Genomic DNA, 53,840 nt, shown 5'->3' on the forward strand with positions numbered 1-53,840 from the left:
TCACCGTGAAGCTGATCAACCCGATCGCGATGGAAGAAGGCCTGCGCTTCGCCATCCGTGAAGGCGGCCGTACCGTGGGTTCGGGCGTCGTGGCCAAGATCCTCGACATCTAAGCCGGACGCAAAGGAATCATCATGGCTACCAAGCAAAAGATCCGTATCCGCCTGAAGGCATTCGACTACAAGCTGATCGACCAGTCGGCTGCCGAGATCGTCGACACCGCCAAGCGCACCGGCGCGATCGTCAAGGGCCCCGTGCCCCTGCCGACCCGCATGAAGCGTTTCGACATCCTGCGTTCGCCGCACGTCAACAAGACGTCGCGCGACCAGCTCGAGATCCGCACGCACCAGCGCCTGATGGACATCGTCGATCCGACCGACAAGACCGTGGACGCGCTGATGAAGCTCGACCTGCCGGCTGGCGTGGACGTCGAAATCAAGCTGCAATAAACGGCGCGGGCCCCAAAGGTCTTCCCGTCCGGGCCCGCCGGCAGAAATGCCGGCGGGCCTTCTTTTTTCTGCATCGGTGCATCGGCTGTGGCATCCTCGAAATCTGAGGCGGCAGGCTGGTTCGCTGAAATCGCCCAGAAAGTGGCGAGGTACTTCTCGGGGAGCTCGGACATGTTGGCTGTGCAAGGTTGGCGAGGCGGAATCGCGCTGGGGTTGCTGGGCCTGCTGGTCGCCTGCGGGGGCGGTGGCGGCGGGGGTGGCGGCGCCTTCCTGCCTGTGGGCGGCGGCGTGTCCACCGTGACGCTGAGCGGCACGGCCACCTACGTCTCGATCCCGAATGTCAACGGTGGCCTCAACTATGCGGCCGCTGCCCCGAAACCCATTCGCGGGGCCAGCGTGGAGGTGGTCGACGGTACGGGCGGTGTCATCGCCGCCACGACCACCGATGCCAGCGGTGTCTATTCCGCGTCCGTGCCGGGCTCGACATCGGTGCTGCTGCGGATCAAGGCGCAGATGACGCAGGGCGGAAGCGGCCCGAGCTGGGACGTCACGGTGCGCGACAACACCCAGTCGGGCGCGATCTACGCGCTGGAGACGCCGGCCTTCTCCAGCGGCACGGCGGCAACGCTCCGACGCAACGTGGAGGCGCCTTCGGGCTGGGACGGCAGCCGCTATGCCGACACCCGCGTCGCCGGTCCGTTCGCGATCCTCGACACGGTCTACGTCGCGCAGGCCAAGGTGCTCTCGGTGGCGCCGGGCGCCGTCTTCCCGCCGCTGCGCCTGTATTGGAGCGTGAACAACGTCGGGTCCGTCGGCGACGCGGCGCTGGGCCAGATCGGCACCACCTCGTTCGCCTCCGACGCCAATGGGCGCGCCATCTATGTGCTCGGCAAGGCCGACGTCGACACCGACGAATACGACGAGTCGGTGATCGCCCACGAATGGGGTCACTACTACCAGTCGGTCTTCAGCCGCGACGATTCGCCGGGGGGCCGACATGACGGCAACGACCTGCTCGATCGCCGCGTGGCCTTCTCGGAGGGCTGGGGCAACGCCTGGTCGGGCATCGCGCTGGGGCGCAGCAACTACACGGACTCGACCTACCTGGGGCAGGCTTCCGGTACCAACATCGCGCTGAGCAGCGGTGGCGCACCGACGCCCGGCTGGTACCGCGAGGCCTCGGTGCACGCGGTCATCTGGCGCCTCGCCGGGCAGGTCGGCTTCAAGCCGATCCACGATGCCCTGACCGGCGCGGCGTTCAGGAACGGCGTCGCGGTGACTTCCATTCATTCCTTTGCCGCAGCCTTCCAGGCCGCCGCCCCGGCGAACGCCCCGGTGCTGAACGGCCTGCTGGCCGGCGAGTCGATCAGTGCCGCGTCGGCCGATCCCTTCGGGCTGGCCGAGTCCAACGATGGCGGCGTGCCGAGCGCGCTGCCGCTCTACCGATCCGCGACTGTCGGCGGCAGCACGACCGCATGCGTCACCAACACGGCGGGCCCCGGCAACAAGCTCGGCGACTACGTCTATCTGCGCTTCACGGCACCGGCCGGGGCGCGCACGTTCACGATCACCGGGCCTGGCGCAGCCGACCCGGACTTCGCGATCTACACCAGCAGCGGCCAGGTTGCCCAGTCGATCAAATACGGCAGCAGCGAGACCGCGACGGTCAGCCTCCCGGGCGGCGAAGCCGTTCTGGTGATCAACGACTACAACTCTTCTTCGGCGTCCACATGTTTCAACGTCACCATCCAGTGAAGCACGCGCAGCCGGGCGGCTTGCACGCGACCGCGGCCCTGGCCGCAACGGCGCTCGCGATCTTCCTGCTCCTGGGCGCGGCCCCGGTGGCCCGGAGCACGGAGTCGACGGCGGCGCCCGGCAAGGCCGGGCCGGCGGGCGCCGTGATCCGCACGGCCCCGATGAAGGCCGGCGGATCGGGCGTGGTCGTGCAGTACCAGCTCGACGACGCGCCGGCCGGGGGCGCCACGGTGCCGGTGGTGCTGGTATTCGGCAACATTTCCGATCCGGACGGCGCCACCGTGCGGCTGTCGGTCGACGGCGGCCTTTCCCTGGCGCCCGGCGGCGAGACCGTGCGCCGGCTGCCGGCGGGCCAGGCCGTCAGCTGGACGGTCGAACTGAAGGCGCCTGCCGCAGGCACGGGCTATCTGAACGTCTTCACGACCCAGTTCGGGGCCACCAGCGCCACCTCGATCCCGGTGCAGGTCGGCAAAGCCCCGGCCGCGATGCCCGCCAGCGGCTCGCTCAAGCAGGGCCGCGACGGCGAAAAGATCCTGCCGATGAAGGTCAAGTAGCCGCTCCTGGGCGGCCCGGTGCGCCCGCTTGCGTTCCCGCGTGGTTGCGGGCTATAATGTTCGGCTCTGCCTAACTTGCGTCTTCAGGGTTGACCCCAAGGGGTTTCTCGAAGAGGCGGCGGTGGAGCTTTATCAACCCTTTTGTGCTGTCCGCGGCGCCGGAAATCCGGCAAGGCGGCAAAACGCTGTCGCCAATTGAAGTGGCAGCGGTGCAAGAGGACTTCCATTTTTGGAGAAAACAAATGAGTCTGAGCAACTCCCTCGGGTTGCTGGGTCGCAAGGTGGGGATGATGCGTCTCTTCACCGATGATGGGGACGCAGTTCCCGTCACGGTGGTGGATGTGTCCAACAACCGCGTGACCCAGGTCAAAACCCAAGAGAACGATGGCTACGTCGCCCTGCAGGTGACGTTCGGTTCGCGCAAGGCATCGCGCGTGACCAAGCCGGCAGCCGGTCACCTCGCCAAGGCGGGTGTCGAAGCTGGCGAAATCATCCAGGAATTCCGCGTGACCGCCGATACGGCCGGTCAGCACAAGGCAGGTGGCGTCATTGCCGCGGCCAGCGTGTTCGCGGTCGGCCAGAAGGTCGACGTCCAGGGTACCTCGATCGGCAAGGGCTTCGCCGGCACGATCAAGCGCCACAACATGTCGTCGCAGCGCGCGTCGCACGGCAACAGCCGTTCGCACAACGTGCCCGGCTCGATCGGCATGGCGCAGGATCCCGGCCGCGTGTTCCCTGGCAAGCGCATGACGGGCCATCTCGGCGACGTCACCGTGACGACCCAGAACCTCGACGTGATCCGCATCGACGAAGCACGTCAATTGCTCCTGATCAAGGGCGCGATCCCCGGCTCGAAGGGTGGCTTCGTCACCGTGCGTCCGGCCGTCAAGGCCAAGCCGCAAGCCGCTGAAGGAGCCAAGTAATGGAACTCGAACTCCTGAACGAACAAGGCCAGGCCGCGTCGAAGTACGACGCCCCCGAGACCGTGTTCGGCCGTGACTACAACGAAGACCTGGTCCACCAGATCGTCGTCGCATTCCAGGCCAACGCCCGCCAAGGCACGCGCGCCCAGAAGGACCGCGAGCAGGTCAAGCACTCGACCAAGAAGCCTTTCAAGCAAAAGGGAACGGGCCGCGCCCGTGCCGGTATGACCTCGTCGCCGCTGTGGCGCGGGGGTGGCCGCATCTTCCCGAACATGCCCGACGAAAACTTCTCGCAGAAGATCAACAAGAAGATGTACCGCGCCGGCATGGCGTCGATCTTCTCGCAGCTCGCTCGCGAAGGCCGTCTGGCCGTGGTCGATTCGATCAAGGTCGACTCGCCCAAGACCAAGCCGCTGGCTGCCAAGTTCAAGGCGATGAACCTTGAATCGGTGCTGGTGATCGCCGAGGAAGTCGACGAGAACCTGTACCTGGCCTCGCGCAACCTCGTCAACGTGCTCGTGGTCGAGCCGCGCTACGCCGATCCGGTGTCGCTGGTTCACTACAAGAAGGTGCTGGTCACCAAGGGTGCGGTCGACAAGCTCAAGGAGATGTTCGCATGAGCCGCATGAACCCCACTCCCAAGCAGCGTCAGTTCGACGAAGGTCGTCTGATGAACGTGCTGGTCGCACCGATCGTGTCCGAGAAGGCCACGATGGTCGGCGAAAAGTCCAATGCCGTCACCTTCAAGGTGCTGCAGGACGCCACCAAGCCCGAGATCAAGGCCGCCGTCGAACTGATGTTCAAGGTCGAGGTCAAGGGTGTGTCGGTGCTCAACACCAAGGGCAAGACCAAGCGCTTCGGCAAGTCCATCGGTCGCCGCGACAACGTTCGCAAGGCCTATGTCACGCTGAAGGCCGGTCAAGAGCTCAACCTCGTCGGGGAAGGCGCTTAATCATGGCCGTCATCAAGATGAAACCCACTTCGCCGGGCCAACGCGGCGCGGTGAAGATCTCGCGGGACCACCTGTACAAGGGTGCTCCTCACGCTCCCCTGCTGGAACCGCAATTCCAGAAGGCCGGCCGCAACAACAACGGTCACATCACGATCCGTCACCGTGGCGGTGGTTCCAAGCACCACTACCGCGTTGTCGACTTCGTGCGCAACAAGGACGGCATCCCGGCCAAGGTCGAACGCATCGAGTACGACCCGAACCGCACCGCCCACATCGCGCTCGTGTGCTACGCCGACGGCGAACGCCGCTACATCATCGCTCCGCGCGGTCTTGAAGCCGGCGCAACGCTGCTGAGCGGTGCCGAAGCGCCGATCCGCGCCGGCAACACGCTGCCGATCCGCAACATCCCTGTCGGCTCGACCATCCACTGCATCGAACTGCAACCCGGCAAGGGCGCGCAGATCGCTCGCTCGGCTGGTACGTCCGCCACGCTGCTGGCCCGCGAAGGCGTCTACGCCCAGGTCCGCATGCGCTCGGGTGAAGTGCGCCGCGTGCACGTCGAGTGCCGCGCCACCATCGGCGAAGTCGCCAACGAGGAACACAGCCTGCGCCAGCTCGGCAAGGCCGGTGCGACCCGCTGGAAGGGTATTCGTCCCACCGTTCGCGGTGTGGTGATGAACCCGGTCGACCACCCGCACGGTGGCGGCGAAGGCAAGACCGGCGAAGGCCGTCATCCTGTCGACCCGTGGGGCAACCTGACCAAGGGCTATCGCACCCGTAACAACAAGCGCACGCAAGTCTTCATCGTGTCGCGTCGCAAGAAGTAAGGGTTAGCACATGACTCGCTCTCTCAAAAAGGGTCCGTTCGTCGACCACCACCTCGTGGCCAAGGCCGACAAGGCCGTGACGACCAAGGACAAGAAGCCGATCAAGACCTGGTCGCGTCGCTCGATGGTCCTGCCCGAGTTCATCGGCCTGACCATTGCCGTGCACAACGGCAAGCAGCACGTGCCCGTGTACATCACCGACCAGATGGTCGGCCACAAGCTCGGCGAATTTGCGCTCACGCGCACGTTCAAGGGGCACCCCGCGGACAAGAAAGTCCAGAAGAAGTAAGGAACGACCATGTCTGAAACACGTGCAGTCCTCCGCGGCGTCCGCCTCTCGGTCGACAAGGGCCGTCTGGTCGCTGACCTGATCCGCGGCAAGAAGGTCGATCAAGCGCTCAACGTTCTGCAGTTCACGCAGAAGAAGGCCGCTGTGATCATCAAGAAGGTGCTCGAGTCGGCCATCGCCAACGCCGAGCACAACGACGGGGCCGACATCGACGAACTGAAGGTCAAGACCATCTACGTCGAGCAAGGCGCCACGCTCAAGCGCTTCACCGCGCGCGCCAAGGGTCGCGGCAATCGCATCAGCAAGCCCACGTGCCATGTGTACGTGACGGTTGGCAATTAAGGCTGGAAGAAATATGGGACAGAAAATCCACCCAACCGGCTTCCGCCTCGCGGTCAGCCGTAACTGGTCCAGCCGCTGGTACGCAAGCAACAAGGACTTCGCCGGCATGCTGGCGGAGGACATCAAGGTGCGCGAGTACCTGAAGAAGAAGCTCAAGAACGCATCCGTCTCGCGCGTGCTGATCGAGCGTCCGGCCAAGAATGCCCGCATCACGATCTACTCGGCACGTCCGGGCGTCGTGATCGGCAAGAAGGGCGAAGACATCGAGAACCTCAAGCGTGAACTCGGTCGCCAGCTCGGCGTGCCGGTCGCGGTCAACATCGAAGAAGTGCGCAAGCCCGAAATCGATGCCAAGCTGATCGCCGACAGCATCACGCAGCAGCTCGAGAAGCGGATCATGTTCCGCCGCGCCATGAAGCGTGCCATGCAGAACGCCATGCGTCTGGGTGCCCAGGGCATCAAGATCATGTCGTCGGGCCGCCTGAACGGCATCGAAATCGCTCGTTGCGAGTGGTACCGCGAAGGTCGCGTGCCGCTTCACACGCTGCGCGCCGACATCGACTACGGCACCTCGGAAGCCAAGACCACGTACGGCGTCATCGGCGTCAAGGTCTGGGTCTACAAGGGCGACACGCTGGGTCGCAACGACCTGCCGGCCGTCGAAACGCCGCGTCCCGACGACGAGCGCCGCCCCCGCGGCCCGCGTCGCGATGGCCGCCCGGGTGGCGACCGTCCGGGTTCGGACCGTCGCGGTCCTGGCCCGCGCGCCGGTGCCCGTGGCCCGATCGGTGGCAACACCGCGCCGGCCGATGGCAGCGACAAGCCCGCAGAAGCCACTGGTGGAGCTCCGGCTGCACCGGGTGCAGACTCGAAACCCGCCGTTAAGCGCGTACGCAAAGCCGCGCCAGCTGCAGCAGCTGACGGTGCCAAGACCGAGTGATCGGTCTTAGAACTACGGAGTAACAAAAATGCTGCAACCTGCACGCAGAAAGTTCCGCAAGGAACAAAAGGGCCGCAACACCGGCATCGCGACCCGCGGCAACGCGGTGTCGTTCGGTGACTTCGGCCTGAAGTCGATCGACCGCGGCCGTCTGACGGCCCGCCAGATCGAAGCCGCACGTCGCGCGATCTCGCGTCACGTCAAGCGCGGTGGCCGCATCTGGATTCGTGTGTTCCCCGACAAGCCGATCTCCCACAAGCCCGCAGAAGTGCGGATGGGTAACGGCAAGGGCAACCCCGAGTACTACGTCGCCGAAATCCAGCCCGGCAAGGTGATCTACGAGATCGTCGGCGTGCCCGAAGAACTGGCCCGCGAGGCCTTCCGTCTGGCCGCTGCCAAGCTGCCGCTGCGCACGACCTTCGTCGCTCGCCAGCTCGGCGCCTGATCGAGGAGAACACCATGGCAACACGTAAAAAGAAGGAAGTCGCGGCCCCCGCCAAGACTTCGAAGGCCGCCGAACTGCGCAACAAGGACGTTGCAGGCCTGGAAACCGAAATCAAGGACCTGCAGAAGGCTCATTTCGGTCTTCGCATGCAGAAGGCGACCCAACAACTGTCGAACACGTCGACGCTGCGCGTGACGCGCCGCGACATCGCCCGTGCAAAGACCATTCTTGCGCAGAAGCAGCAAGAAGCCCAAGCCGCCAAGTAAGGAGTGACCATGACGGAAGCTAAAAAATCCCTCAAGCGCACCTTGATCGGCAAGGTGGTCAGCGACAAGCGCCAGAAGACCGTGACCGTGCTGGTCGAGCGTCGTGTGAAGCACGAGCTCTACGGCAAGATCGTGGCCAAGACCAGCAAGTACCACGCCCATGACGAAAATGGCGAGTACAAGCTCGGCGACACCATCGAGATCACGGAGAGCCGTCCGATCTCGAAGTCGAAGAACTGGGTCGTGACCCGTCTGGTGCAGAAGGCCGCCCTGGTCTGAGCCCCGACTGGCGGCGGTGTCAGACCCGCCGACGCAGCCAAAGCCGAAACGGCCCACAATGTGGGCCGTTTTTCTTTTTCTGGAGCACCACACATGATCAAAGTCGGCGACACCCTTCCTTCGGCAACCCTGCAGGAGTACTCCGAAGTGGAGGGCGAGGGCTGCAGCATCGGCCCGAACCCGGTCGACGTCACCAAGGCCGCGGCGGGCAAGACCATTGCGCTCTTTGCATTGCCGGGCGCCTTCACGCCCACCTGCTCGGCCAAGCATGTGCCGGGCTATGTGCAGCATCACGACGACTTCAAGGCCGCCGGCGTCGACGAGATCTGGTGCGTGAGCGTGAACGACGCCTTCGTGATGGGCGCCTGGGCGCGCGACCAGAACACCGGCACCAAGGTGCGGATGCTGGCCGACGGCAGCGGTGCCTTCGCCAATGCCACCGGGCTGACGCTCGACCTGACCGCGCGCGGCATGGGCGTGCGCAGCAACCGCTATTCGATGCTGGTGAAGGACGGCAAGGTGGCGACCCTCAACGTCGAGGGACCCGGCAAGTTCGAGGTCAGCGACGCCGACACCTTGCTGGCCCAGGCCAAGGCCTGACCCTGCATTGACGCGATTCCAGAGGAACCGGCTTCGCCGGACCGCAGGAATTGCCCCGGCCGGAGGTGGTCGGACTCCACCGAGCGAGCCCGACGCGGCGCCGGGCTAGAGATCTGCCTTCAGGTAGTGCGACCCCGCAATGGGGTTGTGATAGTAGGGCGGCACCTCCATGAAGCCCAGGTCCTCGTAGAGGGCCCGCGCCGACTCCATGTCGTCGAGCGTGTCGAGCAGCACGCACGCATATCCCGCGCCCCGCGCCAGGTCGAGGATGGCTTCGGCCATCTGGCGACCGAGCCCGACGCCACGGAAGGCGGGCCGCACGTAGAGCCGCTTCATCTCGGCCGCGTTCGGGTAGTCGGCCGCATCCAGCGGCCGCAGCGCGCAGCAGGCTGCGACATGCGCGAGGCCGCCATTGGCACGCCGCAGCGGCTCGGCCGCCATCGGCACCGCCACCTCCGCGACATCGACCAGCGCCAGCAGCAGCGCGCCTCGCGGTTCGGCATAGTCGCCGGGCAGCGACGCCAGTTCCTGGTCGAAGTCCTGGAAGCCGAGGTCGATGCCGAGCGAGTCGGCGTAGTCGCGGAAGATCGCGCGCGTGGCCTCGATCTCGAGCGCCGAGTCGGGCGTGAACAGCACGATGTCGGGCGCGCCGGCGAGCGGCAGCGGGCGTGAAAGCGAAGGGCTCATCGAGAGGGCTCCGGGCGGCGCATCGTCATGACCTCAGTGTCGCGATCCATGTCGCGAAGGCCGCGCAGGCCGCGAAAACCGCGAGGGCCAGCAGGCGCAAGGCCGCGTCGTCGCGACTCGCCGCCGCGTCGGTGCGGTCTTCCAGCAGCTTGTCGCCGTCGAGCATCGGCCGGACCAGCCGATGCCGCTTCACCAGCACGTGGAACAGCACCGCGAGCACGTGGAGGGCGATCAGCGCGATCAGCAGCCACTTGCCCGGCACCGCATGCCACTGCGTGGCGGCGCCGGACACCGCACTGGAGACGAAGCGCGACAGCGGCCCGGTGGTCGAGATCTCGTCGTCCGCCACGAGGCCGGTCGCGACCTGCAGCACCAGCAGGCCCAGCAGGGCGAAAACCGAGAGCGCGCCCAGCGGCGTGTGGCCCACGAGATGGTCCGGATGGGCGCGTCCGCGGAGGTAGCCGGTCAGCGAACCCGGCCCATAGGCGAAGCTGCGAAAGCGCGACCAATGCCCGCCCACGAAGCCCCAGACCAGACGAAACAGCAGCAGCGCCAGCAGCAGGTAGCCGATGCGGAAGTGCCACTCCATCACGCCTGCCAGGCCGGTGGCGACCTGCGCGATGACGGCTGTCGCCAGTGTCCAGTGGAAGATGCGCGTCGGCAGATCCCAGACCCGCGTTCGCCGCGCAACGGCCTTCTCCGGCGCCGAGCGGCGCGTGGGGGGCTCGGAAGGGGCTGGCATGGGGCGACTGGCGCATGGGCGGAAGGCGCAGGTTAGCAAACTTCCGGGCACCGGCGTCCTGCGGGTTGTCTCTAGTCGTTTGCGGGCGGGGGGCGCTCACACTGCCTGACCGGTCGCGCAGACGCCCCCCACGAAAGAGACAAGCCCATGAGAAATTCCGCCCTTCTCGCGCTCGCGCTGTCTTGCGCGGCGCTGTCACACCCTGCGGCCGCGCAGTTCGCCAAGAGCGAAGACGCCGTCCGCTACCGGCAGAGCGCGATGTTCATCCAGAGCCAGCATCTGGGCCGATTGGCCGCCATGGCCAACGGCCGTGTGCCCTTCGACGCTGCCGCAGCGGTCGCCAATGCCGAGGTGATCGCCCTGATTGCCAAGCTGCCCTGGAGCGGGTTCGGCCCGGGCACCGAAGGCGGCAAGGCCCGGCCCGACATCTGGAAGGAGTCGGCCAGGTTCAAGGAGCTCGGCGATCGGCTGATCGGCGATTCGGACAAGCTGGTCGCAGCCGCCAAGGCGGGCAATCTCGATGCGCTGAAGGCGGCGGTGAGCGCCACCGCCGATACCTGCAAGACCTGCCACGACAGCTTTCGCAGCCGCTGAAGCCGGCGAAGCCGCATCGGGCGCATCAGGCTCAGGCGCAGCAGGCGCCGCTCAGGCCTCCGCGAGCAGCTTCTCGATCAGCTTGTGCAGCTCTGCGAAGTCGGGCTCGCCGACGTAGCGCTTGACGATCTCTCCGCGCTTGTTGACCACGTAGGTCGTCGGCGTGAGCTGCACGTCGCCCCAGGCCTTGGCAACCGCGCCGGTGTTGTCGATCGCGACCTTGAAGGGCAGCTTGCGCGTCTCGGCGAAGTTGACCACGTAGCTCGGCGGGTCGTAGCTCATGGCGACGGCCAGGGTGTCGTAGCCGCGCGCCTTGTACTTGTCGTAGGTGGCGATGACCTTGGGCATCTCGGCCACGCAGGTGACGCAGCTCGTGGCCCAGAAATTGACCAGCGTGACCTTGCCCTTCATGTCCTCGGTGCTCTTCTTGCTGCCGTCGAGCAGCACGAAGGTCGATGCCGGCGCGGCCGAGGCACCCGTGCCCAGGTAGACCCCTGCGCCCACGGCCAGTGCGATGACGACGGCAGTGGCGGTGAGGATCTTTTTCATGGTGCGCAGGATGGAGGGGCAGGACCGATTTTAGTTCCGGGCCGGTGCGGCCGGATAATCGCGCTCCCCATGACCTTGCCGCACCGTCTTCCCGTCTTCGCCGCCGTCGTGGGGCTGCTGGTCGCCGCGCTGGCCGCGTGCAACCCCGTCTTCAACTGGCGCGAAGTGCCGGTCGGCGACGCCGGCCTGGTCGCACTGCTTCCGTGCAAGCCCGACCGCGCCACGCGCGCGATGCCGCTGGGTGTGGAGGCGGTCACGGTCGACATGGCGGGCTGCGAAGCCGGCGGCGCGACCTTTGCGGTGGCGCATGCAGTGGCATCGAGCCAGAGCCAGGCCGAGGGCTGGCTGCGCGCCTGGCGCAGCGCCACGCGCAGCCAGCTCGGGGATGCGGCCGCATCCGCGGTCGAGGCGCCGGCCACCGTGCCGCGCGCGGCCGGCATGCCGGCACCGCTGCGACTCGACGCTGCGGCGGCCGCCGCCGATGCGCCTGCGCTCCAGGTGCTGTGGTTCGCGCAGCGGCGTGCCGACGGCGTCTCGCTCTATCAGGCCACGGTGGTCGGGCGGCCGGCGACGGCCGATGCGCCGCAAATCTTCTTCGAAGGCCTGCACATTCCGTGACACGGTTCGCGCCACGGCGTGCAATATGGGTGCCTGCGGGCTGCGCTGCGTCTGCAGCAGGCGGCGGCCCCGCATAATCGACAGGCCGTCCCCGACCCCATGAACAGCATCTTCATCATTGCCCACTCGCCGCTCGCGCAAGCGCTGCGCCAGTGCGCGCTGCATGTCTTTCCAGACAGCGAGGCCTCGGTGGCCGCGCTCGACGTGCTGCCCAACGTGTCGCCGGACGAAACCCTCGCCGCCGCCCGCATCATGCTGGCGCAGTTGCAACTCGCCCCGCGCTCCCAGGTGCTGGTGCTGGCCGACGTGTTCGGTGCCACGCCCTGCAACGTGGCGCAGAAGCTGGTCGACGGCGCCCGTTCCCGGCTGGTGGCCGGCGTCAACCTGCCGATGCTGCTGCGCGCCGTGAGCTATCGCAACGAACCGCTCGACACGCTGGTGCAGCGCGCGGTCACCGGCGGCACCGCCGGTGTCATGCAGGTGGCTGTCGCGGCGCCGCAGAACCAGGCAAGAAGAAAGCACAGTGACCAAGACATCCGTGACCATCAGCAATAAGCTGGGCCTGCATGCACGCGCCTCGGCCAAACTCACCAAGCTCGCCGGCAGCTTCCCGTGCGAGGTCTGGCTGCAGCGCGGCGACCGCCGCGTGAATGCCAAGAGCATCATGGGCGTCATGATGCTGGCCGCAGGGCTGGGCGTGACGGTCGACATCGAGACCATCGGCGAGCGCGAGGAGGAGGCCTTGAACGCCATCGTCGCGCTCATGAACGACAAGTTCGGCGAGGGCGAGTGACCTTCGTCGTCCACGGCCTCCCCGTCGCCCGCGGCATCGCCATCGGGCGGGCCGTGCTGGTGGTCTCTAGCCGCATCGACGTCGCCCACTACTTCATCAAGCCCGAGCAGGTCGAGACCGAGATCGACCGCGTGCGCATGGCGCGCAACGCGGTGGCCGAGGAACTGCACAAGCTGCAGGCCAGCGTGGCGCTGATGGGCCCCAACGACGCGCCGCACGAGCTGTCGGCGCTGCTCGACGTTCACCAGATGCTGCTGCAGGACGAGGTGCTCACGGGTGGCGTCAAGCACTGGATCGTCGAGCGCCTCTACAACGCCGAATGGGCGCTGACCACGCAGCTCGAGGTGGTGGCGCGCCAGTTCGACGAGATGGAGGACGAATACCTGCGCGAGCGCAAGGCCGACCTCGAGCAGGTGGTCGAGCGTCTCCTGCACCGCATGAAGGGCACGGCCGCCGTGCTGGCGCCCACGCCGCCGCGGCGCAAGCGCACCGCCGAGGACGACGACCACGACCCCACGGCGAACGACGCCTTCGATGCGCCGCTGGTGCTGATCGCGCACGACCTGTCGCCGGCCGACATGCTGCAGTTCAAGAAGAGCGTGTTCGCGGGCTTCGTCACCGACGTCGGCGGCCGCACCTCGCATACGGCGATCATCGCGCGCAGCATGGACATCCCGGCCGTGGTCGGCGCCCGCAGCGCGAGCCAGCTGGTGCGCCAGGACGACTGGGTGATCATCGATGGCGATGCCGGCGTGATGATCGTCGACCCCTCGCCGATCATCCTGGCCGAGTACGGCTTCAAGCAGCGCCAGGGCGACCTCGAGCGCGGCCGGCTCTCCCGGCTGCGCCACAAGCCGGCGGTCACGCTCGACGGCCAGCGGGTCGACCTGCTCGCCAACATCGAGATGCCCGAGGACACGCTGGGCGCAGTCAAGGCGGGCGCGGTCGGCGTCGGGCTGTTCCGCAGCGAGTTCCTGTTCATGGGGCGCGAATCGCACAACCTCTCTCGCCTGCCCGACGAGGAAGAGCAGTACCAGGCCTACTTGCGCGCGGTCGAGGGCATGAAGGGCATGCCGGTGACGATCCGCACCATCGACGTCGGCGCCGACAAGCCCCTCGACAGCAAGTCGCAGCGCGAGGACAACCACCTGAACCCGGCGCTGGGCCTGCGTGCGATCCGCTGGAGCCTGGCCGATCCCGCGATGTTCCTGACCCAGCTGCGCGCCATCCTGCGGGCAGCCGCGCATGGCGAGATCCACCTGCTGATCCCGATGCTCGCGCACGTGAGCGAGATCCGCCAGACGCTGTCGCTGGTCGATTTCGCGCGCGCCGAGCTCGACAACCGCGGCGCGGTCCACGGCCCCGTGAAGCTCGGCGCGATGATCGAGATTCCCGCCGCGGCGCTGACGCTCAAGACCTTCCTGAAGCACTTCGACTTCCTGTCGATCGGCACCAACGACCTGATCCAGTACACGCTCGCGATCGACCGCGCCGACGAGTCGGTAGCGCATCTCTACGACCCCTGTCATCCAGCCGTGCTGCGGCTGGTGGCCGACACCATCGCCGAGTGCCGGCGCCAGGGCAAGGGCGTGAGCGTCTGCGGAGAGATGGCGGGCGACGTTGCCTTCACGCGGCTGCTGCTGGGCCTGGGGCTGCGCAGCTTCTCCATGCATCCGTCGCAGATCCTCGCGGTCAAGCAGGAGGTGCTGCGGGCCGACACCACCAAGCTCGAGGCCTGGGCACAGGAGGTGCTCGAGTCGGAGAACCCGGCCGCGGCGCTGGTGCGGGTCTAGCCTCCGCGTCTTCGACGCCAGGCTGCGTCGACATAAAACGAAACACGCCGATACCGCGCCGAAAGCACTTGGCAGCGCCCAAGTCGGACCATCGAGTCTCCGGATCACCCCGATCCTTCTCAAGGAAGACTCTCATGAAGCGCTGGTTCCAACGTTCTCTCTTCGGCATTGCCGGTGCGGCGATCGTCGCCGGCAGCCTGGTCGGCTGCTCGGGCCATCGCCACGGCTGGAGCGGCTCCGAGCAGGACCGCGCCGAGTTTCGCGCCAGGATGGTCGAGCGCGTGAGCAGCAAGCTCGAGCTCGACGCCGCCCAGAAGCAGAAGCTCGCGGTGCTGACCGAGAAGCTGCAGGCCCAGCGCGCGGCGCTGCGCGGCGGCGGCGATCCGCGGGCCGAGTTCCGCTCGCTGTTCGCGACCGGCAAGCTCGACCAGGAGCGCGCACGCAAGCTGGTCGACGAGAAGACCGCCGCGGTGCAGGCCGGCAGCCCCGAGGTCATTGCCGCCGCCGCCGACTTCTTCGATCACCTGAATCCGGCGCAGCAACAGAAGGTGCGGGACTTCATGGACCGCGGCGGCCGCCGCTGGGGTCGCGGGTGAGCCGCCCGGCCGCTGCGAAGGCGGTGCCGAAGCGTTGCCGCGCGCAGGTGCTGCAGTGATCGCACCACCGCCCGGTGGCGTGCGCACGGTGCTGCGGCTCGAGGGCCTCGCGGTGCTCGTGGCGGCGACCCTGGCCTACGGCCAGCTCGGCGCCGGCTGGGGGGCCTTCGCGATGCTGTTCTTCGTGCCCGACTTCTCGCTGCTCGGCTACCTGGCCGGGCCGAAGGTGGGCGCGGCGAGCTACAACGCGGCCCATTCGTACCTCGGGCCGCTGGCGGCGATCGCGCTCGGCGTCCTGGGCGAGCAGCCGGTGGCGCTGGCGGCCGGGCTGATCTGGTGCGCCCACATCGGCTTCGACCGCCTGCTGGGCTTCGGCTTGCACTACGCGAGCGGCTTCGGCACCACCCACCTGGGCCGCATCGGCCGGGCCGACCCGTGGTGAGCGCCCGGCCGCGTCCTGCGCCAGCCGGCACAATCGCGCGATGCCCCGCATCCTGCTGATCGACGACGACGCGCACCTGGGGGCGCCGCTCGCGAGCTACTTCGCGCGCTTCGACTTCCAGCTCGACAGCGCGAGCCGACCCAGCGTCGGCCTCGCGATGCTGCGCAGCCAGGCCTATGACGCCGCGATCCTCGACGTCATGCTGCCCGAGATGGATGGTTTTGCGCTGTGCCGCGAGATCCGGCGCGAGAGCGACATCCCGATCGTGATGCTGACCGCCCGCGGCGACGTGATGGACCGCGTGGTCGGCCTCGAGCTCGGTGCCGACGACTACCTGCCCAAGCCTTTCGAGCCGCGCGAGCTGGTGGCGCGCGTGCAGACCATCCTGCGCCGCCAGCGCGCCGTGCCGGCGCCCGCGGCGGCGTCGCTGCACCGCTTCGAGGGCCTGTCGATCGACCTCGACAGGCGCGAGGTGCTGCGCCATGGCGAGCCGGTGGAGCTCACGGGCACCGAATTCGATCTGCTCGCGCTGCTGGCCGGGCACCCCGGCCGCGTCTGGAGCCGCGACGACATCCTGAATCACCTGCGCGGGCACGAGGCCGAGCTCAACACGCGCGCGGTCGACATCGTCGTCAGCCGGCTGCGCAGGAAGCTCGAGCCGCTCGACTGCATCAAGACGCTGCGCAACGCCGGCTACGCGCTGGCCGTCGGCCGGAGCGGCAGCGCGTGAGGGGCGCAAAGAGCGGGAGCCGCGGGCGCCCGGGCCGCTGGCGCCACAGCCTGCGCCATTCGCTGCGGGTGCGGCTGATCGTGGTCTTCGTCGTGCTGGCGCTGGCGATGACCGCGGTCTTCCTGGGCGGCATGCAGCGGGCCTTCTCCACCGGCTGGCGCGATGCCGCACGGCCGCTCGTGGCCGACTACATGGACCGCATCGTGGCCGATCTCGGCACGCCGCCCGATGTCGGCCGTGCCAAGGCGCTGGTGGCCCGGCTGCCGATCTCGATCCGCATCGAAGGCCCGGCCGTGAACTGGGATTCGCATCCCGAGCGCGGCCGGCATGGCTTCGGCCCGCGCAACAGCGACTGGTTCAGCCGCAGCACGGCCGACGGCCACCGCGTGAGCTTCGGCGTCGGCACTCTGGCGTGGCAGCGCGAGCCCCGGGGCATCGGCTGGATCACGCTGGCGCTGCTGCTGGCGCTGATTGTGCTGGCCTATGCCTACGTGCGACGCCTGCTGCGCCCGCTCGACGACATCCGGGCGGGCGCCGAGCGGTTCGGCCGCGGCAGCTTCGACAGCCCGATCCCGCTGCGCCGGCGCGACGAGCTCGGCGACCTCGCCGGGCGCATCAACACCATGGCGCACGACATCCACGGCATGCTCGACGCCAAGCGCGCGCTGCTGCTGGCGCTGAGCCACGAGCTGCGCTCGCCGCTCACGCGGGCCCGGCTCAATGCCGAGCTGCTGCCGGTCGGCCAGGAGGGTGCGCCCGAGCGCGCTGCGCTGCTGCGCGACCTGGCCGAGATGCGCGACCTGATCAGCGACCTGCTCGAGAGCGAACGGCTCGCGAGCCCGCACGCGGCGCTGCACCGCGAGCCGGTCGACCTCGCGGCGCTGCTGCGCGAGATGGCGGCCGAGCACGCCGAAGGCGCCCGCATCACGCTGGCACTCGAAGACGGACTGCCGCCGCTCGCGCTCGACCGTTCGCGCATCCGCCTGCTGGTGCGCAACCTGCTGGACAACGCGCTGCGCCATGGCGGCGAAGCAGCCGAGCCGCCGCGTCTGAGCCTGGGCCGCGCCGCGGAGGGCACAGGCATCGAACTGGAACTGCGCGATTTCGGCCCCGGCGTGGGTGCCGCGCAGATCGAGCACCTGACCGAACCCTTCTATCGGACCGACGGCGCACGCCAGCGCGCCACGGGCGGCGTCGGGCTCGGCATGTACCTCTGCCGGCTGGTGGCGGAGGCGCACGGCGGCACGCTCGCGGTGCGAAATGCGGAGCCCGGGCTCGCGGTCAGCGTGCGGCTGCCTGGCGCCTGAACTCGCTCGGGCTGCCGCCCGTGTGCTCGCGGAACACGCGGCTGAAGTGCGAGAGATTGCTGAAGCCCGAGGCCAGTGCGATGTCGGTCACCGGCCGCGCCGCATTGGCGGGGTCGAGCAGCTCGCGGATGCTGCAGGCCAGCCGCTGCTGCAGGATGTAGCCGGTCAGCGTGTCGTCGTCGCCCGCGAAGGCGTTGTGCAGGTGGCGCTTGCTGCACCGCATGGCCTGGGCGATGCCGTCGATCGACAGCGAGGGGTCGCGAAGATGCCGGGCCACGTGCTGCCGGATGCGGTCCTTGAGCGCCTCGCGCTGGGTCCGCGGCGTTTCCTGGCCGGCCAGCTCCATGAGCGAGAGCCGCACCAGCTGGATGATCAGCTCGCCGGCGCCGCGCGCCGCCGCCTCGCTCATGTGGGGCAGTTCGAGATAGGTGTTGCGCATGGTCTCGAGCGCCACGCGCGAGATGCCGCTGCTGCCGCCCACGCGGCGCGCCATCAGCGATTCGAGCGGCAGGCCGGAGGTCGCGAGCTGCTGCTTGGGCAGCATCACGATGAGGTGATCGCTGCGCTCGGGGTTGGCCACGGTGTAGTCGGCCGTGGTGTCGTAGAGCGTCCAGCCGCCGGCGCGCACGGCGGCCTCGCGGCCGCGCTGGGCGACCTCGGCCGAGCCCTGCCACGGCGCCACGATCTTGAGATAGGCGGCCTCGCTGCTGCGCGCCATCTGCGGCGTGCGCAGCACGCGGTGGCGATTGGCCTCGAGCCGCGTGAGGATGACGTCGCCGGCCTGGGATGCCGCGAGGTGGCCGTCGAATTCGCTGTCGCCGTAGAGGTCGGAATCGAGCCCGCCGAAGTGGCGCCACACCCACTCGCGCCAGACCGGCGCGCGCTCGCGCGGCGGGACTTGGTCGGTGGACAGAAGCAGGGAGGCGGTCATGGGGGCCTGGGTCGGGAACGGGTCCTATTTTCCAGCCCCCCGCACCGGCCGCAGCTTTCGGGTTAACCACTAGCGGTGTGCACGCTGCGACTAGCGCTTTGTGCGCAGCGGGCAAAGCGCGCGCGCACCGGCGTTCCTACGATGGCGGCACCGGACGCAACTCGACGCCCGCGAAGGAGACCCGCATGCCAAACCTCGCCAATCGCCGCCGCTGGATCCAGGGAACCGCCACCGCGCTCGGGGCCGCGGCCGTCGCGCCTCGCCTGTGGGCACAGGGCGCGCCCGTGCGCATCGGCTATGCCATCGCGCGCACCGGCCCCTGGGCCGCGGGCGCCCAGGTCAGCCAGGAACCCAACTACCTGCTGTGGACCGCCCAGGTCAATGCCGCGGGAGGGCTGTCGGTCAAGGGCGCCAAGCGGCCGATCGAGCTGATCGGCTACGACGACCGCAGCGAGACCGAGACCTGCGTGCGCACCTACGAGAAGCTCATGGGCAGCGACAAGGTCGACCTGATCCTGCCGCCCTGGGGCTCGGGCGCCAACTTCGCGGTGGCGCCGCTGGCCAATCGCTTCGGCTATCCGCTGCTGGCGCCGACCGCGCTCTCGCGCAAGCTGATCGACATGCACCTGCCGTACTTCTTCTCGCTGCTGCAGCAGCCCGACAAGATGATGGGCGCGCTGGTAGACATGATGGTGGCCAACGGCGTGAAGACCATCGCGATCGTCTACATGGACGACCTGTTCGGCCTCGAGAACTTCGCGGCGCTGAACAACGCGCTCAAGAAGACCTCGATCCAGGTGGTGGAGCGCAAGAGCTACCCGCTCGGCGTGAAGGACCTGGCGCCGGTGCTGCGCACCATGAAGGACCTGAACCCCGACGCCTTCATCGGCATCACCTATCCGCCGGACACCATCCTCGCGAGCCGGCAGGCGCGCGAGATCGGCTTCAACCCGAAGTATTTCTATGCCTCGGTCGGCACCGCCTTCCAGCTCTACAAGAACGTGATGGCCGGCAACGCCGAGGGCGTCATCGGCATGGGCTCGTGGAACGCCAACACCAGCCCCGAGGCGCGCGCCTACTTCGAGGCCCACAGCAAGCAGTTCAGCAAGGAACCCGACCGCTGGGCCAGCGGCCATGCATGGGCCGGGCTCGAGATCCTGCAGCAGGCGGTCGCCAAGACCGGGCTGGACCGCAAGCAGCTGCGCGACTACATCGCGAAGAACGAGTTCAAGACCATCCTGGGCCCGATCCGCTTCGACGGCAGCGAGAACGCCTCGATACCGGGCACGGTCGCTCAATGGCAGAACGGCGAGTTCGAGGTGGTCTGGCCCAAGGACCGCGCCACCGCCCAGCTCAAGCCGAAGCCGGCGTGGAAATGACGTGTCGCTGAGCGGATGGGCCGAGCTGCTGGCCGGCGGCCTGATCACCGGCGGCATCTACGCGCTGGTGGCGATCGGCCTGAACCTGCAGTACGGCCTGATGCGCATCATGAACATCTCGCACGGCGAGTTCCTGATGCTGGGCGCCTTCGTCACCTGGTGGGCCCACACGTCGCTGGGCATCTCGCCGCTGCTGTTCCTGCCGGTGGCCTTCGCGCTGCTCATGGCCATCGGCATGGCGGTGCACTGGCTGTGCTTTCGCCAGGTGGCGGCGCGGGCGCCGAACGTCGAGGTGTTCGAGGCGCGCAGCCTGATGCTGGCCTTCGGCCTCATGTTCTTCGTGCAGAACGCGGCCCTGCTGATCTGGGGAGGTGACCTGCGCGGCTACGACTACCTGGCAGAGCCGGTGCAGTTCGCGGACATGCGATTCACGGCCAACAAGCTGGTGCTGTTCGGCGTCGCGCTGGCGCTCAGCGTGGCGCTGATCGCACTGCTCAAGCTCACGCTGCTGGGCAAGGCGGTGCGGGCGCTGATGCAGTCGCCGGTGGGCGCACAGCTGGTGGGCATCAACACCCGGCGGCTGCACCCGCTGATGTTCGGCATCGGCCTGGGCCTGTCGGGCGTGGCCGGTGCGCTGCTGTCGATGACCTACGAGATCTCGCCGTCGATGGGCGAGCCCTACACCGTGACCGCGCTGATCGTGATCACGCTGGGCGGCTTCGGCAGCATCGCGGGCAGCCTGGTCGGCGGCCTGCTGCTCGGCGTGGTCGAGGCGCTCGGCATGCACTTCACGAGCCCCTCGCTCAAGATGCTGCTGTCCTATGCGGTCTTCATCGGCGTGCTGATCTGGCGCCCCAACGGATTGTTCTCGCGATGAATGCTGCCTCCGCATCGAAACCCTGGCTGCTGCTCGGCGCCGGGCTCGCGCTGGCCGCCGGCCTGCCGTGGCTGGCGTCCGAGTTCATGGTGTCGGTGGCTTTGAGCTGCCTCATGTACATCGCGCTGGCCACCAGCTGGTCGCTGTTCTGCGGCGCCACGCGCTACCTCTCGCTCGCGACCTCGGCCTTCTTCGGGCTCGGTGCGTATGCCAGCGCCACGCTGCTCGAGGTGCTGCCCTGGCCGCTGGTCATCCTCTGCGGCGCCGCGGTGGCGAGCTCAGTGGCGGTGCTGATGGGCGCGGCCGTGCTGCACCTGCGCGGCACCTACTTCGCGGTGCTGACCTTCGGCATGACCGAGCTGATCCGCCACGCGGTGACCTTCGTCGAGAAGCAGGTCTCGGGCACGGTGGGCCGGGTGCTCGCGGTGGTGCCCTCAAACGAGACGGTCTATCTCACAATGCTCGCGATCGCGGGCGCCGCCATCGCCACCGCGATGCTGGTGCGGCGCAGCCGCTTCGGGCTCGCGCTCGCGGGCATCGGCGCCGACGAGCAGCGCGCCCAGACGCTGGGCGTCGACACGCGGCGCGTCAAGATCGCGGGCTTCGCGCTCACCGCGGCGTTCGCGGGCGCGGCCGGCGCCGCGATGGCGGTGCGCTGGACCTACATCGAGCCGGCCGCGGTGTTCAGCCCCTTCATCGGCTTCCAGACCGTGCTGATCGCGCTGATCGGCGGCGCCGCGAGCATCGGCGGCCCGGTGCTCGCGGCCGTCGTCTTCAGCCTGCTGGCCGAGACCCTGCGGCTGCAGCTGCCCTACGGCTACATGATGGTGCTGGGCCTGCTGCTGATCCTGTGCGTGATGTACCTGCCGAACGGGCTTGCCTCGCTCTGGCAGCGTCGCGCCCTGGCACGGGAGCGCAGCCATGAGTGAACTGCTGCTCGAGGCCGGAGAACTCACGGTTCGCTTCGGTGGCCTGACCGCCGTCGATGCGGTCAGCGCGCGGCTGCATGCGCGCGAACTGGTCGGCATCATCGGCCCCAACGGCGCCGGCAAGACCACCTTCTTCAATGCGATCTCGGGCGTGGTGGCGCCGACCTCGGGCCGGTTGCTGGTGGCGGGCGGCGTCGATCTCACGGGGCGCGGGCCGCACCGCTACGCGGCGCACGGCATCGCGCGCACCTTCCAGACGCCGCGCGTGATGGCCGACATGACGCTGACCGACAACGTGCGCTTCGGCATGCAGTTCGCGGGCCGCCACCGCGCGCCGGTGGCGGGCCTGCGCACGGAGCGCGAGATCCTCGACCTGCTGGGCCTGGGGGCGCTGGCCGGGCGCCTGGCGGCCGACGTCACGCCGTCGCAGCAGCGCCTGCTCGAGATCGGCATGGCGCTCGGCACGCGGCCGCGCGTGCTGCTGCTCGACGAGGTCGCGGCCGGCCTGACCGAGGCCGAGGTCGATGCGATGGCACGCCGCATCCGCGCCCTGCGCGACGACCATGGCCTGGCTGTGGTCTGGATCGAGCATGCGGTGACGACCCTGCTGAAGTACGTCGAGCGCGTGCTCGTGCTGCACCAGGGCCGCAAGATCGCCGATGGCACGCCGGCCGAGGTGGTGCGCAATCCCGAGGTGGTCGAGGCCTACCTCGGCGACGAGATGGAGGCTGCCTCGTGAGCGCGGACGTCCCTGCCGCAAGCCCCAGCAGCCTCGTGGTGCGTGGCCTCGCGGCCGGCTATCACGGCTTCCAGGTGCTGCGCGAACTCGACATCGACGTGCTGCCCGGCATCACCGTGGTGCTGGGTCCCAACGGCGCCGGCAAGACGACCCTGCTGAAGGCCCTGGCCGGGCTGCTGCCGCGGGCCGGAGAGGCCGTGCTCGACGGCGTCGCGCTGCCCCCGGCCGAGGCCACGGCCTGCGTGCGCCAGGGGATCGCGCTGGTGGCCGAGGGACGGCAGCTCTTTCCCCACATGACGGTCACCGAGAACCTCGAGCTCGGCGCCTGGCTGTCGCCGACGAGCCAGCGGCGCGAGCGACTGGCGCGCGCCTTCGAGGATTTCCCGCGGCTCAGGGAGCGCGCCGCGCAGCTCGCCGGCACCATGAGCGGCGGCGAACAGCAGATGGTGGCGGTGGCGCGCGCGATGATGAGCGGGCCGCGGCTGCTGATGCTCGACGAGCCTTCGCTGGGCCTGGCGCCGCGCATGGTCGACGAGCTGCTGGCCATCGTGCGCCGCATCGCGGCCCAGGGCGTGACCGTGCTGATGGTCGAGCAGAACGTGCGCAAGGCGCTGCAGTGCGCCGACCGCGGCTACGTGCTCGAGCGCGGCCGCATCGTCGCGGCCGGCGAGGCGCGGGCCCTGCTCGAATCCGACGCCATCCGCAAGGCCTACCTCGGCGTCGCCTGACAACTTCAATCTCTCGAGGACTTTTCCGATGGTCACCATTTCCATGCTCATCAACGGCGAGCGCCGCTCGGCCGAGGGCGGCGCCAGCTTCGAGCGCCGCAATCCGCTCGATGGCAGCGTCGCCACCATTGCGCCCGCGGCCAGTGCGGCCGACGCGCAGGCGGCCGTCGAAGCCGCGGCAGCAGCGTTCCCGGCCTGGTCCGCGATGGGCCCGGGCGAGCGTCGCGGGCTGCTGCTCAAGGCCGCGCAGTCGCTCGAGGCCAGGGGCGAGGCCTTCGCGGCCGCAATGGCCGCGGAGACCGGCGCCTCGGGCATGTGGGCCGGCTTCAACGTGCACCTGGCGGCCGGCATGCTGATCGAGGCCGCCTCGCTGACGACCCAGATCGCGGGCGAGGTGATTCCGTCGGACGTGCCGGGCAGCCTCGCGATGGCGGTGCGCCAGCCGGCCGGCGTGGTGCTCGGCATCGCGCCGTGGAATGCGCCGGTGATCCTGGCCGTGCGCGCGGTTGCGACGCCGCTGGCCTGCGGCAACACCGTGGTGCTCAAGGGCTCGGAGCTGTGCCCGGCCACCCACGGCCTGGTGATCGAGGCACTGCAGGAGGCGGGCCTGCCGCCCGGCGTGGTGAACTTCGTGACCAACGCGCCGGCCGATGCGGGGGCGGTGGTCGAGGCCATGGTGGCCCATCCCGCGGTACGGCGCGTCAACTTCACGGGCTCGACCCGGGTCGGCCGCCTCATCGCCCAGACCTGCGCCAGGTATCTCAAGCCGGTGGTGCTGGAGCTCGGCGGCAAGGCGCCGATGGTGATCCTCGACGATGCCGACATCGATGCCGCCGTGGCCGGCGCCGCCTTCGGCGCCTTCGCGAACTCGGGCCAGATCTGCATGTCGACCGAGCGCATCGTGGTCGACCGCAGGATCGCCGACGATTTCGTCGCCCGCTTCGCCGCCAAGGCGCAGAGCCTGCCGCTCGGCGATCCGCGCGCCGGCCCGGTGGTGCTGGGCTCGGTGGTCGACATGGCCACCGTGACGCGCTGCAACGCGCTGATCGACGACGCGCTCGCCAAGGGCGCCACGCTGGTGTGCGGCGGCAAGGCCGGGAACACGCTGATGCCGGCCACGGTGCTCGATCACGTGACGCCCGCCATGGCGATCTACCGCGAGGAATCCTTCGCGCCCGTCAAGGCCGTGGTGCGCGTGGACGGCGTCGAGGAAGCCGTCGCCACCGCCAACGACAACGAGTTCGGCCTGTCTTCGGCGGTGTACGGGCGCGACGTCGCGCGGGCCTGGAACGTGGCGCGCCGCATCGAGGCCGGCATCTGCCACGTCAACGGCCCCACGGTGCACGACGAGGCCCAGATGCCCTTCGGCGGCGTCAAGGCCTCGGGCTACGGCCGCTTCGGCGGCAAGGCCGGCATCGACGCCTTCACCGAGCTGCGCTGGATCACGGTGCAGACCACGCCGCGCCACTACCCGTTCTGAGGGCGCGCAGGCCATGTCGCCTGCGCTACCTGCGGCGGCGCGCGCCGGGGCTACGATGCGGCCGCATCAGACATCCCCAAGGAGACCCGCGCATGACCACCACCCTTACCAACCGCCAGGTCCGCCTGGCCAGGCGACCCGAAGGCGCTGCCAAGCGCGACGACTGGCAATACACCGACGAGCCGGTGGCCCAGCCGGCCGAGGGCGGCGTGCTCGTGAAGACGCTGTCGATCTCGCTCGACCCCGCGATGCGCGGCTGGATGAACGAAGGCAAGAGCTACATCGCGCCGGTCGAGATCGGCGCCGTGATGCGCGCCGGCGGCATCGGCCGCGTCGTGGCCTCGCGCAACCCGGCCTTCGCGGTCGGCGACGCGGTCTACGGCACGCTCGGCGTGCAGCAGTACGCGCTGGTGCCGCAGGAGGAGATCAAGCGCAGCGGCCTCGTGAAGATCGACCTCGAGGCCGGCACCATCGGCCAGTGGCTCAACGTGCTCGGCATGCCGGGCATGACCGGCTACTTCGGCCTCATGGACGTGGGCCTGCCCAAGGCCGGCGAGACGGTGGTGGTTTCGGGTGCAGCCGGCGCGGTCGGCCAGACCGTGGGCCAGCTCGCCAAGATCAAGGGTTGCCGCGTGGTCGGCATCGCGGGCGGCGCCGCCAAGTGCGACTGGGTCGTGAAGGAGCTCGGCTTCGACGCCTGCATCGACTACAAGGCCGGCCCCTCGGCGGTGCGCGAAGGCCTCAAGGCGCATTTCCCCAAGGGCGTCGACATCTATTTCGACAACGTCGGCGGCGAGATCCTCGACACCGTGCTCGCGAAGCTCGCGCGCGGCGCCCGCATCATCATCTGCGGCGCCATCAGCCAGTACAACAACACGACGCCGGTGCAGGGCCCGAAGAACTACCTGAGCCTGCTCGTCAATCGCGCGCGCATGCAGGGCATCGTGGTGTTCGACTACGCCGACCGCTATCCCGTGGCGATCGCCGAGATGTCGGCCTATCTGAAGGACGGCCGCATGAAGAGCCGCGAGGACGTGGTGGATGGCATCGACACCTTCCCCGAGGCGCTGACGCGGCTGTTCACGGGCGAGAACTTCGGCAAGCTGGTGCTGAAGATCTCCGACTGAACGAGGGAGCGCGCGCTCAGCGCGCCCGCGTCCCCATCACCGCCGCCGCGATGATCAGCGCCGCCGCCAGCGCGATGGTCCAGCTCAGCGGCCGGCCTGTCACGACCAGCAGCAGCGCGGTCGAGGCCAGCGGCGTGATGTAGCTCAGGATGCCGATCTGGCGCGCGTCGCCGCGCTTGAGCGCGAGATCCCAGAAGTAGAAGGCGGCGCCCAGCGGCCCGAGCCCGCACAGGACGACCAGCAGCCAGTCGCGCGCCGACATCGCCACCGCGGGCTCGAGCATCACGTGGCACAGCAGCGACAGCACGCCCGACACCAGGCCGAAGAGGCCGATCGCCGAGGTCGGGAAGGCCGGCACGCGCTTCGTCCACAGCGAGTAGCTGGCCCAGATGAAGGCCGATCCGAGCGCCGGCAGGAAACCCCAATAGGAGGCTGCCGCCGCGCTGCCGCCCGCTGCCGAATCGCCGCGCGCGCCGAGGATCGCGATCGCCGCCCCCGCAAAGCCCAGCAGTGCGGCCACGACGTGCAGCGGCCGCAGCGACACGCCCGGCAGCAACACCGGCGCCAGCACGACCATGAAGAGCGGCCACAGGTAGTTGACGAGGTTGGCCTCGACCGGCGGTGCATGGCGCAGCGCGATGAAGAGCAGGAAATGGAAGCCGAACAGTCCGTAGACGCCGAGCGCCAGCGTGCGCGCAGGCACCGCCCAGGCGCGGCGGTCGCGCAGCACCAGCGGCCAACTCGGCAGGCTGCCGACGACCAGCGCCAGGCCCGTGAGCAGGAAGGGCGGCAGGTGGGAGAGCGAGGTGCCGAGCGAGGCGAGAGTGGCCCAGAGGGCAATCGCGGCGAGCGCGTTGAGCGTGGAAGACATCGGCAGCGAGCTTAAGCGAAGCGCATGAGCGCCCGACCCTGCGCGAGATCAGCCGATCCGCAGCAGCAGCGCCGACGCGGCGCAGACCAGCAGGAAGGGAATGCTGATGCGATGGAACTCGCGCAGCCCGTTGGGCAGCTTCGCGAGCCGCAGCGCGATCAGGTTGGCCAGCGAGCCCAGCACGCAGCCGAAGCCGCCCACGCTCACGCCTGCGGCCAGCGCCGGCAGGTCGCGCACGAAGGGATCGAGCACGATGGTGGCCGGCACGTTGCTGATCACCTGCGATGTCACGATCGCCGCCAGGTAGGCGCGCCAGCCCTCGTCGATCGGCAGGCCGCCGAGCAGCGTCGCCACTGCGGGCAGCTCGGCCAGCTGGCGCAGGTCGACGAACATCAGCGCGATGATCGCGAGCAGCGCCCAGTCGATCCCGAGCAGCACGCGCGGGCGCAGCAGCAGGAAGGCGCCGAACACCAGGCCCAGACCTGGAAGCAACCAGTGGCGGTCGAGCGCGACCACGAAGGCGACGAAGAGCACGGCCGACAGCGCGAGCAGGCGCGGCTGCACCGGCGCTGCGTCGGCCGAAGGCTTGAGTGCGATCGGTTCGCGCGGCATCAGGAACCAGACCGCGACGAACAGCCAGAACAGCATGACGCCCACGGTCGGCGCCATCATCGCGACGAAGCCGAAGAAGCTCTCGCCCGAGCGGTGCCAGAGGAACAGGTTCTGCGGATTGCCGATCGGCGTCAGCGCCGAGCCGGCGTTCACCGCCAGCGCCTCGATCACCACCAGCCGTGCAAGCGGCAGGTGCGCCTGCGTGGCGAGAACGCGGGTCAGCGGCACCAGCAGGAACAGGCTCACGTCGTTGGTGACCAGCGCCGACAGCAGCGCCGCGCTGGCCGCCAGCAGCATCGCGAGGCCGCGCAGGCTGGAAGTGCGCGCGAGCAGCCGCGCGGCCGTGGCCTGCAGCATGCCGCTGCGTTCGACGCCCTGCGTGATCGCGAGCAGCCCCGCCAGTGCGCCGATGGTCTGCCAGTCGACCAGCCGCACGTAGTCCATCGGCGCGCGCGGTCGCACCACGGCGAACAGCAGCGCCGCCGCGATCAGCACCCAGAGCAGCGCGTTGCCGCCGCCGCCGTGTTCGTCGGGCGCCTTGTCAGCGCCCGTAGCCGTCACGCAGTTCCCGCTTGAGCACCTTGCCGATCGCGCTGCGCGGCAGTTCGTCGATGAAGCGCAGGCCGGACAGCCGCTGGGTCTTGCCGAGCTGGTCGTTGGTCCACTGCAGCAGCGTCTCGGCGGCGGTGTCGTCGCCAGTGCGTCGCACCACGAAGGCCACCGGCGTCTCGCCCCATTGCGTCGAAGGGACGCCGACCACCGCCACGTCGGCGACGGCCGGATGGGCGCGCATCACGGCCTCGAGGTCGCTCGGATAGATGTTGAAGCCGCCGCTGATGATCATGTCCTTCCTGCGATCGAACAGGGTCAGGAAGCCGTCTTCGTCGAAGCGCCCGACATCGCCGGTGCGGATGAAGCGCTTGCCTTCGGGATCGAACCATTCGGCCTCGCGCGTCTTCCCGGGCTGGCGGTGGTAGCCGGCCATCATGCCGGCCGAATGGCCGACCACCTCGCCGGCCTCGCCGCGCGCGACCTCGCGGCCTTCCTCGTCGATCAGCCGGATGTCGTGGCCCTCGGCCGGTTGGCCCACGGTGTGGAGCTTGGCCGGATGCAGGTGGGCCTCGAGGATGCAGGTGCCGCCGCCTTCGGTCATGCCGTAGAACTCGATCAGGCCGCCGGGCCAGCGCTTGAGCACGTCGGCCTTGAGCGCCGCGTGGAAGGGCGCGCTGGTGCTGAACTTGTACTTGAAGCTGCCGAGGTCGTGGCCATCGAAGTCGGGTCGCGCCATCAGCCGCTGGTACTGCACCGGCACCAGCATGGTGTGCGTGACGCGGCGCGCCTCGGCCAGCTTCAGATAGGCCGCGGCGTCGAACTTGGGCATCAGGATCACGCAGCCGCCGAAGGCCAGCGTCGGGAAGAAGACGACCAGCGTGGTGTTCGAGTAGAGCGGCGTCGACAGCAGCGTGACCGTGTCGGGCCCGTATTCGTAGGTGGCGCCGCGCCGCACATGCGACCAGCGCATGCCGTGGCCCTGAACGATGCCCTTGGGCTCGCCGGTGGTGCCGGACGAATAGATGATGTTGAACGGCGAGGCCGGCTGCACGTCGACCGGCCGCGGCTGCGCGCCAGGCGGCGCCAGCCAGGCCTCGAACGCGTGGCCGACCTGCGAACCATCGAGCGCGATGCGCGCGACGCCGCCCGGCTCGGCCGGTCCGATCACCTCGGCGGCCGAGGCGTCGCTGAACAGGATGCGGGCGTCGGCGTCCGAGATCATGCGCGCCAGGCTGGCGGGCGTGGAGCCGGGCGCCAGCGGGGCCACGGCCACGCCCGCGCGCAACGCGCCCAGGAACACCGCTGCATAGTGCACCGACGAGGCGGCACACACCGCAATCGCATCACCGGCCGCAAGACCGTCTCGCTGCAGCGCGGCGGCGATGCGGTCCATCAGCGCGTCGAGCGCACCCCAGCTCAGTTCGCCCAGCGGGTCGACCAGCGCGAGCCGCTCGGGCGCCTCGCGGGCATGGATGCGGATCAGATCGGTGATGACGCCGAAGTCGCGCTCGATGGCTGTCTCGAAATTGCTCATGGCCTGTGAACCCGTCGCTCGAAAGATGCCGGGAATCTTACGCGGCAGCGCCGCGCGCAGCCGGCCCGCGTCGCGATCGGACCGGGCCGCAGGCCGGCTAGACGCCCGCCGCGTGCGCCTGCTGGTCAGCGTGGTAGCTCGAGCGCACCATCGCGCCCACGGCGGCGTGGCTGAAGCCCATCTTGTAGGCCTCTTCCTCGAACATCTTGAAGGTGTCGGGGTGCACGTAGCGGCGCACCGGCAGGTGGCTGCCGCTCGGCGACAGGTACTGGCCGATGGTCAGCATGTCGATGTCGTGCGCGCGCATGTCGCGCATCACCTGCAGGATCTCTTCGTCGGTCTCGCCGAGGCCGACCATGATGCCGCTCTTGGTCGGCACCGCCGGGTGCAGCGCCTTGAACTTCTTCAGCAGGTTGAGGCTGAACTGGTAGTCGCTGCCCGGGCGCGCTTCCTTGTAGAGGCGCGGCGCGGTCTCGAGGTTGTGGTTCATCACGTCGGGCGGCGCGGCCTTGAGGATCTCGAGGGCACGGTCGTCGCGGCCGCGGAAGTCGGGCACCAGGATCTCGATCTGGGTGGCCGGCGACAGCTCGCGCGTGTGGCGGATGCAGTCGACGAAATGCTGGCTGCCACCGTCGCGCAGGTCGTCGCGGTCGACGCTCGTGATCACCACGTACTTGAGGCGCAGCTTCGCGATGGTCTTCGCGAGGTTCAGCGGCTCGTCCTTGTCGAGCGGATCAGGCCGGCCGTGGCCCACGTCGCAGAAGGGGCAGCGACGCGTGCACTTGTCGCCCATGATCATGAAGGTGGCGGTGCCGTTGCCGAAGCATTCGCCGATGTTGGGGCAGGAGGCCTCTTCGCAGACGGTGTGCAGGTTGCTCTCGCGCAGGATCTGCTTGATCTCGTAGAAGCGGGTGGTCGGCGAGCCGGCCTTGACGCGGATCCACTCGGGCTTCTTGAGCACCTCGCCCTGCACCACCTTGACCGGGATGCGCGACAGCTTGGCCGCGGCCTTCTGCTTGGCCAGCGGGTTGTAGCTTTCGGACGGTTGGGCGTCGCGGACGACTTCGGCGGTGCTCATGGCAGCTTCTCTCCGGCGGGGCTCAGGGCGCGAGGTAGATGGCGAGCTTGTGGCCCAGCACCTGCGCGGCTTCGTCCCAGGTTGTTCGAACGCCGATTGTAGAAAGATCGACGGTTTGCAGCCCTGCGTAGCCGCAAGGGTTGATCCGGGCGAAGGGTTCCAGGTCCATCGCGACGTTGAGCGCCACGCCGTGGTAGGTGCAGTGGCGGCTCACCTTGATGCCCAGCGCGGCGATCTTGCCGAGGCCGCGGAACGGGTCGGCGGGGTGCATGGGCCCGCTCAGCGCGGCGTGCGAGAAGGGATCGTCCAGGCGCACGTAGATGCCGGGCGCGCCGCCCACGCGATGGCCCGTGACCCCGAAGTGGGCCAGCGTGCGGATCACGGCCTCCTCGATGCGGTAGACGTATTCCTTGACGTAGTAGCCGGCGCGCTTGAGGTCGATCAGCGGATAGGCCACGACCTGGCCCGGGCCGTGAAAGGTCACCTGGCCGCCGCGGTCGGTCTGCACCACCGGAATGTCGCCGGGGTTCAGCACGTGATCGGCCTTGCCCGCCAGCCCTTGCGTGTACACCGGCGGATGCTCGCAGAGCCAGAGCTGGTCGGGGCTCGCGGGCGTGCGCGCCTGCGTGGACTCGCGCATCGCCGCATAGGTCGCGTCGTAGTCGACGCGGCCCAGCAGCTGCATCTCGAGCCCAGCGTTCAGAGCACCACCTTGACCATCGGATGGCTCGACAGCGCGCGGTAGATGTCGTCGAGCTGCTCGCGGCTGGTGGCCGTGACCGTGATCGTCACGCCCAGGTAGTTGCCGGCCTTGCTGGGGCGAAGCTCGATGGTGGAGGCATCGAACGCCGGATCGAAGCGCTCGGCGACCTGGGTCACGGCATGCACGAAGCCGTCGACCTTGGCGCCCATGACCTTGATCGGAAACTGGGAGGGGTACTCGATCAGCGATTCCTTGCGGGCGTCGAGCGGGGCGTCGGGTGCGGTGGTCATGCGGGTACTCCTTGTTGCTGTGTGCTGCGGGCCTTGGCCCGCTGGTAGCCGGCGTAGAGCGCCTGGTAGATCGGGCCCGGGCGGCCGCTGCCAATGGCCTGCCCGTCGAGCGTCGCCACCGGCAGGAGCTCCTTGCTGGCCGAGGACAGCAGCAGCTCGTCGGCGCCGAAAACCTCGTCGCGCGCGATGCGCCGCAACGAGAAGGCGATGCCGGCCTCGGCGCACAGCCGCTCGATCAGGCCGTAGCGGATGCCCGCGAGCACCAGCTCGTCCTTGGGCGGACCGCTCACGGCGCCGTCCCTGACCACCCAGACGTTGCTCGACGAGGCTTCGCTGAGCCAGTCGTCGCGGAACATGATCGTCTCCGCGGCGCCGGCCTCGACGCTGATCTGGCGCGCCAGCACCGCGCCGAGCAGGCTGGTGGTCTTGATGTGCGCCTTCTGCCAGCGGAAGTCGGGCGCGCTCACGCAGGCGACACCCGCGGCGCGCGTCGCCTCCGAAACGGGCTTCATCGGATTGACCATCACGAACACGGTCGGCACCAGGCCCTGGGGCATCGCGTGGTCGCGCGGCGCCACGCCGCGCGTGACCTGGATGTAGATGCCCTGCATGCCGGCGCGCTGGGCCGCGGGCGCGGCATCGATCAGCCGCATCGCGATCGCGCGCCACTCGGCGGGCGTGTGCGGATTGCCGATGCGCAACTCGGCCAGCGAGCGCCCGAGCCGCGCCATGTGCTCGTCGAAGCAGAAGGGCTGGCCGCCATAGGCCGGCACGACCTCGTAGACGCCGTCGCCGAAGATGAAGCCGCGATCGAGCACGCTCACCTTGGCTTCGCGAAGCGGGGCGTAGGCGCCGTCGAGGTAACAGGGCGCGTCGGGCAGGGCGTCGGTGATCGGGGTCATGAAGAATTATGGTGGGGACGCATCGGCCCTTCCCAAGGCCGGGTCAGGGTCCCGTCATGCATCGCCTGGGAACTTTTCCGGATCGGCCACAGGGGTGTGGCTGATCGTCATGGGTTTTTACTTATAATCAATGGCTTTGTAGAAATTCTGGGTCGTCATCCGGGCTTCATTCCATATGAAAACAATCGCCCGCGATGCAGCAAGAGAGTTCCCCGAGGAGGGGCAGGTCGGCCCGGAAGAGGAAGATTTCAAGTCGCTGACCGCCGAAGAGGCGCAGCGGCTGCGCGACAGGAAGCCGTTGATCTCGCCGTGGCGCGTGATCGCGATTCAGGTCGCCGGAGGGCTCCTGGTGGCATTGGCCGCCTGGGGTCTGACAGGGAGGCAAAATCTGGGGTGGTCCGCCGGATACGGTGCGCTGGCGGTGATCATTCCCGCGGCGGTTTTCGCGCGGGGACTGACCGGGCGCTTTGCGTCCCTGAATCCGGGTACTGCGGTGTTCGGGTTCTTCTTGTGGGAAATGGTCAAGATGGCCTTGACGGTGGCGATGCTGATCGCCGCGCCAAGGCTGATTACGGAACTGAGCTGGCCGGCGATGCTGGTGGGCTTGGTGGTGACAATGAAGTCGGCTTGGGTGGCGGTGATGCTGCACTCGAGACGCCTGAAACTTTGAGACGAGTAACGGATGGCTGCTGAAAACGCTGCGGAACATGGTCAGACCGCTGGTGAATACATCGTTCACCACTTGACCCATCTTCAGAGCTCCAAGCCCGGAGGCGTCGCCGACCTCTCCGTCTTCAATTTCGACTCGCTCTTCTTCTCGATCACGCTCGGCGTGCTGGGCTGCTGGCTGCTCTGGCTGGCTGCCCGCAAGGCCACCTCGGGTGTGCCGGGGCGCTTCCAGGCTGCGGTCGAGATCCTGGTCGAGATCGTCGACCAGCAGGCCAAGGGCATCGTCCACAACGTCGAGAGCCGCAAGTACGTGGCTCCGCTGGCGCTGACGATCTTCGTCTGGATCTTCATGCTCAACGCGATGGACCTGCTGCCGGTCGATCTGCTGCCCGCCCTGTGGGCCAAGGTCTTCGGCATTGCCGGCGCCGACCCGCACCAGGCCTATCTGCGCGTCGTGCCCACGGCCGACCTCTCGGTGGCAATGGGCATGTCGGTCACGGTGCTGCTGATCTGCCTGTACTACAACATCAAGATCAAGGGCCTCGGCGGCTGGATCCACGAGCTGTTCACCGCGCCCTTCGGCAACCACTGGGCGCTGTACCCCTTCAACTTCGCGATGCAGATGATCGAGTTCATCGCGAAGACCGTTTCGCACGGCATGCGGTTGTTCGGCAACATGTACGCCGGCGAACTGATCTTCCTGCTGATCGCCTTGATGGGCGGTGCCTGGACCCTGTCCGCCACCGGCATCTTCCTCGCGCTGGGCCACATCATCGCCGGTACGGCGTGGGCCATCTTCCACATCCTGATCATCACGTTGCAGGCCTTCGTGTTCATGATGCTGACGCTGGTCTACATCGGCCAGGCGCACGATCACCACTGATCGAACGGTTTCGTTTTTCCTTTTCTCTTCAACCAAAGTCCCCTAGGAGTCATCATGGAAGTTATTAGCTTTGTCGCACTGGCCGCCGGCCTGATCATCGGTCTCGGCGCTGTCGGCGCTTGTATCGGTATCGGCATCATGGGCAGCAAGTACCTCGAGTCGGCTGCCCGCCAACCCGAACTGATGGGCGAGCTGCAGACCAAGATGTTCCTGCTGGCCGGTCTGATCGACGCCGCGTTCATCATTGGTACCGGTATCGCGCTGTGGTTCGCAACGGCCAACCCGTTCCTCGCACAAATCGCCAACCTGCCGAAGTAATCGGGTTTGGGCTTTCTCGTCGAACCCCAGTCGTTCCTCGCTGAATGGCCTCCGATTCATTCCCAAAGAGAGGGTGAAAAGTGAGCATTACCGGTACCCTGATCGTCCAGATGATCGTGTTCCTGATTCTTGTCGGGTTCACGATGAAGTTTGTATGGCCGCCGATCGCCAAGGCGCTGGACGAACGTGCCCAGAAGATCGCCGAAGGCCTCGCAGCCGCCGACAAGGCCAAGAGCGAACTGTCCGCCGCCAACAAGCGCGTGGAAGTCGAGCTCGGCCAGGCGCGCAACGAGTCCGCCCAGCGTCTTGCAGATGCCGAACGTCGTGCGCAGGCCATCGTTGAAGAGGCCAAGGGCCGCGCCACCGAAGAAGGCAACAAGATCGTTGCGGCCGCCCGCGCGGAAGCCGAACAGCAGGCCGTGAAGGCACGCGAAGCGCTGCGCGAGCAGGTTGCTGCGCTGGCCGTCAAGGGTGCCGAGCAGATCCTGCGCAAGGAAGTGAATCCGGCCGTCCACGCCGATTTGCTCGCCCGCCTGCAGACCGAGCTCTGATCACGTATGGCCGAACTCGCCACCATCGCACGTCCCTACGCTGAGGCGCTCTACAAGGCGTCGGCGAACGATCTCGCCGGCACCGGCGCCTGGCTCGAACGCGTTGCCGCGATCGCCGGCAACGCCGAGCTGCTGCAGTTCGCGGACAACCCCAGGGCCACGCCCGAGCAGGTGCTCGGCGTCGTCGCCGGTGCGCACGGTTCGCCGCTGCCTGCCAGCGCGAACAACTTCCTGATGGCACTGCTCGAGAACGGCCGCTTCACCGCGCTGCCCGAGATCGCCAGGCAGTTCCGCACGCTCGCGAACGCACAGAGCGGCTCGTCCGATGCGGTGGTCTACAGCGCCTTCCCGATCGACGATGCAGCCCTGGGCAACATCTCCGCCGCGCTCGAAAAGCGTTTCGGCCGCAAGCTGCAGTTCTCGGTCCAGCAGGACCCGTCGCTGATCGGCGGCATTCGTGTGGTGGTCGGTGACGAAGTGCTCGACACCTCCGTCAAAGCGCGCCTTGAACAAATGAAAGTTGCGCTGGCTGCCTGACGGCCGCCAGCCCCTTACAAAGAAAGAAGGAAAGAGTCATGCAACTCAATCCCGCAGAAATCTCGGAACTGATCAAGAGCCGCATCGAGGGCCTCGGCGTCAGCGCCAACATCCGCAACGAAGGCACCGTGGTGTCGGTGACCGACGGCATCGTGCGCGTGCACGGCCTGTCGGACGCGATGCAGGGCGAAATGCTCGAGTTCCCGCCGTCGGCCGACGGCACGCCGTCGTTCGGCCTGGCGCTGAACCTCGAGCGCGACTCGGTCGGCGCCGTGATCCTGGGCGAGTACGAGCACATCTCCGAAGGCGACACCGTGAAGTGCACGGGCCGCATTCTCGAAGTGCCCGTCGGCCCCGAACTCATCGGCCGCGTGGTCAACGCACTGGGCCAGCCGATCGACGGCAAGGGTCCGATCAACGCCAAGATGACCGACGTCATCGAGAAGGTCGCCCCGGGCGTGATCGCACGGAAGTCGGTCGACCAGCCGATGCAGACCGGCCTGAAGTCCATCGACTCGATGGTACCCGTCGGCCGCGGCCAGCGCGAGCTGATCATCGGCGACCGCCAGACCGGCAAGACGGCCGTGGCGATCGACGCGATCATCAACCAGAAGGGTCAGAACATGACCTGCGTCTACGTCGCGATCGGCCAGAAGGCCTCGTCGATCAAGAACGTGGTGCGTGCTCTGGAACAGGCCGGCGCGATGGAATACACCATCGTGGTGGCTGCCTCGGCGTCGGAATCGGCCGCCATGCAGTACGTGTCGGCCTACTCGGGCTGCACGATGGGCGAATACTTCCGCGATCGCGGCCAGGACGCGCTGATCGTCTATGACGACCTGTCCAAGCAGGCCGTGGCCTACCGCCAGGTCTCGCTGCTGCTGCGCCGCCCGCCGGGCCGCGAAGCCTATCCCGGCGACGTGTTCTACCTCCACAGCCGTCTGCTCGAGCGCGCAGCCCGCGTCAACGCCGACTACGTCGAAGCCTTCACCAAGGGTGAAGTCAAGGGCAAGACCGGCTCGCTGACCGCACTGCCGATCATCGAGACGCAGGCCGGCGACGTGTCCGCCTTCGTTCCGACCAACGTGATCTCGATCACCGACGGCCAGATCTTCCTGGAAACCAACCTGTTCAACGCCGGCATCCGCCCCGCCATCAACGCCGGTATCTCGGTGTCGCGCGTGGGTTCGTCGGCGCAGACCAAGGTGATCAAGGGCCTGTCCGGCGGTATTCGTACCGACCTGGCGCAGTACCGTGAACTGGCTGCGTTCGCGCAGTTCGCTTCCGACCTCGACGAAGCGACCCGCAAGCAGCTCGACCGCGGTGCCCGTGTGACCGAGTTGCTCAAGCAGGCCCAGTACAGCCCGCTGCCGATCTCCCTGATGGGCGCCTCGCTGTTCGCGGTCAACAAGGGCTACATGGACGACATCGACGTCAAGAAGGTGCTGCCGTTCGAACACGGCCTGCACCAGTTCCTGAAGTCCAGCCACGCTCCGCTGCTCGACAAGATCGAACAGGCCAAGGCGCTCGACAAGGACGCCGAAGCCGAACTGAACACGGCGGTCGCCGCGTTCAAGAAGTCGTTCGCCTGATCGACGACCAAGGAAGGAACGCTCATGGCAGCTGGTAAGGAAATCCGCGGCAAGATCAAATCGGTGGAGAACACCAAGAAGATCACCAAGGCCATGGAAATGGTCTCGGTTTCCAAGATGCGCAAGGCGCAGGAACGCATGCGCGCGGCCCGCCCCTACAGCGAGAAGATCCGCAACATCGCGGCCAATCTCGGCCAGGCGAACCCGGAGTACACGCACGCGTTCATGAAGACGAACGAGGCCAAGGGCATCGGCTTCATCGTCGTGACGAGCGACAAGGGCCTGTGCGGCGGCCTGAACACCAACCTGCTGCGCGCCGTGACCGTCAAGATGCGCGAGGCGCAGGCGGCCGGCAAGACGATCGACTCGGTCGCCATCGGCAGCAAGGGCCTGGGCTTCCTGAACCGCATCGGCGCGCGCGTCGTCGCGCACGTCACCCACCTGGGCGACACGCCGCACCTCGACAAGCTCATCGGTCCGGTCAAGACGCTGCTCGACGCCTATGCCGAAGGCAAGATCTCGGCCGTGCATCTCTGCTACACCAAGTTCATCAACACCATCAAGCAAGAGCCGGTGGTCGAACAGCTGCTGCCCCTGGCGGCAGAGACGCTGCGCACCGAGTCGGGCCATCACTCGTGGGACTACATCTACGAGCCCGACGCGCAGAGCGTGATCGACGAACTGCTCGTGCGCTACGTCGAATCGCTGGTGTACCAGGCAGTGGCCGAGAACATGGCGTCCGAGCATTCGGCACGCATGGTGGCCATGAAGGCCGCGACCGACAACGCGGGTAACGTGATCGACGAACTCAAGCTGGTCTACAACAAGACCCGCCAGGCAGGCATCACCAAAGAGCTGTCGGAAATCGTCTCGGGCGCCGCGGCGGCCGCGGGCGTCTGAGCCCGTTCGGACCTCAACAGATTCATATTTTTATCGGAGCAGACATGGCTCAAGCAGAAGCAGTTCAAGGCAAGATCGTTCAGTGCATCGGCGCCGTGGTCGACGTGGAATTCCCGCGCGACCAGATGCCGAAGATCTACGACGCCCTCAAGTTCGAAGGCAGCGCGCTCACGCTCGAAGTGCAGCAGCAGCTCGGCGACGGCGTGGTCCGCACCATTGCGCTGGGTTCCTCCGACGGCCTGCGCCGCGGCCTGATCGTGACCAACACGCAAGCCCCCATCACCGTGCCCGTGGGCAAGGGCACGCTGGGTCGCATCATGGACGTGCTGGGCGCGCCCATCGACGAGCGCGGCCCGGTCGACCAGACCCTGACCGCATCGATCCACCGCAAGGCCCCTGCCTACGACGAACTCTCGCCCTCGCAGGACCTGCTGGAAACCGGCATCAAGGTGATCGACCTGGTGTGCCCGTTCGCCAAGGGCGGCAAGGTCGGCCTGTTCGGCGGCGCCGGCGTCGGCAAGACCGTGAACATGATGGAGCTCATCAACAACATCGCCAAGGCCCACTCGGGCCTGTCGGTGTTCGCCGGTGTGGGTGAACGTACCCGCGAAGGCAACGACTTCTATCACGAGATGGCCGACTCGGGCGTCGTGAACCTCGAGAAGCTCGAGGACTCGAAGGTCGCCATGGTCTACGGCCAGATGAACGAGCCCCCGGGCAACCGTCTTCGCGTGGCGCTGACCGGCCTGACCATCGCCGAGTCGTTCCGCGACGAAGGCCGCGACGTCCTGTTCTTCGTCGACAACATCTACCGCTACACGCTGGCCGGTACCGAAGTGTCGGCACTGCTGGGCCGCATGCCTTCCGCCGTGGGCTACCAGCCGACGCTGGCCGAGGAAATGGGCCGCCTGCAAGAGCGGATCACGTCGACCAAGGTCGGCTCGATCACCTCGATCCAGGCCGTGTACGTCCCTGCGGATGACTTGACCGACCCGTCGCCCGCCACCACTTTCGCCCACCTTGACTCCACCGTGGTGCTGTCGCGCGACATCGCTTCGCTGGGCATCTACCCCGCCGTGGACCCGCTGGACTCGACCTCGCGCCAGCTCGACCCGAACGTGGTCGGCGAAGAGCACTACAACGTCGCCCGCGCCGTGCAGGGCACGCTGCAGCGCTACAAGGAACTGCGCGACATCATCGCGATCCTGGGCATGGACGAACTGGCTCCCGACGACAAGCTGGCCGTGGCCCGCGCCCGCAAGATCCAGCGTTTCCTGTCGCAACCCTTCCACGTGGCGGAAGTGTTCACGGGCTCGCCGGGCAAGTACGTGCCGCTGGCCGAGACCATCCGTGGCTTCAAGATGATCGTCAACGGCGAAGCCGACCACCTGCCGGAACAGGCGTTCTACATGGTGGGCGGCATCGACGAGGCGTTCGAGAAGGCCAAGAAGGTCGCTTAAGGAATCACCATGGCAGGCACCATTCAAGTCAACGTGGTCAGCGCCGAGGAGTCCATCTTCTCGGGCGAGGCCAAGTTCGTTGCTCTGCCCGGTGAAGCCGGCGAGCTCGGCATCTATCCGCGCCACACGCCGCTGATCACGCGCATCCGCCCTGGCGCGGTGCGCATCGAGACGGCCGACGGCGGCGAGGAATTTGTCTTCGTGGCGGGTGGCATCCTCGAGGTGCAGCCGACCACCGTGACCGTGCTGTCCGACACCGCGATCCGCGGCAAGGACCTCGACGACGAGAAGGCCAATGCCGCCAAGGCCGTCGCCGAGGAAGCGCTCAAGAACGCCAAGACCGACATCGACATCGCGATGGCGCAGTCGGAGCTGGCGGTCATGGCCGCTCAACTGGCCGCTCTGCGCAAGTACCGCCAGAAGAAATGAGCGCCAGCGCTCGCTGACCACAGGCCGCCTTCGGGCGGCCTTTTCGTTGGCGCCAACCATCTGCACTCAACTTCGACCTTAATTTGGCCGAAGATAAGTCTTGTTCGGCTGAAGCCGGGCCTCTAGTATTCGCTTCGTTTCGCCGCCGGCCTCGCCGCGCGGCGGAGAAGAACAAGAGACCGGAGACAAGAGCTTGGCCCCCTGGAGCCGATTGAGCGCCGACGAGATGCAGCTGCTGCAGACCACCTTCTGGTCGTCCGGCGGCTCGCGTCATGGCATGGCCGAGCAGCTCGGGTTCTCCAAGAGCAAGGCCAATGCGCTGATCGCCGGGCTGGTGGAGCAGGGCCTGCTGGCTGAAGCCGGCCTGCAGCGCTCCTCGGGCGGCCGCCGGCCGGAAAACCTCGAACTGCATTCGGGCCTGGGCGTCGTGGTCGGGGTCGACGTCGGCGCCACCAGCCTCGACGTCGCCGTCCTTGGCGCCGGCCTGTCGGTGCTCGCGCACCATGGCGAAGCCGCCGACGTTCGCAAGGGCCCGGGCGTGGTGCTGGCCCGCGTGCGCGAACTCGTGCGCGAACTGCTTGCACAGACCGGTTTCGGCGCCCGCCAGGTGCTCGGCATCGGCATCGGCGTGCCGGGCCCGGTCAACTTCGAGATCGGCCAGCTCGTGAATCCGCCGCTGATGCCGGCCTGGGACAGCTTCTCGATCCGCGACTACCTGCGCGAGGACTACGCGGCACCGGTGTTCGTCGACAACGACGTCAACCTCATGGCGCTCGGCGAGCTGTGGCGCATGAAGCGCTCGCTCTCGAACTTCCTCGTGATCAAGGTCGGCACCGGCATCGGCTGCGGCATCGTCTGCCACGGCGAGGTGTATCGCGGCGCGGCCGGCTCGGCGGGCGACGTCGGCCACATCTGCGTCGACCAGGAAGGGCCGCGCTGCCATTGCGGCAACCTGGGCTGCGTCGAGGCGATGGCGGCGGGACCTGCGATCACCCGGATGGCGGTGGAAGCCGCCGAATCCGGCCAGAGCGAGGCCCTGGCCGAATGTCTGCGCGCGCATGGCCGCATCGAGGCGATCGACGTCGGCCAGGCCAGCCGCGCCGGGGACGCCTCGGCCAACGCGATCGTGCAGCGCGCCGGCAGCCTGATCGGCCAGATGCTGGCCTCGATCGTGAACTTCTTCAATCCGTCGCACGTCTTCATCGGCGGCGGCATCACGCGCATCGGGCCGCTGTTCCTGGCGGCCGTGCGGCAGAGCGTCTACCAGCGCTCGCTGGCGCTGTCGACGCGCCATCTCGAGATCCAGTACACGCCGCTGGGCGCGCAGGCCGGCCTGATCGGCGCCGGCGTGCTGGCGATGAACGAGACGCTCAAGGTGCGCGGGGTGGCGCCATGACGGCGGTTGCAACGACTGCGAAGGCAGCGAAGCGCTCGGTGGCCGTGGCCTTCGAGAACGTGGTGAAGGCCTTCGGCCCGGTCCAGGTGCTGCACGGCGTGAGCTTTGCGCTGGAGCCCGGCCGCGTCTACGGTCTGCTCGGCGAAAACGGCGCCGGCAAGTCGACGCTGATGAAGATCCTGGCCGGCTACGAATCGCTCACCGACGGCACGCTGCGGGTCAACGGCGAGGCGCGCCAGTTCGCGAGCTCGCGCGATGCCGAAGCGCTCGGCATCGTCCTGATCCACCAGGAATTCAATCTGGCCGAAGACCTCACGGTGGCGCAGAACATCTTCCTCGGCCATGAAAAGAGGCGCGGCTGGTTCCTCGACGACGCCGCGATGGAGCGCGAGGCCGCCACCGCGCTCGCGGCCGTGGGCCTGGACGTCGATCCCGCGACCAAGGTGCGGCGCCTCATCGTGGCCGAGAAGCAGCTGGTCGAGATTGCCAAGGCCATCTCGCGCCATGCGCGGCTGCTGGTGATGGACGAGCCCACCGCGACGCTCACGCCCGGCGAGACCGAGCGGCTGTTCCGCCTGATCGCCCAGCTGCGCGCCGACGGCGTGACCATCGTCTACATCTCGCACAAGCTCGACGAGGTCGAGCGCGTGACCGACGAGGTGATCGTGATGCGCGATGGCCGCTTCGTGACGCGCGAGTCGACCGCCGACGTCACGCGCCACCAGATGGCGAACCTGATGGTCGGGCGCGAGCTGGCCGATCTCTATCCGCCGAGGGACGTGGTGGTGACCGCCGCGGCGCCCGCGATGCGGGTGCGCGACTTCACGGTGCCGGGATGGGCCGAGGGTGCGAGCTTCGAGGTACGCCCCGGCGAGATCCTGGGCTTCGCGGGCCTGGTCGGCGCCGGCCGCACCGAACTGTTCGAAGGCCTGCTGGGCCTGCGGCCCGCGAGCGGCCAGGTCGAGCTGCAGGGCCGCGCGGTGCAGTTCCGCAATCCGCGGCAAGCGGCGCGCCAGGGGCTCACCTACCTCAGCGAGGACCGCAAGGGCAAGGGCCTGCACGTGCACTTCGGCCTGCGCCAGAACCTCACGCTGATGGCGCTCGAGCGCTACGCCCAGCCCTGGCTCCAGCCAGAGGCCGAGCGCGCCGCACTGACCGAGGCCGTGAAGGACTACGGCATCCGCACCGGCAATCTCGAGGCGCGTGCCTCGTCGCTGTCGGGCGGCAACCAGCAGAAGCTCGCGCTGGCCAAGGTGCTGCAGCCGCAGCCCAGGGTGGTGGTGCTCGACGAGCCGACGCGCGGCGTCGACGTCGGTGCCAAGCGCGACATCTATTTCCTGATCCAGCGACTGGCCCGCGAGGGCCTCGCCGTGATCGTCGTCTCGTCCGAGCTCATGGAGCTGATCGGCCTGTGCCATCGCGTTGCCGTGATGCGCGCGGGCCGGGTCGTCACCACGCTCGACGCGGACCATCTCACCGAAGAGGAGCTCATCGCTCATGCCACCGGAACCCGATAAGCTCGCCGACACGCCAGAGGCCGCCGCCCACCGCGGCGAGGCCAAGGCCGGCTGGGCCGAACGCCTGCACGGCTTCGGTCCGGTGATCGGCCTCGTGCTGCTGTGCATCGCCGGCACCCTGCTGAACGGCGATTTCGCCACGCTCGACAACGCGATGAACGTGCTCACGCGCACCGCCTTCATCGGCATCATCGCGGTCGGCATGTGCTTCGTCATCATCTCGGGCGGCATCGACCTCTCGGTCGGCTCGATGGCGGCGCTGATCGCCGGCTGCGTGATCATGTTCATCAACGCAATGGGGCCGGCGCTGGGCTCGCCGCTGCTGGCCGTGGTGCTGGGCGCGCTGCTCGCCGTGCTGCTCGGCGCCAGCTTCGGCCTGGCGCACGGCCTCCTGATCACCAAGGGCCGCATCGAGCCCTTCATCGTGACGCTCGGCACGCTCGGCATCTTCCGCGCCTACCTGACCTACTTCGCCGACGGTGGCGCGCTCACGCTCGACAACGAACTGTCGGACCTCTACGCGCCGGTGTACTACGCGAGCCTGCTGGGCATTCCGGTGCCGGTGTGGGTGTTCCTCATCGTCGCGCTGATCGGCGGCCTGATCCTCAACCGCACCGCCTACGGCCGCTACGTGCAGGCCATCGGCTCGAACGAGCAGGTGGCGCGCTATGCCGCGGTCGGCGTCGACAACGTGAAGATCCTGACCTACGTGCTGCTCGGCGTCTGCGTCGGCATCGCGACGCTGCTCTACGTGCCGCGGCTCGGCTCGGCCTCGCCGACCACCGGCCTGCTCTGGGAGCTGGAGGCAATCGCCGCGGTGATCGTCGGCGGCACCGCGCTCAAGGGCGGCGCCGGCAGCATCACGGGCACCGTGATCGGCGCCATCCTGCTCTCGGTCATCAGCAACATCCTCAACCTCACGAGCATCATCAGCGTGTACCTGAATGCCGCGGTGCAGGGCTTCGTGATCATCGTCGTCGCCTTTCTGCAGCGCGGCCGACGCTAGTTCTTTCCCCGTCCGTTCCACCCATCCACAACAGGAGACAAGCAGCATGACTTCCATCACCCGACGCCTGGCGCTGAGCGCCGTCGCTGCCGCGAGCCTCGCGGCCCTCCCGGCCCTGGCCGCCGAGCCCGTGAATCTCGGCGTGTCGATCCCGGCCGCCACGCACAGCTTCATGGGCGGCATCAACTACTGGGCCAACCAGGCCAAGAAGGATCTCGAGAAGGAGCACAAGAACCTCAAGATCACGATCAAGACCGCAGCCAACGCGCCGGAGCAGGCCAACCAGCTGCAGGACCTGTCGACCGTGAGCAAGATCAACGCGCTCGTGATCTTCCCGTTCGAGTCGGCCGCGCTCACCAAGCCGGTGGCGCAGGTCAAGGCCAAGGGCACCTACGTGACCGTGGTCGACCGCGGCCTCACCGACACCAGTGCGCAGGACGCCTACGTGGCCGGCGACAACACGGCCTTCGGCAAGATCCCGGCCGAATACATCGCCAAGAAGCTCAATGGCAAGGGCAACGTGGTGGCACTGCGCGGCATCGCGACCACGCTCGACAACGAGCGCATGGACGCCTTCAACAGCGTGCTCAAGAACTACCCCGACATCAAGCTGCTGGATGCCAAGTACGCCAACTGGAACCGCGACGACGCCTTCAAGGTCACGCAGGACTACCTCACGCGCTTCAAGAAGATCGACGCCATCTGGGCCGCCGACGACGACATGGCGGTGGGCGTGCTGAAGGCCATCGAGCAGGCCAAGCGCGACGACATCCTCGTGGTGTTCGGCGGTGCCGGCGCCAAGGGCATGGTCAAGACCATCATGGACGGCAAGGACCCGCGCATCCAGGCCGACGTGAGCTATTCGCCCAAGTTCATCTACGACGCGATCAAGCTCACGGCCGAGGCGCGCCTGAAGGGCGAGAAGCTGCCCGCGACCACGATCATTCCTTCGGTGCTGATCACCAAGGACAACGCGAAGTCGTTCTACCACCCCGATTCGCCGTTCTAAGCTCGCCCCCAGGTTGGCTCACTTCGTGTAGCCGCCCACCCCCTGCCGGGGGCAACACCTGCGGCCCGGCGAAGCCGGTTCCGCGGTGGCTCACGAAGGGCGCGCGCTTCGCGGCGCTCGAAAAAAAGAAGGGCGCGGTTTGCCGCGCTCGAAACGGCGTGCGCTTTGCGGCGCTTGGAATCTCATGACGCACGACACTCTTTCTCGCAAGTTGCGCTACGCCATGGTCGGCGGCGGGCGCGATGCCTTCATCGGCGCGGTGCACCGCAAGGCGATCGCGCTCGACGGGCAGATCGAGCTGGTGGCCGGCGCGCTGTCCTCGAGCGCCGAGAAGGCGCGGGCCTCGGGTCGCGACCTGTTCCTGGCCGACGATCGCAACCACGGCGACTGGCGCGCGCTGCTCGACGACGAGCTCGGGCGCCCGGCCGGCGAGCGCATCGACTTCGTCTCGATCGTGACGCCCAACCATGTGCATTTCCCGGTGGCGCAGGCCTTCGTCGAGGCCGGCTTCCATGTCGTCTGCGACAAGCCGCTGGTCCACTCGCGCGAACAGGCCGATGCGCTGGTCGCGGCCGTGGCGCAGCGCGGCACGGTGTTCGGCGTGACCTACAACTACACCGGCTACCCCATGGTGCGGCAGGCGCGCGAGATGGTGCGCACGGGCCAGCTCGGCACCATTCGCAAGGTGGTGGTCGAATACAACCAGGGCTGGCTCGCGACGCGCCTCGAAGGCGAGGGCAACAAGCAGGCGGCCTGGCGCAGCGATCCCGCGCGCAGCGGTGCGGCCGGCGCGATCGGCGACATCGGCTCGCATGCCGAGAACCTGGTCGCCACGGTCACGGGCCTGGAGATCGAGCATCTCTGCGCCGACCTCAGTTCGCTGGTGCCCGACCGGCCGCTGGACGACGACGGCAGCCTGCTGCTGCGCTTTCGCGGCGGTGCGCGCGGCGTGCTGGTGGCATCCCAGGTCAATACCGGGCTTGAGAACGACCTGCGCCTGCGCGTGTCGGGCACGCTCGGCACGCTCGAGTGGCGGCAGGAATCGCCGAGCGAACTCGTGCACCTGCCGCACGATGGCCCGAAGCGCACCCTGACGCGCGGCTCGCCGTGGCTTTGCGAATCCGCACAGCGCGCGAGCCGCCTGCCGAGCGGGCATCCCGAAGGCTTCATCGAGGCCTTCGCTAACGTCTATGGCGGGGTTGCGGCCGACATTCGCGCGCGCCTGGAAGGCCGCGCCGCCGATGCGCTGGCAGCCGACTATCCGCGCGTGGAGGACGGCGCGCGCGGCGTGCGCTTCATTGAGCGCACCGTGGCCTCGGCCGCCAGCGACGTGAAATGGACCGCCTGGTAAGGTCGACGCACCGGGCAGGGCGCCCGGCCGGCCCGCGCCGAACGTAGGCGCCGACCCACAGCGGCTCGCGCCCGCTTCACGGCGCGCTCCCAGGCCCCTCGCCCTACCATGGCGGCTGCATGCTGGATGCGCCGCACTCCCCGCCGGAACCTTCGAGCGCCCCGGGCGCCGCGGGCGATCTCGTGGTCGCGCGGCCCGAGGGCCTCTACTGCCCGCCCGGCGACTTCTACATCGACCCCTGGCGGCCGGTGGAGCGCGCGGTCATCACGCACGGGCATTCGGACCATGCGCGCATCGGCCACGCCCACTACCTCGCCCACGTCGACAGCGCGGGCACGCTGCGCAGCCGGCTCGGCGCCGACATCGCGCTGCAGACGCTGGGCTACGGCGAGGCCATCGTGCACAACGGCGTGCAGGTCTCGCTGCATCCGGCCGGCCACGTGCTCGGGTCGGCCCAGGTGCGGCTCGCGCACGGTGGCCGTGTCTGGGTCGCCTCGGGCGATTACAAGACCGAACCCGACGGCACCTGCACGCCCTTCGAGCCGGTGCCCTGCGACACCTTCATCACCGAGTCGACCTTCGGCCTGCCGATCTACCGCTGGCCCACGCAGGCCGCGCTGTTCGCGGAGATCGACGGCTGGTGGCGCGCCAATGCCGATCAGGGCCGCGCCTCGGTGCTGTTCTGCTATGCCTTCGGCAAGGCGCAGCGCATCCTGCACGGCGTCGATGCATCGATCGGGCCCATCGTCGTGCACGGCGCGGTGGAACCGCTGAACGCCGTCTACCGCGCGGCCGGCGTGGCATTGCCGCCGACCCTGCGCGTGACCGATGCGGGTGTCGATGCCGCGCTGCTCCGGCGCGCACTGGTGCTGGCGCCGCCGTCGGCACAGGGCACGCCCTGGATGCGCCGCTTCGGCAACTATTCGGATGCCTTCGCGAGCGGCTGGATGCAGCTGCGCGGCACGCGGCGCCGGCGCGGCGTCGACCGCGGCTTCGTGATGTCCGACCACGCCGACTGGCCGGGCCTGCAGCAGGCCATCGCGGGAACCGGTGCCGAGCGCGTCTTCGTCACGCACGGAAGCGTCGCGGTGCTGGTGCGCTGGCTGACCGAGAACGGCCTCGAGGCCCAGGGCTTCAAGACCGAATACGGCGACGAGGACCAGGAAGCGGCCCCGACGGCCGCGGTCGCGACGCCAGCCGACCACCGCGAGAACGCGGAGCCTTCCGCATGAAGGCCTTCGCGGCGCTCTACCGCGAGCTGGACGCCACCACCTCGAGCCTGGCGAAGCAGGCCGCGCTGCAGCGCTACCTGCAGCACGCCGCACCTGCGGACGCGGCCTGGGCCGTGTACTTCCTGGCTGGCGGCAAGCCGCGCCAACTGGTCCCCGCCAAGCTGCTGCGGCTGTTGGCGCAGGAGGCCGCAGGCCTGCCCGAGTGGCTCTTCGACGAAAGCTACGAAGCGGTCGGCGACCTGGCCGAGACCATCGCGCTGCTGCTGCCGGCATCGACCGAGACGCACGACATGGGCCTCGCCGAATGGATCGAGCAGCACCTGCTGCCGCTGCGCAAGACGCCGCCGGAGGCCCTGCCCGATGCACTGCGGGCGCAGTGGCGCCGGCTCGCGCCCGACGAGCGGCTGGTGTACTTCAAGCTCATCACCGGTGCCTTCCGTGTCGGCGTCTCGCGGCTGCAGGTCACGCAGGCGCTGGCCGTGGTCGGCGCGCTCGACCCCAAGCGCGTGGCGCAGCGGCTCATGGGCTACACCCACATCAGCGGGCAGCCGACGCCGGCGGACTACGCGGCCCTGATCGCGCCCGAGAGCAGCGGCGAGCGCAACCAGAAGACCGACGGACAGCCCTATCCCTTCTTCCTCGCGCATCCGTTCAGCCTGCCGCTCGCGCAGTTCGATGCCGCGCTTGGCGCGCCCGCGCAGTGGATCGTCGAATGGAAGTGGGACGGCATCCGCGCCCAGCTGGTCAAGCGCGCGGGCCAGGTGTGGCTGTGGTCGCGCGGCGAGGAACTCGTGACCGACCGCTTTCCCGAACTGGCTGCGATGGGAGAGGCACTGCCCGACGGCACGGTGCTCGACGGCGAGATCGTCGTCTGGCGCGAGGACCGCGTGCAGCCTTTCGCCGAACTGCAGCGGCGCATCGGCCGCAAGACCTTGGGCGCGAAGCTGCTGAAGGACATTCCGGTGGTGCTGCTGGCCTACGACCTGCTCGAATGGCAGGGCGCCGATCTGCGCGCGATGCCGCAGCGCGAGCGGCGTGCGCTGCTCGACGCGCTGCTCGCCGATGTGCGGCATCCCGCGCTGATCGCGAGTCCGATGCTGACGGGCGAGAGCTGGGCCGATCTTGCGCGCCAGCGCGAGGCCGCGCGTGCGATGGGCGTCGAAGGGATGATGCTCAAGCAGCGCGAGGCGCACTACGGCGTCGGCCGCACCAAGGACGTGGGCACCTGGTGGAAGTGGAAGATCGATCCGCTCTCGGTCGACGCGGTGCTGGTCTATGCCCAGCGCGGCCACGGCCGCCGCGCGAGCCTCTACAGCGACTACACCTTCGCGGTCTGGGACGGCCCGGCCGAGTCCTCGGAGCGCAAGCTGGTGCCGTTCGCGAAGGCCTACTCGGGCCTCACGGATGCCGAGATGGCGCGTGTCGACGCAGTCATCCGCAAGACCACGATCGAGAGCTTCGGCCCGGTGCGCAGCGTCAAGCCGACGCTGGTCTTCGAGCTCGGCTTCGAGGGCATCGCGCGCAGTGCGCGGCACAAGAGCGGCATTGCGGTGCGTTTTCCGCGCATGCTGCGCTGGCGCGAGGACAAGCCGGTGGCCGAGGCCGACAGCCTGCAGACGCTGGCCGCGCTGCTGCCCGCGGGATGACGACGATCCGGCAGGCACTCGACGGCTGGTTCGCGGCCCGCGGCTGGAAGCCCTTCGCCTTCCAGCGCCAGGTATGGAAGGCAATGGCAGAGGGCCGCTCCGGGTTGCTTCATGCCACCACCGGCGCCGGCAAGACCTACGCGGTCTGGCTCGGGGCGCTGCGCGCCTTCGGCGAGCCGCCGCGCAAGGTACGAAGCGCCGCGAGCCGGCGCGCCGGACTGCCGCCGCCGCTCACGGTGCTGTGGCTCACGCCGATGCGCGCGCTCGCGGCCGACACGCTGCGTGCGCTGCAGCAGGCGATCGATGCCGTGGGTGCCGAGATGCATCCGTGGAGCGCGGGCGCACGCAGCGGCGACACCGGCTCGGCCGAACGCAGCGCGCAGAACCAGCGACTGCCGACCGTGCTCGTGACCACGCCCGAGAGCCTCTCGCTGCTGCTGGCGCGCGCCGACGCGGCCGAGGTGCTGGGCCACCTGCGGCTGGTGGTGGTCGACGAATGGCACGAGATGCTCGGCAACAAGCGCGGCGTGCAGGTGCAGCTCGCGCTGGCGCGGCTGCGGCGCTGGAACGAGACGCTCTGTGTCTGGGGCATGTCGGCCACGCTCGGCAACCTGCAGCAGGCCATGCACACGCTGCTGGGGCCGGGTGCCGACGGCCTGCTGGTGCAGGGCCAGGTGCCGAAGAAGCTTTGGGTCGACTCGCTGCTGCCGGGCCGGGACGAACGCTTTCCGTGGGGCGGCCACCTGGGGCTCACGATGCTGGCGCGCGTGATCGAACAGGTCGAGGCCAGCAGCACCACGCTGGTCTTCACGAACACGCGGTCGCAATCCGAGATCTGGTATCAGGCCATGCTCGAGGCGCGACCCGACTGGGCCGGACGCATCGCGCTGCACCACGGCTCGCTGGACCGCGCGGTGCGCGAGTGGGTCGAGGCGGGCCTCAAGAACGGCGAGCTCAAGGCCGTGGTCTGCACCTCGAGCCTGGACCTCGGCGTCGACTTCCTGCCGGTCGAGCGCGTGCTGCAGATCGGCTCGCCCAAGGGCGTGGCGCGGCTGCTGCAGCGTGCCGGCCGCTCGGGCCATGCGCCGGGCCGGCCGTCACGCATCACGCTGGTGCCGACCCATAGCATCGAGATGGTGGAGGGCGCGGCCGCGCGCGCCGCGATCGCGGCCGGCCACATCGAGGAGCGCAGCACGCCCGCGCAGCCGCTGGACGTGCTGGTGCAGCACATCGTGACGGTGGCGCTCGGCGGCGGCTTCGTGGCCGATGCGCTCTACGACGAGGTGCGCGACACCGCAGCCTACGCCGGGCTTTCGCGCGAGAGCTGGCAGTGGTGCCTGGACTTCGTCTCGCAGGGCGGCGCCTCGCTCGCCGCCTATCCCGACTACCGGCGCGCGCTGCCCGACGCCGAGGGCGTCTGGCGCGTGCCCGATGCGCGGCTGGCGCGCCGCCATCGCATGAACATCGGCACCATCGTGAGCGATGCCAGCATCACGGTGCAGTACCTGGGTGGCGCCAGGATCGGCAGCATCGAGGAAGGTTTCGTGGCGCGCATGAAGCCCGGCGATGCCTTCCTGTTCGGCGGCCGCCTGCTCGAGCTGGTGCGCATCCACGACATGACGGCCTGGGTGCGGCGCGCCAGCGGCAAGCGTGCCGCCGTGCCGCGCTGGAATGGCGGGCGCATGCCGCTGTCGAGCACGCTGGCCGACGCCGTGGTGCAGCAGCTCGCGCTGGCCGACCAGGGCCGCTACGAGACGCCCGAGCTGCAATGCGTGCGGCCGTTGCTCGAGATCCAGCAACGCTGGTCGGCACTGCCGACGCCCGACACGCTGCTGGCCGAGCTGCTGAAGACGCGCGAGGGCTGGCACCTGTTCCTCTATCCCTTCGCGGGCCGGCATGTTCACCTGGGTCTCGCGAACCTGATCGCCTGGCGCGTGGCGCGGCACGAACCCCGCACCTTTTCGATCGCGGTCAACGACTACGGCTTCGAGCTGCTGTCAGCCACCGAGATCGACTGGCCCACGCTGCTGCCGCAGGTGCTGGTGGCGGGGCACGACGCCCAGGCGCAGGACGCAATGGCGCACGACGACGAACGCGCCGCGTTGCTGCACGAGGTGCTTGAATCGCTCAATGCGACCGAGCTCGCGCGTCGGCGCTTTCGCGAGATTGCGCGCGTCTCGGGCCTGATCTTCCAGGGCTATCCGGGCGAGAAGCGCAGCAACAAGCAGCTGCAGGCCTCGTCCTCGCTGTTCTACGAGGTGTTCCGCAAATACGACCCTGCCAACCGCCTGCTGCTGCAGGCCGAGGAGGAGCTGCTCGCACAGGAGCTCGAGATCGGCCGCTTGCGCGACAGCCTCGCGCGCATGCGCGCGCAGCGGCTCGTGCTTCGCACGCTGGAGCGGCCCACGCCCTTCGCCTTTCCGTTGATGGTCGAGCGCTTCCGCGAGAAGCTCTCGAACGAGAAGGTGGCCGACCGCATCGCGCGCATGGTGCAGCAGTTCGAGAGCGCCGCCGGTGCGCCCGGGAGCGACGCATGATCGACGACCCCCTGCCGCGCGTGCCTGCGGTGCCGGCTGCCTGCCGCATCGAACTGGCCGGCCAGGTGCTCGAACTGCTGCCCGAGCGCGCGCTGTGGTGGCCAGGGGCAGGCACGCTGTTCGTGGCCGACCTGCACCTCGGCAAGGCCGCGGCCTTTCGCGCGTTGGGCCAGCCGGTCCCGGGCGGCACCACGCAAGAGAACCTCGCCCGCCTCGATGGTCTGATCGCGCGCCACGTGCCGCGCGAACTGGTCTTCCTCGGCGACTTCCTGCATGCGGCGCACGGCCGCGGCGCGCGCCTGCTCGCCGCGGTCGAGGCCTGGCGCGAGCGCCATGCCGCACTGGCCTGCACGCTGGTGCGCGGCAACCACGACCATCGCGCCGGCGATCCGCCGGCCGCGCTGCGCATCGCGGTGGTCGACGAGCCGCATCTGATGGGCCCCTTCGCAGCCTGCCACCATCCGCAGCACCATCCGACGCATGCCGTGCTCGCGGGCCACGTGCACCCGACCTGCAGGCTCTACGGGCGCGGCCGCGACAGCCTGCGGCTGCCTTGTTTCGTGCACGAAGGCGCCCAGCTCATCCTGCCGGCCTTCGGCGAATTCACGGGTGGCTGGCAGGTCGAGCCGGCGCCCGGCCGCCGCTTCTACGGGGTCGGCGGCGATGCCGTCTGGCCTCTGCCGCCTGTCGCATGAATCGCTGCGACTGCGGTGAGAATCAGGCATGGACGATCTCGAACACCCGACCCCGGACGCCGACCTGCGCGCCCATGCGATCGAACTGCTGGTGCGCGCGGCCTCGCTCGACGGACTCGGCGCCGACGAGGCGCGGCGCGTGGTCGACGCGATGCGCCCGCTGCACCTGCTGCCCGACACCCTGCTGTTCGAGGAGGGCGACGCGGTCGACAACGACTACCTGGCGCTGGTGCTCGACGGGCAGGTGCGCGTGGTCACGAGCGCGAGCGAATCGGGCAACGACGAGGTCGTGATGTCGATCGTCGGCCCGGGCGGCCTGATCGGCGAGATGGGCGTGATCGATGGCGGCGCGCGTTCGGCGAGCTGCACCACGCTGACCGAGGTCAAGCTCGGCGTGCTGTCGCGCGCTGCGCTGCTCGAACTGGTGGCAGCCCATCCGGCGGCGGCTGCGCGGCTGCTGCTGGCGCTGTCGGCCGGGCTCGCCCGGCGGCTGCGCGAAGGCAACCGGCGCCTGCGCACGATGTCGCAGCTCACGCGCGCGCTTCAGCTCGAGCTCGATGCATCGCATGCGGTCAACCGCCGGTTGCTGGACGCCGGCAAGAAATGAAAGACAAGGAAACGATGACTGCCGCTGCACCGCCCGAAGACCCTCATGGCTGGCTCGAGGACGTCGCCGGCGACGCATCGCTGGCGTGGGTACGCGCTCGCAACGCCGAGACCGACGGCCGGCTCGCGAGCACGCCGGCCTTCGCGCAGCTGCGCGACGACATCCGTGCGGTCCTCGACTCCGATGCACGCATTCCCTACGTCCACAAGGTCGGCGCGCACTTCTACAACTTCTGGCGCGATGCCGAACACGAGCGCGGCATCTGGCGCCGCACCACGCTCGACGAATACCGCAAGCCGCAGCCGCAGTGGGAGACCTTGCTCGACCTCGATGCGCTCAACCGGGCCGAGGGCGAGAACTGGGTCTGGCACGGCGCCGACTGCCTGCGGCCCGACTACCGGCGCTGCCTGATCGCGCTGTCGCGCGGCGGCGCCGATGCCGACGTCACGCGCGAGTTCGACCTCGTCGAGCGCCGCTTCGTCGAGGACGGCTTCTTTCGCGCCGAGTCGAAGGGCGGCATGGGCTGGATCGACCGCGACTCGGTCTACGTCTGCACCGACTTCGGTCCCGGCAGCCTCACGAGCTCGGGCTATCCGCGGGTGGTCAAGCAATGGCGCCGCGGCACTTCGCTCGCCGACGCCGAAGTGGTCTACGAAGGCCTGCCCGACGACATGATCGTGTCGGCCGTGCACGACGACACGCCCGGCTTCGAACGCGACTTCGTGATCCGCACCCTGGCCTTCTACCGCGACGAGCTGTACCTGCGCCATGCCGATGGCAGCCTGTCCAGGATCGATGCGCCCGATTCGGCCATCAAGTCGGTGCATCGCGAATGGCTCACGCTGGAGCTGCGCGAGCCCTGGGTCGCGGGCGGGCGCGCGCACGCGGCCGGCGCCCTGCTGGCAATTCGCTTCGATGCCTTCCTGCGCGGCGAGCGCGATTTCGACGTGCTGTTCGAGCCGAGCGCCACACGCTCGCTGGCCGGCGCGAGCTGGACGCTGCACCACCTGGTGCTCAACGTGCTCGACGACGTCAAGAACCGCCTGAGCGTGCTCACGCCGGGCCCGAGCGGCTGGACGCCGAGCGCCTTCGTCGGTGCGCCGGCCTTCGGCACGCTGGGCGTCGGCGCGGTCGACAGCGACGAGAGCGATGCCGTCTGGCTCACCGCGACCGACTACCTGAGCCCGACCACGCTCTCGCTGGCGCAGATCGGCCAGGCGCCCGAGCCGCTCAAGGCCATGCCGGCCTTCTTCGACGCCGAGCGGCAGCTGATCGAGCAGCACTTCGCGACTTCGCTGGAC

Annotated in this window: 62 protein-coding genes (1 of these 62 running past the window's edge); 51 read left to right on the plus strand and 11 right to left on the minus strand. The window is 68.6% G+C overall.

The features are described from left to right. The 15 genes from QTH87_RS00005 to QTH87_RS00075 all read left to right on the plus strand — a co-directional run. A partial coding sequence (locus QTH87_RS00005) for an EF-Tu C-terminal domain-related protein (protein ID WP_475539803.1) occupies positions 1 to 113 on the plus strand: 113 nt, incomplete at its 5' end. A gap of 21 nt (positions 114 to 134) precedes the next feature. Further along, complete coding sequence (rpsJ, locus tag QTH87_RS00010; protein WP_007838118.1) at positions 135 to 449, plus strand: 30S ribosomal protein S10; 315 nt, start codon at positions 135 to 137, stop codon at positions 447 to 449. A 171-nt stretch (positions 450 to 620) separates the two neighbouring features. Beyond that, the gene (locus QTH87_RS00015; protein WP_286605989.1) at positions 621 to 2,204 is read left to right on the plus strand and encodes a hypothetical protein; all 1,584 of its coding nucleotides are present in this window, start codon (positions 621 to 623) and stop codon (positions 2,202 to 2,204) included. Next, entirely contained in the window at positions 2,201 to 2,758 is a 558-nt protein-coding gene (locus QTH87_RS00020; RefSeq protein ID WP_286605990.1) for a hypothetical protein, read from the plus strand. Before QTH87_RS00015 ends, QTH87_RS00020 begins: the two co-directional genes overlap by 4 nt. Positions 2,759 to 3,000: 242 nt before the next feature. Next, on the plus strand, positions 3,001 to 3,681 hold the full coding sequence (gene rplC / locus QTH87_RS00025; protein WP_286605991.1) for a 50S ribosomal protein L3: 681 nt from the start codon (positions 3,001 to 3,003) through the stop codon (positions 3,679 to 3,681). Continuing rightward, positions 3,681 to 4,301 carry a 50S ribosomal protein L4 gene (gene rplD / locus QTH87_RS00030; RefSeq protein WP_286605992.1) on the plus strand — a complete coding sequence of 207 codons (621 nt, stop codon included), beginning with the start codon at positions 3,681 to 3,683 and terminating at the stop codon, positions 4,299 to 4,301. Before rplC ends, rplD begins: the two co-directional genes overlap by 1 nt. 5 nt (positions 4,302 to 4,306) lie before the next feature. Next, a complete protein-coding gene (rplW, locus tag QTH87_RS00035) occupies positions 4,307 to 4,633 on the plus strand; it encodes a 50S ribosomal protein L23 (protein ID WP_286607978.1) in 327 nt (108 codons plus the stop codon). Between the two features lie 2 nt (positions 4,634 to 4,635). Next, positions 4,636 to 5,460: a 50S ribosomal protein L2 gene (gene rplB, locus QTH87_RS00040; RefSeq protein ID WP_286605993.1), complete on the plus strand. Its 825-nt coding sequence runs from the start codon at positions 4,636 to 4,638 to the stop codon at positions 5,458 to 5,460. Positions 5,461 to 5,470: 10 nt separating this feature from the next. After that, on the plus strand, positions 5,471 to 5,749 hold the full coding sequence (gene rpsS, locus QTH87_RS00045; protein ID WP_007838132.1) for a 30S ribosomal protein S19: 279 nt from the start codon (positions 5,471 to 5,473) through the stop codon (positions 5,747 to 5,749). Positions 5,750 to 5,758: 9 nt separating this feature from the next. After that, the gene (rplV, locus tag QTH87_RS00050) at positions 5,759 to 6,091 is read left to right on the plus strand and encodes a 50S ribosomal protein L22 (RefSeq protein ID WP_007838134.1); all 333 of its coding nucleotides are present in this window, start codon (positions 5,759 to 5,761) and stop codon (positions 6,089 to 6,091) included. Positions 6,092 to 6,104: 13 nt separating this feature from the next. Continuing rightward, positions 6,105 to 7,031 carry a 30S ribosomal protein S3 gene (gene rpsC, locus QTH87_RS00055; RefSeq protein WP_286605994.1) on the plus strand — a complete coding sequence of 309 codons (927 nt, stop codon included), beginning with the start codon at positions 6,105 to 6,107 and terminating at the stop codon, positions 7,029 to 7,031. Positions 7,032 to 7,059: 28 nt separating this feature from the next. Continuing rightward, on the plus strand, positions 7,060 to 7,476 hold the full coding sequence (rplP, locus tag QTH87_RS00060; RefSeq protein WP_028250943.1) for a 50S ribosomal protein L16: 417 nt from the start codon (positions 7,060 to 7,062) through the stop codon (positions 7,474 to 7,476). Between the two features lie 14 nt (positions 7,477 to 7,490). Beyond that, positions 7,491 to 7,742 carry a 50S ribosomal protein L29 gene (gene rpmC / locus QTH87_RS00065; protein WP_286605995.1) on the plus strand — a complete coding sequence of 84 codons (252 nt, stop codon included), beginning with the start codon at positions 7,491 to 7,493 and terminating at the stop codon, positions 7,740 to 7,742. Positions 7,743 to 7,751: 9 nt separating this feature from the next. Then, positions 7,752 to 8,021, plus strand: coding sequence for a 30S ribosomal protein S17 (rpsQ, locus tag QTH87_RS00070; RefSeq protein ID WP_286605996.1), 270 nt, complete (start codon positions 7,752 to 7,754; stop codon positions 8,019 to 8,021). 93 nt (positions 8,022 to 8,114) lie between these two features. Beyond that, a complete protein-coding gene (locus tag QTH87_RS00075) occupies positions 8,115 to 8,621 on the plus strand; it encodes a peroxiredoxin (RefSeq protein WP_286605997.1) in 507 nt (168 codons plus the stop codon). A gap of 105 nt (positions 8,622 to 8,726) precedes the next feature. Here the strand turns inward: QTH87_RS00075 and QTH87_RS00080 are convergent, their stop codons facing one another. Beyond that, on the minus strand, positions 8,727 to 9,308 hold the full coding sequence (locus QTH87_RS00080; RefSeq protein WP_286605998.1) for a GNAT family N-acetyltransferase: 582 nt from the start codon (positions 9,306 to 9,308) through the stop codon (positions 8,727 to 8,729). 25 nt (positions 9,309 to 9,333) lie between these two features. Then, a complete protein-coding gene (locus tag QTH87_RS00085) occupies positions 9,334 to 10,050 on the minus strand; it encodes a cytochrome b/b6 domain-containing protein (protein ID WP_286605999.1) in 717 nt (238 codons plus the stop codon). 147 nt (positions 10,051 to 10,197) lie between these two features. Between QTH87_RS00085 and QTH87_RS00090 the strand changes: the two genes are divergently transcribed. Then, positions 10,198 to 10,644, plus strand: a complete 447-nt coding sequence (locus QTH87_RS00090; RefSeq protein WP_286606000.1) for a c-type cytochrome — start codon at positions 10,198 to 10,200, stop codon at positions 10,642 to 10,644. 51 nt (positions 10,645 to 10,695) lie between these two features. On the opposite strand, the gene QTH87_RS00095 is transcribed toward QTH87_RS00090, so the two are convergent. Then, entirely contained in the window at positions 10,696 to 11,193 is a 498-nt protein-coding gene (locus QTH87_RS00095; RefSeq protein ID WP_286606001.1) for a TlpA disulfide reductase family protein, read from the minus strand. A gap of 69 nt (positions 11,194 to 11,262) precedes the next feature. Between QTH87_RS00095 and QTH87_RS00100 the strand changes: the two genes are divergently transcribed. The 8 genes from QTH87_RS00100 to QTH87_RS00135 all read left to right on the plus strand — a co-directional run bounded on the left by QTH87_RS00100 (position 11,263) and on the right by QTH87_RS00135 (position 17,472). Next, positions 11,263 to 11,811, plus strand: coding sequence for a hypothetical protein (locus QTH87_RS00100; protein WP_286606002.1), 549 nt, complete (start codon positions 11,263 to 11,265; stop codon positions 11,809 to 11,811). 99 nt (positions 11,812 to 11,910) lie between these two features. After that, complete coding sequence (locus tag QTH87_RS00105) at positions 11,911 to 12,366, plus strand: PTS sugar transporter subunit IIA (protein WP_286606003.1); 456 nt, start codon at positions 11,911 to 11,913, stop codon at positions 12,364 to 12,366. Further along, on the plus strand, positions 12,335 to 12,604 hold the full coding sequence (locus QTH87_RS00110) for an HPr family phosphocarrier protein (protein ID WP_286606004.1): 270 nt from the start codon (positions 12,335 to 12,337) through the stop codon (positions 12,602 to 12,604). The genes QTH87_RS00105 and QTH87_RS00110 overlap by 32 nt, the downstream gene beginning before the upstream one ends. Then, positions 12,601 to 14,397: a phosphoenolpyruvate--protein phosphotransferase gene (gene ptsP / locus QTH87_RS00115; protein ID WP_286606005.1), complete on the plus strand. Its 1,797-nt coding sequence runs from the start codon at positions 12,601 to 12,603 to the stop codon at positions 14,395 to 14,397. Before QTH87_RS00110 ends, ptsP begins: the two co-directional genes overlap by 4 nt. Positions 14,398 to 14,531: 134 nt before the next feature. Next, a complete protein-coding gene (locus QTH87_RS00120) occupies positions 14,532 to 14,993 on the plus strand; it encodes a Spy/CpxP family protein refolding chaperone (protein WP_286606006.1) in 462 nt (153 codons plus the stop codon). Between the two features lie 55 nt (positions 14,994 to 15,048). After that, positions 15,049 to 15,435 carry a DUF4260 domain-containing protein gene (locus QTH87_RS00125; protein WP_286606007.1) on the plus strand — a complete coding sequence of 129 codons (387 nt, stop codon included), beginning with the start codon at positions 15,049 to 15,051 and terminating at the stop codon, positions 15,433 to 15,435. Between the two features lie 40 nt (positions 15,436 to 15,475). Then, entirely contained in the window at positions 15,476 to 16,165 is a 690-nt protein-coding gene (locus tag QTH87_RS00130; protein WP_286606008.1) for a response regulator transcription factor, read from the plus strand. Then, on the plus strand, positions 16,162 to 17,472 hold the full coding sequence (locus QTH87_RS00135; protein WP_286606009.1) for a sensor histidine kinase: 1,311 nt from the start codon (positions 16,162 to 16,164) through the stop codon (positions 17,470 to 17,472). Before QTH87_RS00130 ends, QTH87_RS00135 begins: the two co-directional genes overlap by 4 nt. On the opposite strand, the gene QTH87_RS00140 is transcribed toward QTH87_RS00135, so the two are convergent. Next, positions 17,447 to 18,403 (minus strand): AraC-like ligand-binding domain-containing protein, encoded by a 957-nt coding sequence (locus QTH87_RS00140; RefSeq protein ID WP_286606010.1) that lies wholly within the window; start codon positions 18,401 to 18,403, stop codon positions 17,447 to 17,449. The genes QTH87_RS00135 and QTH87_RS00140 overlap by 26 nt on opposite strands. A gap of 185 nt (positions 18,404 to 18,588) precedes the next feature. Here QTH87_RS00140 and QTH87_RS00145 point away from each other — a divergent pair, with 185 nt between their 5' ends. The 7 genes from QTH87_RS00145 (at position 18,589) to QTH87_RS00175 (ending at position 25,662) form a co-directional block, all read left to right on the plus strand. Further along, positions 18,589 to 19,782 carry an amino acid ABC transporter substrate-binding protein gene (locus QTH87_RS00145; RefSeq protein ID WP_286606011.1) on the plus strand — a complete coding sequence of 398 codons (1,194 nt, stop codon included), beginning with the start codon at positions 18,589 to 18,591 and terminating at the stop codon, positions 19,780 to 19,782. Position 19,783: 1 nt separating this feature from the next. Next, positions 19,784 to 20,659 carry a branched-chain amino acid ABC transporter permease gene (locus QTH87_RS00150; protein WP_286606012.1) on the plus strand — a complete coding sequence of 292 codons (876 nt, stop codon included), beginning with the start codon at positions 19,784 to 19,786 and terminating at the stop codon, positions 20,657 to 20,659. After that, complete coding sequence (locus tag QTH87_RS00155; protein WP_286606013.1) at positions 20,656 to 21,588, plus strand: branched-chain amino acid ABC transporter permease; 933 nt, start codon at positions 20,656 to 20,658, stop codon at positions 21,586 to 21,588. The genes QTH87_RS00150 and QTH87_RS00155 overlap by 4 nt, the downstream gene beginning before the upstream one ends. Then, complete coding sequence (locus QTH87_RS00160) at positions 21,581 to 22,327, plus strand: ABC transporter ATP-binding protein (protein WP_286606014.1); 747 nt, start codon at positions 21,581 to 21,583, stop codon at positions 22,325 to 22,327. The genes QTH87_RS00155 and QTH87_RS00160 overlap by 8 nt, the downstream gene beginning before the upstream one ends. Further along, a complete protein-coding gene (locus tag QTH87_RS00165) occupies positions 22,324 to 23,055 on the plus strand; it encodes an ABC transporter ATP-binding protein (protein WP_286606015.1) in 732 nt (243 codons plus the stop codon). The genes QTH87_RS00160 and QTH87_RS00165 overlap by 4 nt, the downstream gene beginning before the upstream one ends. A 28-nt stretch (positions 23,056 to 23,083) precedes the next feature. Beyond that, a complete protein-coding gene (locus QTH87_RS00170; RefSeq protein WP_286606016.1) occupies positions 23,084 to 24,535 on the plus strand; it encodes an aldehyde dehydrogenase in 1,452 nt (483 codons plus the stop codon). A gap of 92 nt (positions 24,536 to 24,627) precedes the next feature. Further along, positions 24,628 to 25,662: an NADP-dependent oxidoreductase gene (locus QTH87_RS00175; protein WP_286606017.1), complete on the plus strand. Its 1,035-nt coding sequence runs from the start codon at positions 24,628 to 24,630 to the stop codon at positions 25,660 to 25,662. A 16-nt stretch (positions 25,663 to 25,678) separates the two neighbouring features. Here the strand turns inward: QTH87_RS00175 and QTH87_RS00180 are convergent, their stop codons facing one another. The 7 genes from QTH87_RS00180 to QTH87_RS00210 form a co-directional block, all read right to left on the minus strand. After that, positions 25,679 to 26,533 carry a DMT family transporter gene (locus tag QTH87_RS00180; protein WP_286606018.1) on the minus strand — a complete coding sequence of 285 codons (855 nt, stop codon included), beginning with the start codon at positions 26,531 to 26,533 and terminating at the stop codon, positions 25,679 to 25,681. 48 nt (positions 26,534 to 26,581) lie between these two features. After that, positions 26,582 to 27,706: an SLC13 family permease gene (locus tag QTH87_RS00185; RefSeq protein WP_286606019.1), complete on the minus strand. Its 1,125-nt coding sequence runs from the start codon at positions 27,704 to 27,706 to the stop codon at positions 26,582 to 26,584. Beyond that, the gene (locus QTH87_RS00190) at positions 27,687 to 29,231 is read right to left on the minus strand and encodes a class I adenylate-forming enzyme family protein (RefSeq protein WP_286606020.1); all 1,545 of its coding nucleotides are present in this window, start codon (positions 29,229 to 29,231) and stop codon (positions 27,687 to 27,689) included. The genes QTH87_RS00185 and QTH87_RS00190 overlap by 20 nt, the downstream gene beginning before the upstream one ends. Positions 29,232 to 29,328: 97 nt before the next feature. Then, on the minus strand, positions 29,329 to 30,309 hold the full coding sequence (gene lipA, locus QTH87_RS00195; protein ID WP_286606021.1) for a lipoyl synthase: 981 nt from the start codon (positions 30,307 to 30,309) through the stop codon (positions 29,329 to 29,331). Between the two features lie 22 nt (positions 30,310 to 30,331). Then, entirely contained in the window at positions 30,332 to 30,994 is a 663-nt protein-coding gene (gene lipB / locus QTH87_RS00200) for a lipoyl(octanoyl) transferase LipB (protein ID WP_286606022.1), read from the minus strand. A gap of 14 nt (positions 30,995 to 31,008) precedes the next feature. Further along, positions 31,009 to 31,302, minus strand: a complete 294-nt coding sequence (locus tag QTH87_RS00205; protein ID WP_286606023.1) for a YbeD family protein — start codon at positions 31,300 to 31,302, stop codon at positions 31,009 to 31,011. Continuing rightward, positions 31,299 to 32,204, minus strand: a complete 906-nt coding sequence (locus QTH87_RS00210; RefSeq protein ID WP_286606024.1) for a D-amino acid aminotransferase — start codon at positions 32,202 to 32,204, stop codon at positions 31,299 to 31,301. The genes QTH87_RS00205 and QTH87_RS00210 overlap by 4 nt, the downstream gene beginning before the upstream one ends. Positions 32,205 to 32,379: 175 nt before the next feature. On the opposite strand from QTH87_RS00210, the gene QTH87_RS00215 reads away from it, so the two are divergent. The 20 genes from QTH87_RS00215 to QTH87_RS00310 all read left to right on the plus strand — a co-directional run. Next, positions 32,380 to 32,874 (plus strand): ATP synthase subunit I, encoded by a 495-nt coding sequence (locus tag QTH87_RS00215; RefSeq protein WP_286606025.1) that lies wholly within the window; start codon positions 32,380 to 32,382, stop codon positions 32,872 to 32,874. 12 nt (positions 32,875 to 32,886) lie between these two features. After that, entirely contained in the window at positions 32,887 to 33,756 is an 870-nt protein-coding gene (gene atpB, locus QTH87_RS00220; protein ID WP_286606026.1) for a F0F1 ATP synthase subunit A, read from the plus strand. Positions 33,757 to 33,810: 54 nt separating this feature from the next. After that, positions 33,811 to 34,074, plus strand: coding sequence for a F0F1 ATP synthase subunit C (gene atpE / locus QTH87_RS00225; RefSeq protein WP_007830191.1), 264 nt, complete (start codon positions 33,811 to 33,813; stop codon positions 34,072 to 34,074). A gap of 80 nt (positions 34,075 to 34,154) precedes the next feature. Continuing rightward, positions 34,155 to 34,625: a F0F1 ATP synthase subunit B gene (locus QTH87_RS00230; RefSeq protein ID WP_286606027.1), complete on the plus strand. Its 471-nt coding sequence runs from the start codon at positions 34,155 to 34,157 to the stop codon at positions 34,623 to 34,625. Positions 34,626 to 34,631: 6 nt separating this feature from the next. After that, the gene (locus QTH87_RS00235; RefSeq protein WP_286606028.1) at positions 34,632 to 35,162 is read left to right on the plus strand and encodes a F0F1 ATP synthase subunit delta; all 531 of its coding nucleotides are present in this window, start codon (positions 34,632 to 34,634) and stop codon (positions 35,160 to 35,162) included. A gap of 38 nt (positions 35,163 to 35,200) precedes the next feature. Continuing rightward, the gene (atpA, locus tag QTH87_RS00240; protein ID WP_286606029.1) at positions 35,201 to 36,754 is read left to right on the plus strand and encodes a F0F1 ATP synthase subunit alpha; all 1,554 of its coding nucleotides are present in this window, start codon (positions 35,201 to 35,203) and stop codon (positions 36,752 to 36,754) included. Positions 36,755 to 36,778: 24 nt separating this feature from the next. Continuing rightward, positions 36,779 to 37,654: a F0F1 ATP synthase subunit gamma gene (atpG, locus tag QTH87_RS00245; RefSeq protein ID WP_286606030.1), complete on the plus strand. Its 876-nt coding sequence runs from the start codon at positions 36,779 to 36,781 to the stop codon at positions 37,652 to 37,654. Positions 37,655 to 37,698: 44 nt separating this feature from the next. Then, a complete protein-coding gene (gene atpD / locus QTH87_RS00250) occupies positions 37,699 to 39,114 on the plus strand; it encodes a F0F1 ATP synthase subunit beta (RefSeq protein WP_286606031.1) in 1,416 nt (471 codons plus the stop codon). Positions 39,115 to 39,123: 9 nt separating this feature from the next. Beyond that, positions 39,124 to 39,543, plus strand: a complete 420-nt coding sequence (locus tag QTH87_RS00255; RefSeq protein WP_286606032.1) for a F0F1 ATP synthase subunit epsilon — start codon at positions 39,124 to 39,126, stop codon at positions 39,541 to 39,543. A gap of 226 nt (positions 39,544 to 39,769) precedes the next feature. Further along, a complete protein-coding gene (locus tag QTH87_RS00260; protein WP_286607980.1) occupies positions 39,770 to 40,939 on the plus strand; it encodes an ROK family protein in 1,170 nt (389 codons plus the stop codon). Beyond that, complete coding sequence (locus tag QTH87_RS00265) at positions 40,936 to 42,456, plus strand: sugar ABC transporter ATP-binding protein (RefSeq protein WP_286606033.1); 1,521 nt, start codon at positions 40,936 to 40,938, stop codon at positions 42,454 to 42,456. The genes QTH87_RS00260 and QTH87_RS00265 overlap by 4 nt, the downstream gene beginning before the upstream one ends. Further along, complete coding sequence (locus QTH87_RS00270; protein ID WP_286606034.1) at positions 42,437 to 43,462, plus strand: ABC transporter permease; 1,026 nt, start codon at positions 42,437 to 42,439, stop codon at positions 43,460 to 43,462. Before QTH87_RS00265 ends, QTH87_RS00270 begins: the two co-directional genes overlap by 20 nt. Positions 43,463 to 43,508: 46 nt before the next feature. Further along, positions 43,509 to 44,471, plus strand: a complete 963-nt coding sequence (locus tag QTH87_RS00275; RefSeq protein ID WP_286606035.1) for a substrate-binding domain-containing protein — start codon at positions 43,509 to 43,511, stop codon at positions 44,469 to 44,471. A 184-nt stretch (positions 44,472 to 44,655) separates the two neighbouring features. Continuing rightward, on the plus strand, positions 44,656 to 45,822 hold the full coding sequence (locus tag QTH87_RS00280; protein WP_286606036.1) for a Gfo/Idh/MocA family protein: 1,167 nt from the start codon (positions 44,656 to 44,658) through the stop codon (positions 45,820 to 45,822). Between the two features lie 119 nt (positions 45,823 to 45,941). After that, entirely contained in the window at positions 45,942 to 47,054 is a 1,113-nt protein-coding gene (locus tag QTH87_RS00285; protein WP_286606037.1) for a ligase-associated DNA damage response exonuclease, read from the plus strand. Further along, complete coding sequence (locus tag QTH87_RS00290; RefSeq protein WP_286606038.1) at positions 47,051 to 48,700, plus strand: ATP-dependent DNA ligase; 1,650 nt, start codon at positions 47,051 to 47,053, stop codon at positions 48,698 to 48,700. Before QTH87_RS00285 ends, QTH87_RS00290 begins: the two co-directional genes overlap by 4 nt. Continuing rightward, the gene (locus QTH87_RS00295) at positions 48,697 to 51,237 is read left to right on the plus strand and encodes a ligase-associated DNA damage response DEXH box helicase (protein WP_286606039.1); all 2,541 of its coding nucleotides are present in this window, start codon (positions 48,697 to 48,699) and stop codon (positions 51,235 to 51,237) included. Before QTH87_RS00290 ends, QTH87_RS00295 begins: the two co-directional genes overlap by 4 nt. A gap of 92 nt (positions 51,238 to 51,329) precedes the next feature. After that, a complete protein-coding gene (gene pdeM, locus QTH87_RS00300; RefSeq protein WP_444812748.1) occupies positions 51,330 to 51,932 on the plus strand; it encodes a ligase-associated DNA damage response endonuclease PdeM in 603 nt (200 codons plus the stop codon). A 28-nt stretch (positions 51,933 to 51,960) separates the two neighbouring features. After that, a complete protein-coding gene (locus QTH87_RS00305; RefSeq protein ID WP_286606041.1) occupies positions 51,961 to 52,539 on the plus strand; it encodes a cyclic nucleotide-binding domain-containing protein in 579 nt (192 codons plus the stop codon). Next, on the plus strand, positions 52,536 to 53,840 hold the 5' portion of the coding sequence (locus QTH87_RS00310) for a prolyl oligopeptidase family serine peptidase (protein ID WP_286606042.1). The gene runs 756 nt beyond the window's last position; the window shows 1,305 of its 2,061 coding nt (coding positions 1–1,305); the start codon lies at positions 52,536 to 52,538; its stop codon lies off the right edge, out of view. Before QTH87_RS00305 ends, QTH87_RS00310 begins: the two co-directional genes overlap by 4 nt.

Source organism: Variovorax jilinensis (assembly GCF_030316885.1).
GTDB classification, from domain to species: Bacteria; Pseudomonadota; Gammaproteobacteria; order Burkholderiales; family Burkholderiaceae_C; genus Variovorax; species Variovorax jilinensis.

Coding starts and splice junctions, on each gene's coding strand:
- rpsQ (WP_286605996.1), top strand. CDS start 7,752: ATGACGGAAGCTAAAAAATCCCTCAAGCGCACCTTGATCGGCAAGGTG.
- QTH87_RS00105 (WP_286606003.1), top strand. CDS start 11,911: ATGAACAGCATCTTCATCATTGCCCACTCGCCGCTCGCGCAAGCGCTG.
- rplW (WP_286607978.1), top strand. CDS start 4,307: ATGAACCCCACTCCCAAGCAGCGTCAGTTCGACGAAGGTCGTCTGATG.
- QTH87_RS00260 (WP_286607980.1), top strand. CDS start 39,770: ATGCAGCTGCTGCAGACCACCTTCTGGTCGTCCGGCGGCTCGCGTCAT.
- atpG (WP_286606030.1), top strand. CDS start 36,779: ATGGCAGCTGGTAAGGAAATCCGCGGCAAGATCAAATCGGTGGAGAAC.
- QTH87_RS00270 (WP_286606034.1), top strand. CDS start 42,437: ATGCCACCGGAACCCGATAAGCTCGCCGACACGCCAGAGGCCGCCGCC.
- QTH87_RS00015 (WP_286605989.1), top strand. CDS start 621: ATGTTGGCTGTGCAAGGTTGGCGAGGCGGAATCGCGCTGGGGTTGCTG.
- atpE (WP_007830191.1), top strand. CDS start 33,811: ATGGAAGTTATTAGCTTTGTCGCACTGGCCGCCGGCCTGATCATCGGT.
- lipA (WP_286606021.1), bottom strand. CDS start 30,309: ATGAGCACCGCCGAAGTCGTCCGCGACGCCCAACCGTCCGAAAGCTAC.
- rpsC (WP_286605994.1), top strand. CDS start 6,105: ATGGGACAGAAAATCCACCCAACCGGCTTCCGCCTCGCGGTCAGCCGT.
- QTH87_RS00210 (WP_286606024.1), bottom strand. CDS start 32,204: ATGACCCCGATCACCGACGCCCTGCCCGACGCGCCCTGTTACCTCGAC.
- QTH87_RS00265 (WP_286606033.1), top strand. CDS start 40,936: ATGACGGCGGTTGCAACGACTGCGAAGGCAGCGAAGCGCTCGGTGGCC.
- atpD (WP_286606031.1), top strand. CDS start 37,699: ATGGCTCAAGCAGAAGCAGTTCAAGGCAAGATCGTTCAGTGCATCGGC.
- rplD (WP_286605992.1), top strand. CDS start 3,681: ATGGAACTCGAACTCCTGAACGAACAAGGCCAGGCCGCGTCGAAGTAC.
- QTH87_RS00095 (WP_286606001.1), bottom strand. CDS start 11,193: ATGAAAAAGATCCTCACCGCCACTGCCGTCGTCATCGCACTGGCCGTG.
- rpsJ (WP_007838118.1), top strand. CDS start 135: ATGGCTACCAAGCAAAAGATCCGTATCCGCCTGAAGGCATTCGACTAC.
- QTH87_RS00290 (WP_286606038.1), top strand. CDS start 47,051: ATGAAGGCCTTCGCGGCGCTCTACCGCGAGCTGGACGCCACCACCTCG.
- atpB (WP_286606026.1), top strand. CDS start 32,887: ATGGCTGCTGAAAACGCTGCGGAACATGGTCAGACCGCTGGTGAATAC.
- QTH87_RS00140 (WP_286606010.1), bottom strand. CDS start 18,403: ATGACCGCCTCCCTGCTTCTGTCCACCGACCAAGTCCCGCCGCGCGAG.
- QTH87_RS00160 (WP_286606014.1), top strand. CDS start 21,581: ATGAGTGAACTGCTGCTCGAGGCCGGAGAACTCACGGTTCGCTTCGGT.
- rpmC (WP_286605995.1), top strand. CDS start 7,491: ATGGCAACACGTAAAAAGAAGGAAGTCGCGGCCCCCGCCAAGACTTCG.
- QTH87_RS00080 (WP_286605998.1), bottom strand. CDS start 9,308: ATGAGCCCTTCGCTTTCACGCCCGCTGCCGCTCGCCGGCGCGCCCGAC.
- QTH87_RS00170 (WP_286606016.1), top strand. CDS start 23,084: ATGGTCACCATTTCCATGCTCATCAACGGCGAGCGCCGCTCGGCCGAG.
- rplP (WP_028250943.1), top strand. CDS start 7,060: ATGCTGCAACCTGCACGCAGAAAGTTCCGCAAGGAACAAAAGGGCCGC.
- lipB (WP_286606022.1), bottom strand. CDS start 30,994: ATGCAGCTGCTGGGCCGCGTCGACTACGACGCGACCTATGCGGCGATG.
- QTH87_RS00190 (WP_286606020.1), bottom strand. CDS start 29,231: ATGAGCAATTTCGAGACAGCCATCGAGCGCGACTTCGGCGTCATCACC.
- QTH87_RS00295 (WP_286606039.1), top strand. CDS start 48,697: ATGACGACGATCCGGCAGGCACTCGACGGCTGGTTCGCGGCCCGCGGC.
- QTH87_RS00175 (WP_286606017.1), top strand. CDS start 24,628: ATGACCACCACCCTTACCAACCGCCAGGTCCGCCTGGCCAGGCGACCC.
- QTH87_RS00215 (WP_286606025.1), top strand. CDS start 32,380: ATGAAAACAATCGCCCGCGATGCAGCAAGAGAGTTCCCCGAGGAGGGG.
- atpA (WP_286606029.1), top strand. CDS start 35,201: ATGCAACTCAATCCCGCAGAAATCTCGGAACTGATCAAGAGCCGCATC.
- QTH87_RS00155 (WP_286606013.1), top strand. CDS start 20,656: ATGAATGCTGCCTCCGCATCGAAACCCTGGCTGCTGCTCGGCGCCGGG.
- rplC (WP_286605991.1), top strand. CDS start 3,001: ATGAGTCTGAGCAACTCCCTCGGGTTGCTGGGTCGCAAGGTGGGGATG.
- QTH87_RS00205 (WP_286606023.1), bottom strand. CDS start 31,302: ATGACCACCGCACCCGACGCCCCGCTCGACGCCCGCAAGGAATCGCTG.
- rplV (WP_007838134.1), top strand. CDS start 5,759: ATGTCTGAAACACGTGCAGTCCTCCGCGGCGTCCGCCTCTCGGTCGAC.
- QTH87_RS00280 (WP_286606036.1), top strand. CDS start 44,656: ATGACGCACGACACTCTTTCTCGCAAGTTGCGCTACGCCATGGTCGGC.
- QTH87_RS00145 (WP_286606011.1), top strand. CDS start 18,589: ATGCCAAACCTCGCCAATCGCCGCCGCTGGATCCAGGGAACCGCCACC.
- QTH87_RS00180 (WP_286606018.1), bottom strand. CDS start 26,533: ATGTCTTCCACGCTCAACGCGCTCGCCGCGATTGCCCTCTGGGCCACT.
- rplB (WP_286605993.1), top strand. CDS start 4,636: ATGGCCGTCATCAAGATGAAACCCACTTCGCCGGGCCAACGCGGCGCG.
- QTH87_RS00130 (WP_286606008.1), top strand. CDS start 15,476: ATGCCCCGCATCCTGCTGATCGACGACGACGCGCACCTGGGGGCGCCG.
- QTH87_RS00085 (WP_286605999.1), bottom strand. CDS start 10,050: ATGCCAGCCCCTTCCGAGCCCCCCACGCGCCGCTCGGCGCCGGAGAAG.
- QTH87_RS00075 (WP_286605997.1), top strand. CDS start 8,115: ATGATCAAAGTCGGCGACACCCTTCCTTCGGCAACCCTGCAGGAGTAC.
- QTH87_RS00120 (WP_286606006.1), top strand. CDS start 14,532: ATGAAGCGCTGGTTCCAACGTTCTCTCTTCGGCATTGCCGGTGCGGCG.
- QTH87_RS00285 (WP_286606037.1), top strand. CDS start 45,942: ATGCTGGATGCGCCGCACTCCCCGCCGGAACCTTCGAGCGCCCCGGGC.
- rpsS (WP_007838132.1), top strand. CDS start 5,471: ATGACTCGCTCTCTCAAAAAGGGTCCGTTCGTCGACCACCACCTCGTG.
- QTH87_RS00100 (WP_286606002.1), top strand. CDS start 11,263: ATGACCTTGCCGCACCGTCTTCCCGTCTTCGCCGCCGTCGTGGGGCTG.
- QTH87_RS00255 (WP_286606032.1), top strand. CDS start 39,124: ATGGCAGGCACCATTCAAGTCAACGTGGTCAGCGCCGAGGAGTCCATC.
- QTH87_RS00090 (WP_286606000.1), top strand. CDS start 10,198: ATGAGAAATTCCGCCCTTCTCGCGCTCGCGCTGTCTTGCGCGGCGCTG.
- QTH87_RS00275 (WP_286606035.1), top strand. CDS start 43,509: ATGACTTCCATCACCCGACGCCTGGCGCTGAGCGCCGTCGCTGCCGCG.
- QTH87_RS00235 (WP_286606028.1), top strand. CDS start 34,632: ATGGCCGAACTCGCCACCATCGCACGTCCCTACGCTGAGGCGCTCTAC.
- QTH87_RS00305 (WP_286606041.1), top strand. CDS start 51,961: ATGGACGATCTCGAACACCCGACCCCGGACGCCGACCTGCGCGCCCAT.